This window comes from Streptococcus sp. 400_SSPC, from assembly GCF_001072745.1.
Classification (GTDB): domain Bacteria; phylum Bacillota; class Bacilli; order Lactobacillales; family Streptococcaceae; genus Streptococcus; species Streptococcus xiaochunlingii.
The window spans coordinates 1-52,010 of the sequence record NZ_JVIQ01000073.1; the positions used below are offsets into that span (position 1 = coordinate 1).

General features: G+C 42.7%; 45 protein-coding genes, 1 rRNA gene and 1 other RNA gene. 5 read left to right on the plus strand and 42 right to left on the minus strand.

Features of this window, described 5'->3' with window-relative positions; genetic code table 11:
• The 4 genes from ADH49_RS09170 to ADH49_RS09185 all read right to left on the minus strand — a co-directional run.
• Positions 1 to 74: ribosomal RNA gene (locus ADH49_RS09170) — 16S ribosomal RNA — on the minus strand; the annotation flags it as partial.
• Positions 75 to 368: 294 nt separating this feature from the next.
• Positions 369 to 914 carry a ribosome hibernation-promoting factor, HPF/YfiA family gene (gene hpf / locus ADH49_RS09175; RefSeq protein ID WP_006596830.1) on the minus strand — a complete coding sequence of 182 codons (546 nt, stop codon included), beginning with the start codon at positions 912 to 914 and terminating at the stop codon, positions 369 to 371.
• An 87-nt stretch (positions 915 to 1,001) separates the two neighbouring features.
• Complete coding sequence (locus ADH49_RS09180) at positions 1,002 to 1,673, minus strand: ComF family protein (protein ID WP_048691897.1); 672 nt, start codon at positions 1,671 to 1,673, stop codon at positions 1,002 to 1,004.
• Complete coding sequence (locus tag ADH49_RS09185; RefSeq protein ID WP_048691901.1) at positions 1,670 to 2,968, minus strand: DEAD/DEAH box helicase; 1,299 nt, start codon at positions 2,966 to 2,968, stop codon at positions 1,670 to 1,672. Before ADH49_RS09185 ends, ADH49_RS09180 begins: the two co-directional genes overlap by 4 nt.
• A 55-nt stretch (positions 2,969 to 3,023) precedes the next feature.
• On the opposite strand from ADH49_RS09185, the gene ADH49_RS09190 reads away from it, so the two are divergent.
• Both ADH49_RS09190 and cysK read left to right on the plus strand, forming a co-directional pair.
• Complete coding sequence (locus ADH49_RS09190; RefSeq protein WP_048691906.1) at positions 3,024 to 3,656, plus strand: YigZ family protein; 633 nt, start codon at positions 3,024 to 3,026, stop codon at positions 3,654 to 3,656.
• 91 nt (positions 3,657 to 3,747) lie between these two features.
• Entirely contained in the window at positions 3,748 to 4,677 is a 930-nt protein-coding gene (gene cysK, locus ADH49_RS09195; protein WP_048691910.1) for a cysteine synthase A, read from the plus strand.
• A 27-nt stretch (positions 4,678 to 4,704) separates the two neighbouring features.
• Here the strand turns inward: cysK and ADH49_RS09200 are convergent, their stop codons facing one another.
• The 13 genes from ADH49_RS09200 to ADH49_RS09260 all read right to left on the minus strand — a co-directional run bounded on the left by ADH49_RS09200 (position 4,705) and on the right by ADH49_RS09260 (position 19,095).
• A complete protein-coding gene (locus tag ADH49_RS09200; protein ID WP_048691913.1) occupies positions 4,705 to 5,073 on the minus strand; it encodes a S1 RNA-binding domain-containing protein in 369 nt (122 codons plus the stop codon).
• Positions 5,070 to 6,476, minus strand: coding sequence for a bifunctional Cof-type HAD-IIB family hydrolase/peptidylprolyl isomerase (locus ADH49_RS09205; RefSeq protein ID WP_048691916.1), 1,407 nt, complete (start codon positions 6,474 to 6,476; stop codon positions 5,070 to 5,072). Before ADH49_RS09205 ends, ADH49_RS09200 begins: the two co-directional genes overlap by 4 nt.
• A 44-nt stretch (positions 6,477 to 6,520) precedes the next feature.
• A complete protein-coding gene (locus ADH49_RS09210) occupies positions 6,521 to 7,153 on the minus strand; it encodes a response regulator transcription factor (RefSeq protein WP_048691919.1) in 633 nt (210 codons plus the stop codon).
• The gene (locus ADH49_RS09215; protein ID WP_048691922.1) at positions 7,131 to 8,150 is read right to left on the minus strand and encodes a sensor histidine kinase; all 1,020 of its coding nucleotides are present in this window, start codon (positions 8,148 to 8,150) and stop codon (positions 7,131 to 7,133) included. The genes ADH49_RS09210 and ADH49_RS09215 overlap by 23 nt, the downstream gene beginning before the upstream one ends.
• A complete protein-coding gene (gene liaF, locus ADH49_RS09220; protein ID WP_048691924.1) occupies positions 8,147 to 8,842 on the minus strand; it encodes a cell wall-active antibiotics response protein LiaF in 696 nt (231 codons plus the stop codon). The genes ADH49_RS09215 and liaF overlap by 4 nt, the downstream gene beginning before the upstream one ends.
• Positions 8,843 to 8,972: 130 nt before the next feature.
• Positions 8,973 to 10,844, minus strand: coding sequence for a Stk1 family PASTA domain-containing Ser/Thr kinase (gene pknB / locus ADH49_RS09225; RefSeq protein WP_048691928.1), 1,872 nt, complete (start codon positions 10,842 to 10,844; stop codon positions 8,973 to 8,975).
• Positions 10,841 to 11,581, minus strand: a complete 741-nt coding sequence (locus tag ADH49_RS09230; RefSeq protein WP_048691932.1) for a Stp1/IreP family PP2C-type Ser/Thr phosphatase — start codon at positions 11,579 to 11,581, stop codon at positions 10,841 to 10,843. Before ADH49_RS09230 ends, pknB begins: the two co-directional genes overlap by 4 nt.
• 21 nt (positions 11,582 to 11,602) lie before the next feature.
• A complete protein-coding gene (rsmB, locus tag ADH49_RS09235) occupies positions 11,603 to 12,916 on the minus strand; it encodes a 16S rRNA (cytosine(967)-C(5))-methyltransferase RsmB (RefSeq protein WP_048691934.1) in 1,314 nt (437 codons plus the stop codon).
• Positions 12,906 to 13,841: a methionyl-tRNA formyltransferase gene (gene fmt / locus ADH49_RS09240; protein WP_048691937.1), complete on the minus strand. Its 936-nt coding sequence runs from the start codon at positions 13,839 to 13,841 to the stop codon at positions 12,906 to 12,908. The genes rsmB and fmt overlap by 11 nt, the downstream gene beginning before the upstream one ends.
• Positions 13,842 to 13,852: 11 nt before the next feature.
• On the minus strand, positions 13,853 to 16,243 hold the full coding sequence (locus tag ADH49_RS09245) for a primosomal protein N' (RefSeq protein WP_048691940.1): 2,391 nt from the start codon (positions 16,241 to 16,243) through the stop codon (positions 13,853 to 13,855).
• 62 nt (positions 16,244 to 16,305) lie between these two features.
• Complete coding sequence (gene rpoZ, locus ADH49_RS09250) at positions 16,306 to 16,620, minus strand: DNA-directed RNA polymerase subunit omega (RefSeq protein WP_006596845.1); 315 nt, start codon at positions 16,618 to 16,620, stop codon at positions 16,306 to 16,308.
• Positions 16,621 to 16,647: 27 nt separating this feature from the next.
• Positions 16,648 to 17,277, minus strand: coding sequence for a guanylate kinase (gene gmk, locus ADH49_RS09255; RefSeq protein ID WP_006596846.1), 630 nt, complete (start codon positions 17,275 to 17,277; stop codon positions 16,648 to 16,650).
• A gap of 210 nt (positions 17,278 to 17,487) precedes the next feature.
• Complete coding sequence (locus ADH49_RS09260; RefSeq protein WP_048691943.1) at positions 17,488 to 19,095, minus strand: ribonuclease Y; 1,608 nt, start codon at positions 19,093 to 19,095, stop codon at positions 17,488 to 17,490.
• 270 nt (positions 19,096 to 19,365) lie between these two features.
• On the opposite strand from ADH49_RS09260, the gene ADH49_RS09265 reads away from it, so the two are divergent.
• Positions 19,366 to 19,848: an S-ribosylhomocysteine lyase gene (locus tag ADH49_RS09265; RefSeq protein ID WP_048691946.1), complete on the plus strand. Its 483-nt coding sequence runs from the start codon at positions 19,366 to 19,368 to the stop codon at positions 19,846 to 19,848.
• A 42-nt stretch (positions 19,849 to 19,890) separates the two neighbouring features.
• Here ADH49_RS09265 and ADH49_RS09270 read toward each other — a convergent pair whose 3' ends face one another.
• The 5 genes from ADH49_RS09270 to ADH49_RS09285 form a co-directional block, all read right to left on the minus strand.
• The gene (locus tag ADH49_RS09270) at positions 19,891 to 21,330 is read right to left on the minus strand and encodes a cell division site-positioning protein MapZ family protein (protein ID WP_048691948.1); all 1,440 of its coding nucleotides are present in this window, start codon (positions 21,328 to 21,330) and stop codon (positions 19,891 to 19,893) included.
• Positions 21,327 to 22,499 carry a THUMP domain-containing class I SAM-dependent RNA methyltransferase gene (locus tag ADH49_RS09275; protein WP_048691951.1) on the minus strand — a complete coding sequence of 391 codons (1,173 nt, stop codon included), beginning with the start codon at positions 22,497 to 22,499 and terminating at the stop codon, positions 21,327 to 21,329. Before ADH49_RS09275 ends, ADH49_RS09270 begins: the two co-directional genes overlap by 4 nt.
• A gap of 64 nt (positions 22,500 to 22,563) precedes the next feature.
• An RNA gene (gene rnpB, locus ADH49_RS09610) (RNase P RNA component class B) lies at positions 22,564 to 22,929 on the minus strand.
• A 21-nt stretch (positions 22,930 to 22,950) separates the two neighbouring features.
• Positions 22,951 to 23,295 (minus strand): cell division regulator GpsB, encoded by a 345-nt coding sequence (gene gpsB / locus ADH49_RS09280; RefSeq protein WP_006597079.1) that lies wholly within the window; start codon positions 23,293 to 23,295, stop codon positions 22,951 to 22,953.
• A 69-nt stretch (positions 23,296 to 23,364) separates the two neighbouring features.
• Entirely contained in the window at positions 23,365 to 23,892 is a 528-nt protein-coding gene (locus tag ADH49_RS09285) for a DUF1273 domain-containing protein (protein WP_006597078.1), read from the minus strand.
• 66 nt (positions 23,893 to 23,958) lie between these two features.
• On the opposite strand from ADH49_RS09285, the gene recU reads away from it, so the two are divergent.
• Together recU and pbp1a are read left to right on the plus strand one after the other, a co-directional pair.
• Positions 23,959 to 24,552, plus strand: coding sequence for a Holliday junction resolvase RecU (gene recU, locus ADH49_RS09290; RefSeq protein ID WP_048691955.1), 594 nt, complete (start codon positions 23,959 to 23,961; stop codon positions 24,550 to 24,552).
• Complete coding sequence (gene pbp1a, locus ADH49_RS09295) at positions 24,553 to 26,670, plus strand: penicillin-binding protein PBP1A (RefSeq protein WP_048691958.1); 2,118 nt, start codon at positions 24,553 to 24,555, stop codon at positions 26,668 to 26,670.
• A 64-nt stretch (positions 26,671 to 26,734) separates the two neighbouring features.
• Here pbp1a and pepC read toward each other — a convergent pair whose 3' ends face one another.
• The 20 genes from pepC to nagA form a co-directional block, all read right to left on the minus strand.
• A complete protein-coding gene (pepC, locus tag ADH49_RS09300; protein WP_048691961.1) occupies positions 26,735 to 28,072 on the minus strand; it encodes an aminopeptidase C in 1,338 nt (445 codons plus the stop codon).
• A gap of 68 nt (positions 28,073 to 28,140) precedes the next feature.
• Entirely contained in the window at positions 28,141 to 28,692 is a 552-nt protein-coding gene (locus ADH49_RS09305; protein ID WP_048691964.1) for a GNAT family N-acetyltransferase, read from the minus strand.
• A 56-nt stretch (positions 28,693 to 28,748) separates the two neighbouring features.
• Positions 28,749 to 29,573, minus strand: a complete 825-nt coding sequence (gene nadE / locus ADH49_RS09310; RefSeq protein WP_048691965.1) for an ammonia-dependent NAD(+) synthetase — start codon at positions 29,571 to 29,573, stop codon at positions 28,749 to 28,751.
• The gene (locus ADH49_RS09315; protein ID WP_048691968.1) at positions 29,570 to 31,027 is read right to left on the minus strand and encodes a nicotinate phosphoribosyltransferase; all 1,458 of its coding nucleotides are present in this window, start codon (positions 31,025 to 31,027) and stop codon (positions 29,570 to 29,572) included. Before ADH49_RS09315 ends, nadE begins: the two co-directional genes overlap by 4 nt.
• Positions 31,028 to 31,225: 198 nt before the next feature.
• The gene (gene trxB / locus ADH49_RS09320; RefSeq protein WP_023027724.1) at positions 31,226 to 32,140 is read right to left on the minus strand and encodes a thioredoxin-disulfide reductase; all 915 of its coding nucleotides are present in this window, start codon (positions 32,138 to 32,140) and stop codon (positions 31,226 to 31,228) included.
• Positions 32,141 to 32,198: 58 nt separating this feature from the next.
• Entirely contained in the window at positions 32,199 to 32,426 is a 228-nt protein-coding gene (locus ADH49_RS09325) for a DUF4059 family protein (RefSeq protein WP_048691969.1), read from the minus strand.
• Between the two features lie 195 nt (positions 32,427 to 32,621).
• Positions 32,622 to 33,365, minus strand: coding sequence for an amino acid ABC transporter ATP-binding protein (locus ADH49_RS09330; RefSeq protein WP_048691970.1), 744 nt, complete (start codon positions 33,363 to 33,365; stop codon positions 32,622 to 32,624).
• Complete coding sequence (locus ADH49_RS09335; RefSeq protein ID WP_048691973.1) at positions 33,362 to 34,168, minus strand: amino acid ABC transporter permease; 807 nt, start codon at positions 34,166 to 34,168, stop codon at positions 33,362 to 33,364. Before ADH49_RS09335 ends, ADH49_RS09330 begins: the two co-directional genes overlap by 4 nt.
• Before the next feature lie 224 nt (positions 34,169 to 34,392).
• Positions 34,393 to 35,736: a DEAD/DEAH box helicase gene (locus ADH49_RS09340; RefSeq protein WP_048691976.1), complete on the minus strand. Its 1,344-nt coding sequence runs from the start codon at positions 35,734 to 35,736 to the stop codon at positions 34,393 to 34,395.
• A gap of 126 nt (positions 35,737 to 35,862) precedes the next feature.
• The gene (mraY, locus tag ADH49_RS09345) at positions 35,863 to 36,864 is read right to left on the minus strand and encodes a phospho-N-acetylmuramoyl-pentapeptide-transferase (RefSeq protein WP_048691979.1); all 1,002 of its coding nucleotides are present in this window, start codon (positions 36,862 to 36,864) and stop codon (positions 35,863 to 35,865) included.
• 1 nt (position 36,865) lies between these two features.
• Positions 36,866 to 39,151, minus strand: a complete 2,286-nt coding sequence (gene pbp2X, locus ADH49_RS09350) for a penicillin-binding protein PBP2X (RefSeq protein WP_048691981.1) — start codon at positions 39,149 to 39,151, stop codon at positions 36,866 to 36,868.
• The gene (gene ftsL, locus ADH49_RS09355; protein WP_006596866.1) at positions 39,144 to 39,479 is read right to left on the minus strand and encodes a cell division protein FtsL; all 336 of its coding nucleotides are present in this window, start codon (positions 39,477 to 39,479) and stop codon (positions 39,144 to 39,146) included. The genes pbp2X and ftsL overlap by 8 nt, the downstream gene beginning before the upstream one ends.
• Positions 39,480 to 39,491: 12 nt before the next feature.
• Positions 39,492 to 40,442 (minus strand): 16S rRNA (cytosine(1402)-N(4))-methyltransferase RsmH, encoded by a 951-nt coding sequence (gene rsmH / locus ADH49_RS09360; protein WP_048691984.1) that lies wholly within the window; start codon positions 40,440 to 40,442, stop codon positions 39,492 to 39,494.
• 395 nt (positions 40,443 to 40,837) lie between these two features.
• Positions 40,838 to 41,095 carry a DUF896 family protein gene (locus ADH49_RS09370; RefSeq protein WP_023920274.1) on the minus strand — a complete coding sequence of 86 codons (258 nt, stop codon included), beginning with the start codon at positions 41,093 to 41,095 and terminating at the stop codon, positions 40,838 to 40,840.
• Between the two features lie 33 nt (positions 41,096 to 41,128).
• Positions 41,129 to 43,165 carry a glycine--tRNA ligase subunit beta gene (glyS, locus tag ADH49_RS09375; RefSeq protein ID WP_048691991.1) on the minus strand — a complete coding sequence of 679 codons (2,037 nt, stop codon included), beginning with the start codon at positions 43,163 to 43,165 and terminating at the stop codon, positions 41,129 to 41,131.
• A 206-nt stretch (positions 43,166 to 43,371) separates the two neighbouring features.
• On the minus strand, positions 43,372 to 44,289 hold the full coding sequence (glyQ, locus tag ADH49_RS09380) for a glycine--tRNA ligase subunit alpha (protein WP_048691994.1): 918 nt from the start codon (positions 44,287 to 44,289) through the stop codon (positions 43,372 to 43,374).
• 332 nt (positions 44,290 to 44,621) lie between these two features.
• Positions 44,622 to 49,124, minus strand: coding sequence for a S8 family serine peptidase (locus ADH49_RS09385; RefSeq protein ID WP_048691997.1), 4,503 nt, complete (start codon positions 49,122 to 49,124; stop codon positions 44,622 to 44,624).
• 250 nt (positions 49,125 to 49,374) lie between these two features.
• Positions 49,375 to 50,217 carry an aldo/keto reductase gene (locus ADH49_RS09390; RefSeq protein ID WP_048691999.1) on the minus strand — a complete coding sequence of 281 codons (843 nt, stop codon included), beginning with the start codon at positions 50,215 to 50,217 and terminating at the stop codon, positions 49,375 to 49,377.
• A gap of 1 nt (position 50,218) precedes the next feature.
• Positions 50,219 to 50,446 (minus strand): hypothetical protein, encoded by a 228-nt coding sequence (locus tag ADH49_RS09395; RefSeq protein ID WP_006597076.1) that lies wholly within the window; start codon positions 50,444 to 50,446, stop codon positions 50,219 to 50,221.
• Between the two features lie 177 nt (positions 50,447 to 50,623).
• Positions 50,624 to 51,775, minus strand: coding sequence for an N-acetylglucosamine-6-phosphate deacetylase (nagA, locus tag ADH49_RS09400; RefSeq protein WP_006597080.1), 1,152 nt, complete (start codon positions 51,773 to 51,775; stop codon positions 50,624 to 50,626).
• Positions 51,776 to 52,010: the final 235 nt, after the last annotated feature.

Consider the following 52,010-nt stretch of genomic DNA (forward strand, 5'->3'; position numbering starts at 1 on the left):
CTTCAGCGTTCTACTTGCATGTATTAGGCACGCCGCCAGCGTTCATCCTGAGCCAGGATCAAACTCTCATTAAAATAATTGTTTGTCTTAAACTCATTCTGTCACTGACAGATTTATTGTTTTTTTCATTGTTCAGTACTATAACCTTAGTTATAGTGCCCTGCACATTGGTTCGTCTTGTTCAGTTTTCAAAGGTCTTTGTCGCTCTNGCGCGACAACTATATTAGTATATCACGTCCATATGTCCTTGTCAATATCTTTTTTCTATTTTTTTAAATTTTTTGTTGTTTTTTTATTTAGAAACTTTATCTTCCTTTAACATAGGAAAGCTCCTGTATGTTCTATAGGAGCTTTCTTAGTGTATTAGCTTATTTTTCTTTGACTTCAAGAAGTCCTACATCTCCATCTTCGCGACGATAAATAACATTTGTTGTATTATCTTCCACATCTTTGTAGATGAAGAAATCATGTCCCAATAGTTCCATTTGTAGAATGGCTTCATCTAGTTCCATTGGTTCAATGTCAATCGTTTTTGTGCGGACAACTTTTTCAAGAGCAACGCTTTCCTCAACCAGAGCGTCTGTAAAGATTTTGCTGGTTGCAGATTTGCTACGATTTTTCTTTTCAATTTTTGTTTTATTCTTTCGAATTTGACGTTCAATCTTATCAACTACCAAGTCGATTGATCCATACATATCTTGAGAAACATCTTCTGCACGAAGTGTAATGGAACCAAGTGGAATCGTGACCTCAACTTTTGCAGTTTTTTCACGATAAACTTTTAGGTTTACGCGGGCATCCAATTCTTGCTCTGCTTGAAAATATTTTTCAATTTTTTCGAGTTTAGAAACGACGTAGTCGTGAATGGCTTCTGTTACTTCTAGGTTTTCACCACGGATACTATATTTAATCATATAAGTACCTTCTTTCTAAACGTTTTTCTTTTTATATCTATATTATAACGCTTTCATTTTGTTTTTGCAAATATATTTTTGATTATTCTATCTTGCTAATGAAAAAGATCTTATTTCTTTCACCCCATTTACAATTAACATTTCTTTGGCTCTTTCGATGGTTGCTCCTGTTGTATAGATATCATCCACTATCACTATATTCTCAGGCCAGCTTTGATTTTCTGGCTCTATTCGTTCAAAGGCTTGTTCTGCTTTCAATCTTTCCTTTTTATTTTTTTGTGATTGGGCCTTTGTATCCTTTTTTCTCAATAGGTCTTGATAGTGAATCCCTGCATATTCTAATATGGCTGTTACTTGATTAAAGCCTCTCTTCTCTTTTCTCTCATCGCTTAAAGGTATGGGAACTATGGTATAGCCTTTATAGTTTTTTAGCTCTGCCTTCATTTCTTCAGCAAAGAGACAAGCTAACAATTGGTCACCTTGAAATTTGTACCTTTGAAAATATTCCTTCATCTCTTCATTATAATAGTAAAGCGCTCTATGGTTTACCTTCTTTCCTTTTCGTTCCCACTCTTTGCAATCTTCACAAGAAGTCTCTGAACTTTTTTTACAACAAGTCTTGCAACTAGCTTCACTAACTGGTTCAAACTTGTTTTTACAGTTCTCACACATAGTGAGATTCTCTTTTTTCATCAGGATGAGACCTCTTAAGGATTGCTGGTTAGTCAGCTCTTCATCACATAGCAAACAATCACTCAAAACCCTGCCTCCCGATTCATTTCTTTTATTTCTTTAATGGCTTGTGTCATTTCTTTGCTGGTTCCTTCTGCTAGGAAAAGCAATTCGCCTGTGGGTCTTTCCATACTTCTTCCCACACGACCAGCAATTTGGACCAGGGCGCTCTTAGTGAACAGCCGATGATTGGCCTCAATTACAAACACATCGACTTTCGGGAAGGTGACTCCTCGTTCCAGGATTGTCGTTGAAACAAGGATGGTAATTTCTTGGTTGCGAAATTTTTCTACCAGTTCCAGCCTATTTTCTGTTTTAGAGGTCACCAGTTCGATGATTTCATCCTTGAAGGCCCTTCTTAATAGACTGAGGATTTTTTCTCCTAATTCGATTTCTGATACAAATAGGATCAGGGGGAAGGAGTTTTTACGTTGGTCTTTTATTAGCTTGAGTAACTTCCCAGGCACTTGTTTCTTTTCTACTTTCTTTCGTAGATCTTTTAGCCATACTTTTCTAGGAATCACTAAAGGATTTCCGTGAAAGCGTCTAGGTAGGCTAACGCGTTTAATCTCCTGTTTTTTGACTTTTTTATCTAACTCTTTTGTAGAGGTAGCTGTCAAATAGATGAGCTTCCCATTCTTAGTTTTGGCATTTGAAACGGCATGATAAAGAACGGGGTTATCAACAAAAGGAAAGGCATCAACTTCATCGATAATGAGGAGATCGAAAGCCTGGTAAAATTTTAGTAGTTGGTGGGTGGTGGATATGACAAGAGGCGTTCGAAAATAAGGTTCTGAATCACCATGCAACAAGGAGATGGGACAGGAAAAATCCTTGGTCATTCGTTTATACAATTCAATACACACGTCAATCCTTGGGGTAGCAATGCAAACACAAGTCCCTTTTTTAATTGTTTCCGCTACCACTTGGTACATCATTTCCGTTTTACCTGCTCCTGTTACTGCGTGTACCATCATTGGCTGGCTTTCTGTTAAGGATTGAACCAACTCCTGAGAGACCCGACTTTGAAAGGAAGTTAAGGTGCCCTGCCATCTTAGGACTTCTTCTTGCGGAAAGGCTTGCTGGGGAAAGTAATAGAGTTTTTGATCGCTCCTAACTCTTCCTAATTGAATGCAAGCTCTACAATAGTAGCTTCCTATCTGTAGTTTCCATCTAGCCTTATCAATCTTGGTCCCACACCGATTACAAAACAAGCCCGTCTTTTCCTCTACCATAGCTGGCAGTTCCTGGGCTTCTCCAAGCAGTTCCACCTCCAATTGGTCTTGGGTGAACAAGCGTCCATAACAATCTTCAAGTTTCATACTTATATATTCGTAAAAGCTCGCAGTTTTAAGAGTTTTTTTGTAAAATAAATGTATGGAATACAAGACTTTTAAAGAGGACGGTCTCGTCCAAGAAGAAATTAAAAAATCCCGCTTTCTTTGCCATGTTAAACGAGTTTATACTGAAGAGGAAGCTCGCGACTTTATAGCCGCTATCAAGAAGGAACATTACAAAGCAACTCATAATTGCTCTGCTTTTGTCATTGGAGAGCAGTTTGAAATTAAACGAACCAGTGACGATGGCGAACCGAGTGGGACTGCTGGCGTACCCATGCTGGGTGTTTTAGAGAATCATGAACTGACCAATGTCTGCTGTGTCGTCACTCGTTATTTTGGAGGCATCAAGCTAGGAGCCGGTGGACTCATTCGCGCTTATGCGGGCAGTGTCGCACAAGCTGTAAAAGAAATCGGTCTCGTCGAGATCAAGGAGCAGGTCGGTCTAGGGATTAGCTTGACTTATCCCCAATACCAAGAGTTTGCGAACTTTTTATCCGCTCACCAATTAACAGAATTCCATACAGACTTCACCGATGCTGTCTTTAGTCTGATCTATGTAGATAAAGAGCAAAAAGAAGATGTGATTGCTGACCTGATTGATTTTTACCATGGAAAAATTGAGATTAGTGATCAGGGATTAAAGGAAGTGGAAGTTCCTATCCCGTTATAAAAAAAGGCTATCGCATCGATAGCTTTTTTATATTTTACAAATCTTCTTACTGGCGGTATACTGGATACACTAACAAAGGAGTGTATATCGTATGCCAATCTATCAAAATATTACAGAATTAATCGGAAAAACACCTATTGTAAAATTGAATCACCTAGTACCTGAAGGGGCTGCTGATGTCTATGTTAAATTAGAAGCCTTCAACCCTGGTTCATCTGTCAAAGACCGGATTGCTCTTAGCATGATTGAAAAAGCAGAACGAGATGGACTTCTTCAACCCGGTTCTACTATTGTTGAAGCAACCAGTGGAAATACAGGAATTGGTTTGTCATGGGTCGGGGCTGCCAAAGGGTATAAAGTCGTCATCGTCATGCCTGAAACCATGAGTGTTGAACGTCGAAAAATCATTCAAGCTTATGGAGCAGAACTTGTTTTAACTCCAGGTAGTGAAGGAATGAAAGGAGCTATCGCTAAAGCAGAAGAAATCGCTGCAGAACGAAACGGTTTCCTTCCCCTCCAATTTAACAATAGCGCCAACCCAGAAGTCCATGAAGCAACAACAGGACAAGAAATTTTAGAAGCTTTTGGACCAAATGGATTGGATGCTTACGTCAGTGGTGTTGGAACTGGTGGAACTATTTCAGGTGTTTCTCATGCCTTGAAAAAAGTCAACCCAGCTGTCCAAGTCTATGCAGTTGAAGCAGATGAATCAGCGATTCTTTCTGGTGAAAAACCTGGACCACACAAAATCCAAGGATTGTCAGCAGGTTTCATTCCAGAAACGCTGGATACCAATTCTTATGATGGCGTAATCCGCGTCACTTCTGAACAAGCTTTAGAATTAGGTCGCTACATTGGTGGAAAAGAAGGATTCTTAGTTGGAATTTCATCTGCCGCCGCTATCTATGCAGCAATTGAAGTCGCTAAAGAGCTTGGAGCTGGTAAAAAAGTCTTGGCTTTGGCACCGGATAATGGAGAACGTTACCTTTCAACTACCCTTTACGATTTTGACAAAGAATAAGAAAGAGGCTACGATGTAGCCTCTTTCTTATTTTCCTTGACTAGTGTCACTCAAAAATTCTTTACTTTCTTTAATCCAAATAGGTAATTGCTTGGCTAAAGGAGTAAAACCAATCTTATGGCGATCATTAGAAAAACGATGATGGCGAAATTGCTTTCTGTTCCCAGCTTCTAAAGTACGAAGAGACAAGCTAGCCTTCCCAGAGTATTCATCAATATCGATAACCTGGGTACAAACTTGATCCCCAATTTTTAAGATATCATGAATGTTGTCGATATATCCACTGCGGATTTCAGAAATATGGATCAAACCGGTTACCCCTGTCTCTAATTCAACAAAGGCTCCATAAGGTTGCAAGCCTGTCACAACACCCTTGAGTTTATCCCCAATTCTCATGCTTCTCCCTCAATGTCAATCGATTCCATGACCACATCTTCTTTAGGTTTGTCCATGGCACCTGTCTCAACTGTCGCAATTGTATCCAACACTTGATAAGAAGCTTCATCCATCAACTGACCGAATACTGTGTGACGACGGTCCAAATGAGGAGTCCCTCCTTCTTCTGCGTAAATTTCTGCAATAGCTTCAGGCCAACCACCACGAGCAATTTCCTTTTTAGAATAAGGAAGGTGTTGGTTTTGAACAATGAAGAATTGACTACCGTTGGTATTTGGACCAGCATTGGCCATGGATAGCGCACCACGGATATTGTACAACTCCTCTGAGAATTCATCTTCAAAAGACTCTCCATAGATGGATTCTCCACCCATACCTGTTCCAGTTGGGTCCCCACCTTGAATCATGAAATCTTTAATGATGCGGTGGAAAATCACTCCATTATAGTAGCCATCTTTCGCTAGCGCAATAAAGTTTGCTACTGTTTTCGGTGCTTGATCAGGAAAGAGAAGAATCTTCAGATCTCCATAGTTGGTATGAATCGTCGCAATTGGTCCTGTTTCTTGATCCATTTTTGTTTGTGGTAAGTGCAATTCTTTTTCAACCATTTTTAACTCCTCTAAGGCATGTAAGATGCCATCTTCTTCTAAATTTTTTGTGACATAATCTGCTTTTGCTTTTAATGCATCCTGGGCATTCCCCATGGCAATCGCTAAACCAGCATAGTCAAATAGTTCTAAGTCGTTCAATCCATCCCCAAATGTTAAGACATTTTCTGGTTTGAATCCCAATTTTTCGACTACTTTTGAGACACCGTGAGCTTTGGATTGCTGATCCAAGACAACATCTGATGAGATTGGGTGCCAACGAACCAAACGCAATTCCTGCCCCAAAGCTTCTGGGAGAGCATCAACTGTTTTACCAGTCTCGAAAGTCCACATCTGATAAATGGGATGCTTAGCAGCAAAATCAGGATCTACTGGTAGCTTTGGATAAATGGGGTCAATAGCCCGGCTCATCTCTTCTGTCCGAGCTGAAAGAGCTGCTTGATGACTCCCAACCAAACCATAATGAATTCCTACTTGCTTGGCCCAAGCAATAAAGTCTTGAACAAGTGGATTTGGTACCCTTTCTTCATAAATGACATTCTCCTTACGATCAATCACGTAGGAACCATTCAGAGTGACGTAAAAGTCAGGTTGGAGAGCCTTGATTTCTTCTGGCACTCCAAAAATCCCTCTTCCACTAGCAATAGCTGTGTAAATTCCTTTTTCTCGTAATTGAGAGAATACTCTGGTGACCGAAGCCGGAACATAACCGGTCTCAACATTTCGTAAGGTATCGTCAATATCAAAAAATACTATTTTAATCTTTTTTGCTTTGTAGCGTGTTTTTGCATCCATGTGGGTCTCCATTCAGTATGCTGTCTATTATAGCATGTTTTTGACTAAAAATCTTCCTGAGAAACCAAGTGATGCTGGAAGGCATAGACCACTGCCTGAGTACGGTCGCTCACTTCTAATTTTGACAAAATATTCGACACATGGGTCTTGACTGTTTTTAATGAAATGAATAACTCATCAGCAATTCGTTGGTTTTCATATCCTTTGGTTAGCAAAGCTAAGATATCTCGTTCACGCGCGGTCAGGTCGTCATGGAGTTCCACGTGGTTTTTCCGATACTCTACTTTTTGGCTGACCTCTGTCTCAATTGCTAACTCTCCCTGTTCCACCTTGCGAATGGCCCGTAAAATTTCCTCTGCACTAGAGGTTTTGAGCATATAGCCCTTGGCTCCCGCATCCAAGACAGGATAGATTTTTTCATTGTCCAAATAGGATGTCAAGATCAATATTTTTGCATCTGGCCACTCCTTTAGGATCGCGAGTGTCGCTTCAATCCCGGTCATATGGGGCATGACAATATCCATAATGATGACATCTGGTCGCTCTTGTAAGGCTAACTCTACACCTGCTTGACCATCACTGGCTTCTAGGACTTGATCAATCCCATCTTGCATACTTAAATAGCTTTTTAAGCCTAATCGGACCATTTCATGATCATCTACTAGTAATAATTTCATCATCTTCTCCTTCTACTAACGGCACTTTAATATCAATAGCCACTCCCTTTTTGGGACTGGTCAAAATCTTAATCCTTCCTGCCATGTCATCTACTCGATCCTGAATATTCTTCATACCGTAACTTAGTTCACCCAAAGATTCTGGATCAAACCCCACTCCATCATCTGCTAATTTCAGATGGAGAGATTGTTCTGTTTGCAAAAGATAAACATCCAATCGCTTCGCATGGGCATGTTTTAGTGTATTGCTCACTACTTCTTGTACAATTCGAAAAATATGCTCTTCAATAGTTTTTGGTAACTTTTGAACATCGTGTTCAAAATAAACTTCTAAATTACTCTTCTCTTGTAGTTCTCTAAAAATCACCTGAAGACCTTCTACCAAGTTTCGACCTTCTAATTCTGTCGGCCGCAAGTGTAATAAGAGAATCCGCAAATCATTTTGAGCGGTGTTTAGAATTTCTGTGACCCCCTTCAACTGTTGCCCAACTTTAGGGAGTTGAAGAACTTGATCCTGACTGGCTACACCGGACAAAATCATATTAGCTGCAAATAATTCTTGGCTCACTGTATCATGGAGATCTCGGGCAATTCGCCTGCGTTCTCTCTCCACAATCTCTTCTTCATTTTGCATAACCCGATTTTCTGTTCGTTGCAAATTTTCTGTCAGGCGTTTGAGCTTGCGATCCAAGCGTTGAAACTCTTCATTAATCTCTTTGTTTTCTCCGAGTTTTAGCTTCTTGCCTTCGAGCAAGTTTCTCAGGTTTTTTTGGACGGTGTTCATGATTGTAAATTGAATCAATTTAATCAATAAAATCATCAAAATAGTCAGAGCAACCGTCAAGCCAAAACCAATAAACAGAAAAGCACGCAGTTTGGATAAATCTTCCAATAGATAAGTCCACTGAAAGTCGAAAAGACCAAAAATAGAATGGATAATAACAGCTAGAATTAAGACCGTATAAAGGAAGATTAAAAGATAGTCTGTTCGTTTCATCCTCTGACGACCTCCACATCTCCTACAATCCCCGCAATAACAAGCTTCACTGTTCGATGGGAACTTCGATAATTCGGTGTCTCCATGCTTACTGTCTCATTTCTCAATTTTCTAGGTTTTTGAGAGAAGAGGCGCAATTCTCCATACAAGGTATTCACCTGCAAGCTCAGCTCCACATCCACCGGTAAAATAATTTTCGTATTGCCAAACATCTTTCTCATGATGATGACATTGTCATGATTCACAACAATCACTTCGTCTAAATGGATCGTATCCCGCCCCACTAAACGAGTAATCGTTAAATCACGAAAATGGCAGTTTACCTTTGAAAAATGATGCAGATCCCCAATCCAAGGCGTTTTCTCTTGTCGGATTTCTACATCTTCCTCATAATCTATCTTCACTTCTTCATTTTCACGGTAAAAATAGGGATAAGCCACCAGCATGGCATAGACAACAGCAAACAAAAGCGCAGCAATGACATAAGGATTTAACATGACAATAAAAAACAGCAGAATGCTGGATGCCACTAAAAGAAAGTTACTCCGCTGTTTTCCGATGTAATAATACAATAGAAGCAAGCACAGAACCACGATTAGGACGATACGAGATATATTTCCCGCTAAAATAGTGATTGCAGCCATGGTGAGTAACAAAGCTTCAACAAACACAAACAATTGAATCTTCCACATAATTGAACCTCTCCATTCTATTTTATCAAAATTCTAAAGGATTCGCTTCCGCCTCTAGAAGGATTCATTCCAACTCTCTCTTTACTAAAAAAACCAGACCGATCGGGTCTGGTTTTATAAGGTCATCATGTTAAGATTCTGGTTCAGTAGTAGCCGAAGGTTCCGTATTGGAATGGGATTCTACTGTTGTAGAGGTTGAACTTTCTGATGAACTACTTGAAGCTTTCGTGCTACTTGATGATTCTGTCTTCGGTTCGTATACGGTTAAGACAATGCGAGTCTTTTTAATATCGATGCTCGATTGAGCTTCTGGAGTCTGACTCACAATATGACCTGGTAAGACTTCTACTCCGTCCGGCAGATGCGATGTGGTCTTCCGTTCAATATTTGCTTCCTTCACCCCGTAAATCTGTACGAGATTAGAGACAGCAAATTCATAATTAGAACCAACATAACTTGGTAACTCAATCGAATTACTTTCCTTCGATACTTTCAGAACAACCTTGGTATTAGAAGTCAAATCATATTTTTGACCACCAGCAGGAGATTGCTCAAGCACGATTCCTGGCTCCACTTCATTGGTCTCGACTTCTTCAATCGAAATCAGCTTGCTAGAAAGCTTATAGGTGGTTTTCAGATCGTTTTCCGCATCTTCTCTAGACCTACCAGTATAGTCCGGCATGTCAAAGGTGCTTGGCCCTTTCGAGACAACCAAATCAACCTTGCTGTTTTCCTTTTTCTGAGCTCCTGCATTTGGATTGGTACGGATTACATAGCCCTCCAGCACCGAATCACTGTATTCTTCTTTTTCGTCTCCTACTTGAAGATCCTGATCTTCAATGATAGCCCGAGCTTCTGCTACCGTTTTTCCAGATACATCCGGAACTGTTTTGTTGGCTGGACTCATATAAAGAAGAAAGGCAAAAGCAGCTAGTACCAAAGCTAGGGCTACAAACAAGACCTTGTAGCGCGTCCGCAAACGACGACGTGCCTTATTTTTTGGAGAAACTGGAGCTGTTCGATCCTCTGAAACCACTGGTCGGTCCTCATGAACTGTAGGACGAGCTTCCGATGTTGGAAGTGGAGCCGGTTTTGGAACCACGTTCACCTTTGGTAAGGTCTTGGTATCCGCTTTTGAAGCGTCATCAAAGACTAATTTTTTCTCATTACGGCGTTCATAAGAAAGACAACTTGACAAGTCGACATACATTTCAGCTACCGACTTATAGCGATCGGATAGTTTCTTTGCTGTGGCCTTAATCACCACATTTTCCAAAGCCTGCGGAACATTTTTGTTCTCTTCAATGATGGACGGAAGTGGTTTTTGGAAATGTTGTAGCGCAATGGTCACTGCACTATCCCCATCATAAGGGATATGACCCGTCAGCATTTCGTAGAAAATGATCCCCATTGCATAGATATCACTTTGAATAGAAGCCTTCGATCCTCTAGCTTGCTCTGGTGATAAATAATGAACCGAACCCAACATAGAGTTGGTCTGGGTGAGACTGGTCTCTGCAAAGGCTACTGCAATCCCAAAGTCAGAAACCTTGGCATTTCCGTCCGATGTTAAAAGGACATTTTGAGGTTTCAAATCACGGTGAATAATGCCTTGCGTGTGCGCCAAGCGCATAGCAAGAAGGATTTGCCCCATCAAGCGAACAGCTTCTTCATTTGAGAGAGGAGCATTTTCTTTGATATAGCGTTTCAAGTCCAAACCAGCGACATATTCCATCGCCAAGTATTGTTGGCCATCTTCTTCACCGATATCCGTGATCCGAACGATATTTGGATGATCCAAATCTGCCATTGCTTTGGCCTCTCGTTGGAAGCGAGCAACTGCAATTGGATCTGTTTGGTAATTGGTCCTCAGTACTTTAACTGCAACTTCTTCACCATCTAAGATTAAATCCCGAGCGAGGTAGACATCTGCCATTCCTCCACGCCCGATTTGGCGGATTATCTTATATCGTCCGGCAAAAATTTTGCCGATTTGAATCATGCCATATCCTCCTCAGCAAAGCGAATCAGTACAACTGTAATATTGTCCAAACCGCCAGCATTATTCGCAAAGCGAATCAAGGTTTTTGCCTTTTCTTCAATCGATAAATCGCTGACAACGATATCACGGATTTCATCGCCAGAGATCATATTGGTTAATCCATCACTATTGATAACAATGAAATCTCCCGCTTCAACCGTAACCATACCAAAATCCGGCTGCAATTCATCTTTTTGTCCAATGGATTGGGTGATGATATTGCGTTGGGGATGATGAGCTGCCTCTTCTTCCGTAATCTGTCCTGCCTTGAGCAAGGCGTTTACTAAAGAATGGTCACTGGTCAATTGATGGTATTCCCCATTACGCACGAGTCCAATTCGGGAATCCCCTACATGCGCAAATAAGACTTGGTCATCAATAACGGCAACAGCTTCGAGAGTTGTTCCCATTCCTTTATGTTCTTCATCTTGACCAATGCGATGGATCTGCTGGTTTTCTTTTTCCAGATACTCCGCAAACCACTCTCTGACTTCGTTAATGGTGCTGATTTCGGTCGCTACCCAAGCAGCGCCGAGATCGGTAACAGCCATCTCGCTAGCAATATTACCAGCACGATGCCCCCCCATCCCGTCAGCTAGAAAAACCATGGATTTTCCCGCTTTATTTTTATATTGATTTGCATAGTCTTGGTTATTTGTCCGTCTTTGACCCACATCGGTTAAGATAGAAATTTCCATACTGTCCGTATCCTCCTGAGATTACGATATTCTTCGAAAACGACTAATAAAGAAACCGTCGCTTCCATACAATTCTGGTGTAATTAAAATACAGCCATCTTTCAGAATATCTTTTCGTTCATGATCTAATGGCACGAGTTCAAAATTTGGATGGGTTTCTAAAAACTGGTCAACCACATCAAAATTCTCTTCTCCTATAATTGTGCATGTACTATAGACTATTATACCATCTTTCCGCACACTTTGACAAACTCCATCCAATATTTCCAATTGAATTGCCTGTAGAGACGCAAAATCAGCATTGTCTTTATTGTACTTGATATCTGGCTTACGGCGGATCAAACCAATCCCAGAACAAGGGGCGTCTACCAAGATTTTATCGAAGGCATCCGCTCCAAAAGCTTCAAACACCTTGCTGGCATCCAGTTTTTTTGTCTGGATTTTATCTGCAACTCCCAGACGTTCCGCATTTTCCTGAATTAATTGGAGCTTATGATCGTACAAGTCCAAAGCTGTAACCTGCCCATCAACTAGATAAGAAGCTAGATGGGTGGTCTTGCCCCCAGGTGCTGCACAGGCATCCAAGACCTGGTCTGATGGTTGGACCTCTAAAGCCGGAGCGACCAATTGACTGGTCTCATCTTGAATGGTTAATTTCCCTTGTTTGAAGTAATCAGAGCCCGCAAAATAGCCATTCTCCTTTACGAGGGCAGTTGAAGCCAATAAAGAATCCGAAGCCTGCAATTGCTCCTTGATGTCTTCTTTTTTATCCAGATCGACAACACGAACACTGGCCTTGTTGCGAACATAGAGACTCTCAAAAATCGCAATGGCCCGCTGTTCACCATACTCGTCCATCAACTTTTTCACCAACCAAACCGGAAGAGAATAGCGGATTGAAAGTCGTTTGTTGATTCGTTTAATCTGCTCAATTGATGGAAGCTCCTCTCGTAGCATTTTCCGTAAGAGAGCATTGACATATTTTTCGCTCCCCTTTTTCCGTTGCTTGGCAAGCTCTACTGCTTCATGGACAACAGCATGGGGAGGAATCTTCTCCAGATAGACGAACTGATAGAGGCTCATCAATAAAAGATGATAGATCCAGGGATCTACCTGGTCTCGATCAGCGACAAAGTGCGATAGATACCATTCCAAGGTTAGTTTGCGTGAAACCGTCCCATAGACGATTTCGGTTACTAGACTTTTATCCACATCTGACAAGGTTGCCTTGCCCAAGGATTTTTTGAGGGAGATATTTGAAAAAGCACCGTCCTGGAAAATCTCTCCTAGGGTAGATAGGGCCACCCCTCGTGCAGTCTGCATCTTATTTACCAAATTGATCACCTACTTGCAGTTGTCGCCCCAAACCATTTAAGAAATCTCCGACAGGCATTTTGGGTTTACCAGCTGGCTGAACAAGGGTCAAGGCCAAGGCTCCCTCACCCGTCGCAACAACGATTTCATTTTTATGGAGAGCTAAAATTTCCCCTGGTTCTCCTTGACCTTCACACGGTTTTGCTTGGTAAATCTTAAAGCGTTCACCCTTCCATAGGGTATGGGCAACTGGCCAAGGATACATGCCTCGAACTTGGTTAAAGAGTTCACGGTTGGTCCGTGTCCAATCCAGGCGTTCTTCTTCTGGCTTGATATTTGGAGAGAAGGTGACTTGTTGGGGATCCTGCGGTTGGGGCTTAAGCTCTCCCCCAAGGTAAGCTGGCAGAGTTTCTAAAAGAAGATCCCGGCCAACAAGAGCCAATTTCTCAAATAGGGTTCCCACATTGTCTTCCTCTAAAATAGGGATGGCGCGAGAAGAAATCATATCTCCAGCATCCATCTCTCTGACCATTTCCATGATGGTCACACCAGCTTCTTTATCCCCATTCATGATGGCATAATGAATAGGCGCTCCACCACGGTATTTTGGAAGAAGAGAAGCGTGCACGTTGACAGAAAACTTCATAGCCTCTAACAAACGACTTGGCAAAAACTGTCCAAAGGCTGCTGTGACGATCCCGTCTGCTCCCAAAGCCAATAAATCTTCTAGTTCTGGGCTTCCAGATAGTTTCTCCGGCTGATAGATTGGCAAGCCTGCTTCTAAAGCCGCTTCTTTTACTGGCGTCATTCGGATTTCTTTTTTCCGGCCAACTGCCCGATCTGGTTGGGTCACAACGGCTAGAATTTCATAGCGTTCATCAGAAATCAAGCCTTTTAAGACTGTAGCTGAGAAATCAGGTGTTCCCATAAATAGTATTTTTGTCATTTTTTCTCCTTCTACATAAAACTTTGCGGTTCATTGTCAATGCTGACTCGAAGATCTTGATTTTCCCGCTCTTGAGTATAGTCCAAAATCTGATTTAAAACCTGTGGCAATTGGTCTTCGAACCGGTACTTCAACAGGATTTGATAATGGTATAAATTATGCGTGCGCGCAATCGGTTTTGGCGTTGGTCCCAAGATTTGGACTTGGTCCGATAGACCTGCTTTCAACAGATCCATCACCTGATAAGCTTTTTTTACCACGACCTCTTCTTGTTTGTGAGAAAGGGTCAAACCTACCGTGTAATAATAAGGTGGATAACCTAACTGGTGGCGCACCTTCATTTCATAGGCATAAAACCCTTCATAATCTTGGCGTTTCGCATATTCAATGGCGTAATGATGAGGATTATAGGTCTGGATCAGAACCTGTCCTTCTTTATCCGCACGACCAGCCCGCCCTGCCACCTGGGTTAACAGTTGGAAAGTCCGCTCTGACGAGCGAAAATCAGGCAAATTTAGAGCTGTATCAGCATTTAGGACACCGACTAGCGTTACATTGGGGAAATCCAAGCCCTTGGCAATCATCTGGGTCCCTAGCAAAATATCCGCTTGTCCTTGACCAAACTGATCCAACAAGGCCTCGTGACTCCCTTTTTTCCGAGTAGTATCAACGTCCATCCGCAGAATACGAGCCTCGGGGAAAATTTCTTGTAGATCTTCGTAGGCCTTCTGGGTCCCCGTCCCGTAATAACGAATCGATCGACTTTGGCAATTAGGGCAGACTGTTGGGATAGCCTTATGGTAATTACAATAATGACAATCCATCGTCTTGGTATCCATGTGAAGGGTCAAGGAGATATCACAATTCGGACAGGTATCTACCTGACCACACTCCCGACACATCACAAAACTGGAATAACCCCGGCGATTGAGCATAAGGACGACTTGCTCTTTTCGCTGCAGACGTTCTGCTATCGCTTCTAGCAACTTGGGCGTATAAGTTCCAGATTCCTGCTGACCAATATAGTCCCTGAAATCGATCACTTCCACCTCTGGAATGCGGGCAAGCGGATTAGCCCGTTGGGTCAATTGAAGAAATTCATAGACCCCTTTTCCTGCACGAGCTCGTGTTTCTAGACTAGGAGTCGCCGACCCCAAGACCAAAACAGCCTGATGGTACTGAGCTCGTAGCAAGGCCACTTCACGCGCATGGTAGCGAGGATTGCTATCTTGTTTATAGGTAGCCTCATGTTCTTCATCGATAATGATAGCCCCTAGGTTCTTCAGAGGAGCAAAGATGGCAGACCGCGCTCCTACGACCACTTGAGCTTCTCCACGTTCAACACGTCTCCACTCATCGTATTTTTCACCATTGGATAGACCTGAATGAAGGATGGCCACCCGATCCCCAAAGCGAGAAATGAAGCGATCCGTCACTTGAGGCGTCAAGGAAATTTCGGGAACCAACATAATAGCTGTTTTTCCCTTTTCTAGCACCTCTTGGATGATTTGGAGATAAACCTCCGTCTTCCCACTTCCTGTCACTCCTTCTAGCAAGAAGGGTTTGGATTCCTGCCCGATTTGACGAGTTACCGCTTGAACGGCTCGTTCTTGTTCAGCATTTAAAACCAAGGCCTCTGTCGACTCTTTGTCTTTAAAGTAAGCAGCTGCACGATTGACTTCTTTTTCAAAAATAAGCAAGGCACCCTGGCCGATGAAATAGTTCACCACTGGACGAGAGAATTCCGCCAATAAATCACTCAAAGGCGCATCCACTTCTTGACTTTGGACAAAGTCTCGCAAGGCCAAGCGCTTTTTGGCATTCTTGGCGATTTCCAAATTTTCAAGTAGGTGATGATTTACTCGATACCATTTTTCTGTTTTGATATGTTTACGATCCACTGCTTGGTATTCTACTTCCAACTCTCCCTTACGAGTCAGTCGCATCATTCGTGCTTGAGCATCAATATCCAAAGAAGAAAAGGCCAAGCTAGTCGCTGTTCCAAAAATATCTTCTCGATCCTCTGGCGATAGCAGTTCTGTCGGATGGAGAATTTTGTCATAGGAAGAATTCAAAACACTCGGTAGCATGACTTTCAAGAGGGTGATCTTGTAGGCAAAAACCGTCTTTCGCAACTGATCTGCCAACCAAAATTGCTCTTCTCCTAGAACCGGTTGATAGTCTAAAACCTCTACAATACTTTTCAATTCTTGGTCTTTAACTGCTAGAGTGGTCTCTTCAAGGCCAACCACAATCCCTTGAATGAGCCGATTGCCCTTCCCAAAGGGAACATGGACCCGCATTCCTTTTTCCAAGAAAGGAGAAAACTCTTCTGGTACCTGGTAACTATAGGGCTTGTCTGTTTGCATCAAGGGAACATCAACAATGACTTGTGCTAGCATGCTTCCACCTCCTTCCTGTCCTAGCGCTAAATAGCAAAAAATAAGATTGAGCGAACCCAACCTTAAATTTTTTCACCATCTTCTTTTTCTTTCGCGATTTGTTCTTTAATTTTACGCTCTTCTTCTTCTTTACGCAAGCGTTCTGCTTCGATTCGACGACGAACCGCTTCACGCTTAGCTTCTGGATCTGGGTGAATCACCACATTTCCTGATTCAATCTCTTCCAAGGCACGCAAGGTAGATTTTACTGATTGAAATTCTTGAGTAGGAGTTGCACCACTCTCTAACTCATGAGCTCGTTTGGCTTCAAGAATAACCAAAGAGTATTTTGACGGTACTTTATCCAACAATGTGTCAATAGATGGTTTTAACATCATAATCTTTTTACCTAATTCCTATTCTAATTATCGTACCACTTGAGTGGCTTTGGGAAGCATTTCTTGGTAGTGACCAATGACCCGATCAACACGGAAATGTTCTGCCTCAATCACACGTTTGACACGTTCCGCAGCCAAAGGTACTTGATCGTTGACAATGGCATAATCGTACTCACGCATGAGGGCAATTTCTTCTTTTGCTTTTTCGATCCGCTGGGCAATGACTTCAGCACTGTCTGTGCCACGTCCAACCAAACGATCTTGCAACTCATCCAAATCCGGAGGAGTCAGGAAAATGAAGACGGCATCTGGTACCTTTTTCTTGACCTGCAAAGCCCCTTGAACTTCAATTTCAAGGAAGACATCGATCCCTTTGTCGAGGGTTTCGTTCACATAGGTCAAGGGAGTCCCATAGTAATTGCCAACATATTCAGCATATTCGAGCATTTGACCTTGACGAATCAACTCCTCAAATTCTTCACGTGTCCGGAAGAAATAATCTACTCCGTCCACTTCGCCTGGACGTTGTGCACGCGTTGTCATCGATACTGAGTATTGAAATTGATTATCTGAGCTTTCAAAAATCTCACGTCTAACCGTTCCTTTCCCAACACCTGAGGGCCCTGAGAAAACGATTAATAATCCTCGATCCGCCATTTTATCTCCTTCGCTGTCTTTCTATCTAGTGTAACAAAAATAGAAAGATTTTTCAATAGATTTTTCCTAGAGGCAAGGCCCTAACCACTTCTCTACCAATGAACCATCTCATCTGTGCTATCCCATTTTTAACACGACTCACAAAAAATAGCCAACTAAGGTTGTTCCACCTTCGCTGACTATCTTTTTATATATGGCTTTTAACAAGCTCTATTTTGCATAATCAATGGCACGTAATTCACGAATAACGGTTACCTTGATGTTACCAGGGTACTCCAAGTTGGACTCAATCTTCTCACGGATATCATGAGCCAAGATGGTCAACTTATCATCCTTGACTTCTTCAGGGCTGACCATAATTCGAATTTCACGACCTGCTTGCAAGGCAAAGCTGGTCTTAACTCCCTCAAAGCCATTTGCAATTTCTTCAAGATCTTGCAGGCGTTTGATGTAGCTTTCAAGAGACTCGCTCCGGGCACCTGGACGCGCTGCACTCAAGGCATCTGCTGCTGCAACAATAACTGCGATGACACTTTCTGGTTCAACATCACCATGGTGACTAGCAATCGTATTGACAACAACTGGATGCTCTTTGTATTTACGAGCTAATTCAGTACCAATTTCTACGTGGCTGCCTTCTACCTCACGGTCGATGGCTTTACCAATATCATGAAGGAAACCAGCTCGACGAGCCAAGGTAGCATTTTCACCAAGCTCACTAGCAATAATACCAGATAACTTAGCAACCTCAATGGAGTGACGCAAGACGTTCTGTCCATAAGAAGTTCTGAATTGCAAGCGTCCCATAATCTTCATCAAATCAGGATGTAGATTTGGTGCGCCAATTTCATAGGCTGCTGCTTCACCATATTCACGAATCCGTTGGTCAATTTCCAAACGGTTCTTCTCTACTAACTCTTCAATCCGAGCTGGATGGATGCGACCATCTTTCAAGAGACTTTCCATGGTCATTCGTGCGATTTCCCGACGAATCGGATCAAATGCAGACAGGGTGACTACTTCTGGAGTGTCATCAATAATCACATCCACACCTGTCAAGCTTTCGAAGGTTCGGATATTTCGACCTTCGCGACCAATAATCCGGCCCTTCATTCCATCATCTGGTAAATGAACCGTTGAGTTGGTCTGTTCTGCCACAAAATCCCCGGCCATCCGTTGCATGGCTTGAACCAGGATATCTTTTGCAACTTTATCTGAACGTTCTTTCACTTCCACTTCTGCTTCTCGAATTCGAGTCGCAATCTCTTTGGAAAGTCGTTCTTCTGTTTGCGTTAAGATAATATCACGTGCTTCCGATTGAGTCAGAGAAGCAATTTTTTCTAATTCTTCTTCTTTCTTCTTTTCTAGCTCATGTAATTGTTCTTCACGCGCATCAATGTGTTTAGTTCTATCTGAAAGACTTTGCTCTTTTTGTTCAAGAGCTTGCTCTTTGCTCGTAAGATTGTCATCTTTGCGATCAAGATTATTCGAACGTTCCGCTAAGCGGGTTTCTAATTGTTTTAATTCTTGACGCTCTGATTTAAACTCAGCATCGACTTCTTCTCGATATTTTCTGGCTTCTTCCTTTGCCTCCAAAAGTGCTTCTTTTTTAAGTGAACTAGACTCGTGCTTAGCTTCTTTCAAAATCAAATCAGCTTCGCGCTCTGCCTGTCCACGTAAATTCGTTGCTTCTTGTTCAGCATTTAAAAGAGTAAGTTCTGCAGCCTCTTTCGATGATTTCATCTTGACTGAGATCCCTACATATCCAATGACTAAACCAATGATTGCGGCAAAAACAATTGCAATTCCAAATTCCATGTTTTTACCCCTAATCTAATGAATAGTTGAATTAAAAAATTCTTTATTATTTTATCATATTTTTACAAAATTAACAAACAAATTTTCTAGCGAAAACTAATCTATTTCTGCTATTATTCTATTGCCTCTCCCCCTTGAGTCTAACGGGAAAACACCCTAAAAACAAGCTTCTGAATCCTATTTCAACGGCTACTTGCCACTCTCTTCTCTTGTGTTTTCTTCCAGCGCCAATTGTGCTATAATCAAGAAAAAAGGAATTGAGGAAGATACATGACGAAAGAAGTTATTGTGGAAAGTTTTGAACTAGACCACACTGCTGTAAAAGCCCCTTACGTCCGCCTAATCGGAGAGGAAACTGGACCAAAAGGAGATGTCATCTCAAACTACGATATCCGCTTGGTTCAACCAAATGAAGACTCTATCCCGACTGCTGGTTTACATACAATTGAGCATCTATTAGCTATGTTGATCCGTAAACGCATTGATGGAATGATCGATTGTTCCCCATTTGGGTGTCGTACTGGCTTCCATATGATTATGTGGGGACAGCACAATCCAAAAACCATTGCACAAGTCATTAAATCCTCCCTAGAGGAAATTGCTGAAGCGACTAGCTGGGAGGACGTCCCAGGAACGACGATTGAATCTTGCGGAAACTATAAAGATCACAGCCTCTTTTCTGCCAAAGAGTGGTGCAAATTGATTCTCGAACAAGGTATTTCTGACGATCCATTCACACGCCATATCGTATAAAAAACAAAAGACTTCTCTTTCAAAGAGAAGTTTTTTTAATTCTTAATAATCCAATGCATCGGAATGGCCTTTTCCGTTTCCGACAAAGTAGCCTGTTTTAGCATTGATACTAAACAAATAAGTTCCATCTGGCTTAAAGAGGTTGTAATAACCATTGCCGTTGATGATATTCACGCGTTCCAAGATGTATTGATCTCCAACGATATGCCCACGTTCCCGAGCAATCTTCAGAACTTTCTCCAAAATACCAGGGTTAAAGGTCCATGCAGGATTGTTTACATCGTCAAGCGCTGCTTGGTTGTATGGCACCCGGCTCAAGTTTCGTTGAAGTGGCACACCAGTACTTTGAAGGCCAAAGCCAGAATAGCCTGGGTTCACTCCGCCTATCGTGTTGCCTTCAGTAGCTGGGGCTGGTGTAGGAGCTGGACTGGTTACCGTTCCTGAAGAAACTGCATTTCCACCTGCAACACTGCCACCACCATCTGTCACGGGTGCTGGAGTCGCAACTTGTTGCGAGCGTCCTTGAGCTGCAGCATCCTTCAACAATTGGTTCAACTGTGTATTAGCTGTTGACGCATCTGAAAAGACTGCATCACTCTTTACCTGCGCCTTGGTATCGATGGCCCCATCCTTAATAACTGGGCTGGTAAACTGAGAGTTTACTGTTTGAATAGCAGAAACCTGCTTCACCAATTCATCGTATTTACTTTTGGCTGCATCGTATTCCTTGGTGTCTTTCAATTTATCTAAACTGGCTTTTAGTTTTTCCAAATTACCAAAAGAATCATTTTTCAACTTCGTCTGCGTGTCATCTGTAAAGAAAGCTACATACTGATCGTTAAAATCCTTCAGCAAAGCCTCTGTATTTGCGCTCGTTGAGGAAGAAGAACTAGAGGACTTCTTGCTAGATGAGCTAGTAGAAGAGACGACTGTCGTTTCCCCTTTAGACTGGTTACGGATCCATTGATAAGACAACCAACTAGCCGTAGCAACTGCTGTCAGAGCTAAAACTGAAAACAAAATTGGTTTGACCCGGCTTTTTTTCGGTTCTTCAGGAATCTCAATTTCTTCATCCACATATGGTTCTGTTGGCTCTGGACCAAACTTAATTTTTGCAGGGCGTTCCCCAGGAATTGGATCTGGAATGCGAGCAGATGCAACCTCTTTTTTAGCTGCTTCTGCTGAACTTACTTCTGTTGCAGGTTCTTCGTTTGGAATTGCCTCCGCTTGTTCCACAGTGGTTGTAGCCTCTGCCTCAGCCAACATTTCCTTTTGCATGACGATGGTATCAAACTTTTGAGCTTCGATTTCCTCACGGTGCTGTTTGATGTATTTATCGAGGACATTGTCTGTTTCTTTGACCCCTGCTTCGATTTCTTCAGCTTTGCGGTTTGCTTGGCCAATCGTCATCTCTTTGGCGTCCTTAAAATCAAGAACTGACTCTGCCTCTTGGCCCAACTGCTGTTTATCTTCTTTTGTCATATGTTTCCTTTCTCACTAGTCGCTTGTCGACGTACCCGTTCCCCAAAGAACTGATACAAGTCAACCTTTAAAGTTCCGTTATATAATTTTCGTTTTTTATCTGCTTGTCGCCCAAATTTCTTCTCAAAATTTTCATCGCTGGTCAGGATAAATTTGCTCCAAGTCTTCAAGGGCTCAAAGACCTCTCCCATTTCAGCGTACAATTTTGTAACCCCTGCATCATCGGATAAGCGTTCGCCATACGGTGGATTGGAGATAATGACCCCATTGATCTTATCCGATCGCAAATCTTGCACCCGCATTTGCTTAAAGGTGATATCGCTCGCAACTCCAGCTTTTTGAGCATTTTCTTTGGCAATCTCAACCATCCGCACATCGATATCGGTTCCCATGATGTCTAGGACAAGGTCCCGATTGATTTTTTTACTAGCCTCTGTGCGAACTTCTTGAATCAGTCGATTATCCACCCAATTCCACTCTTCAAATGAGAAGGTCCGTCTCAAGCCTGGCGCTATCTGGCGAGCCATCATCGCTGCTTCGATACAGAAGGTCCCTGATCCACAAGTCGGATCAACCAAAGGCTTATCTGGATACCAATTGGAAAGTTGAAGAATGGCTGCCGCCATATTTTCCTTAATGGGTGCGCCCCCTTTTTCCGTCCGATAACCACGTTTGAAAAGGCTGCTACCAGTGGTATCAATTAGAATAGTCGCTTGGTCCTTCAAAATGGAAACTTCAATTTTAAATTCTGCTCCATTTTCGATCAATGGAACGCCTTCCGGACGAGCATAGTGTTGTTGCAACTTTTTAACAACTGCCTTTTTCGAAATCGCTTGTACACTCGGTTCGTTATGCAGTTTGGATTTAACACATTTTGCTTTGGAAATGGGAAAACGTGCTCCTAAAGGGAGATATTGGTCCCAATCCAAGGCAAAAACTCCTTGAAAGAGTTCTTCAAAGGTGCGGGCAGGAAAAGAGCCTACGACGATCTTGATTCGGTCAGCGGCACGCAACCAAAGATTGGTTTCGATGATCGCACGAACATCACCTTTGAAACGAACCCGTCCATTTTCCACTTGGCAATCGTAGCCCAGCTCTCGCAATTCACGCCCAACTACTGCTTCTAATCCAGCAGCAGCTGTTGCAATTAATTCAAATTGTTTTTTCATTTATTCCTCATTGTTTAAAAAAGGAGGTTGAGATTTCTCTCCCCCTCACCACCTATATGCAATTTTCTATAAGCCATGTTTTGTTCCAGAAATGACTAGGTACCATTTCCTTCGATAATCATCTGTCTACTGTTTCCAGTCAGAATGCTATGTTCGTTTCCATGCACTCCATGCCCCGACCAAAGTTTGGGTTGCTAGCTTGAGGGGTTTACCGCGTTCCACTTTTTAGGTTTCCCTAAAAACTACGTCACTGTGGCACTTTCAGAGCTAGTAGAACTTATCCTAAGACTTAGCCCGTTCGCTCGCCGTAACTTGAAGATCAAGTCCCTAGGCTTATGGATTCACCTAGCACAAACACTACAGGCATCACAGCCTGTGCTAGCATGGACTTTCCTCATGAGAGAAAGCTCTCACGCGATTATCCAAAAATTGCACGTTCATATTTAATGTCTTAAAAATCACGATCTACAACTTGTTTCCCGAAGACTTCTTTTTCTAGACGATTTAAGCGTTTCAAAATATCGAAGTTTGTCGTAGTAGTGACCTGAGGAAACTCATGCTTTGGAGCAGACTCAGGAACTGATGGACTCGGAGTTGCTTGGCTCGTCTTCTTAGCTAATTCTTCACGGAGCCGAGCATTTTCTTCTTTCAATTCCTTCACTAAGGCAGCATAGGTTTCATAGTCTTTGATGACATCATCCAAAAACTCATTTACCTCAACTTTACTAAATCCACGAACTTCTTTTTTGAAATCTTGATCAAAAATATCTTTCGCAGTAAAAATAATACTTGCCATCATTCTCTCCGTTCTAGTTAATCATAATCATTATATAAAAAATGAGGAGCAAAAATCAAGGTAAACCACTTATTTTTCGTAAATTTTTTCTGCTACTTCATTTAAGTCATCAAAGTTTAATCTTTTGACATGATACTGATCCTTTTCTAGCATCATTTTGTAAAGATATTTGAGATTTGTTTCATGTTCTGGATCGTAAAATAAATAGGCACCATCTGTATTTTCTAACAAAAACGTATTGTATTCTTTGAATTGACCTGGCTGGCTATAAGAGGGATAGGCATATTTGACAAAATTAACCTGTTTAAAGCGACTGAGGACTTCTTGATTGGCCTCATTCCAGTTCTCTCCTTGATTTTCAAACATAAAAATTGTGGCCAACTGTATCTCATATTCTTTTTTTAATTCCTGAGCAACCTCTAAAACCCAAGCTTCAAAACCTAAATTCCCTGTAAAAATCAACCACTTGACTCCCTCTTCCAAAAAACGGACTAAATCCCTACGAATCGCTTCTTTAATTATTGGAAGTCGGGGGTCCTTAGCTGTCAGAATTCCCAATTCAAATGCCTTATAACCTGTAATCAGTAAACTATTCATTATTTCCCCTCCCTTCTTCATTTTGTGATATAATAGAGTGATGTAATTGTACCAATAAGGAGAATGATGGTCAACTATCCTCACAAACTTAGCAAGAAATCTTCTTCGCCCATCCAGAGGAAGCAAAGTGTGAATTTTGCCAATCGAGGGATGACATTTGAAAAAATGATTAATGAGAGCAATCAGTACTACCTTTCTAGAGGGCTAGCGGTTATTCATAAAAAGCCGACACCCATCCAGATTGTAAAGGTGGACTATCCTCATCGCAGTCGGGCAAAGATTGTGGAAGCTTATTTTCGCCAGGCATCTACCACAGACTATTCTGGTGTTTATAAAGGACACTACATTGATTTTGAAGCAAAAGAGACCCAGCAAAAACAAGCCATGCCGATGAAAAACTTTCATCAGCACCAGATTGATCACATGGCTGCGGTCGTCCAACAGGGAGGAATTTGTTTTGTGCTCTTGCATTTTGCAAAGCTCAATGAGACTTATCTACTGCCCGCTCCTTCCTTAATAGACTTTTACAACATCGATCACGGCAGTAAATCTATGCCATTGACCTATATACAGGAAAATGGTTATCGTATCGAGACAGATCGCCTTCCAAGCGTCCCTTATCTCGATATTATCGAACAGAATCTACTAGGCGGTAATTAAATGAACAAACAAACAGTTATCCAGTGGTTAAAATATGCAGCGATTGCGGCTATTTCCTTATTTTTCCTTTTACTTATCCTGGGTGGATTGGTATTTGGATACTATGCCTCAAAAGCACCGACTCTTTCTGAAAAAGACCTCATTGCAACGACATCAAGTAAAATCTATGACAATCAAAACAATCTGATTGCCGACTTGGGTGCTGAGAAACGAATCAACGTAAAAACAAATGAAATCCCAACTGACTTGGTCAATGCGATTGTGGCGATTGAAGACCACCGCTTTTTCAACCACAGAGGGGTCGACTTTATTCGTATTGGAGGAGCCTTCTTCAGTAACCTCCGAGGAGGTCGCCAAGGGGGGTCTACTCTTACACAGCAGTTGATCAAGCTCACTTACTTCTCTACTTCGTCGTCCGACCAAACCCTATCTCGGAAAATCCAAGAAGCTTGGCTTGCTACTCAATTAGAGCAAAAAGCAACCAAACAAGAGATTTTGACCTACTACATCAACAAAGTCTACATGTCTAACGGAAACTACGGAATGCAAACAGCTGCTCGTAGCTACTATGCAAAAGACTTGAAGGACCTTTCTCTGCCACAAGTGGCCCTATTGGCCGGAATGCCTCAAGCACCGAACCAATACGATCCTTATACCAATCCGGAAGCTGCTCTCCAACGTCGTAATCTGGTTCTTAAAGAAATGTTGGATATGAAGTCCATTACAAACGAGCAGTACGAAAGTGCCGTCAATACACCTGTTACCGATGGCTTGCAAAGTCTAACCGGCTCAAGCAACTATCCTGCTTATATGGATAACTACCTCAAAGAAGTCATCCAACAAGTCGAAGAAGAGACAGGCTACAATGTCTTGACAACTGGTATGGATGTCTACACCAACGTCGATACCGCAGCTCAAAAACGTCTGTGGGATATATACAACTCTGACGAATATGTCAATTATCCAGATAATGAGTTGCAAGTTGCTTCTACTATCATCGACGTGACAAACGGAAAAGTCATTGCTCAGTTGGGATCCCGTCATCAATCATCTAATGTATCCTTCGGTACCAACCAAGCTGTCGAAACGAACCGAGATTGGGGATCTTCAATGAAACCTATCTCAGATTATGCTCCCGCAATTGAATATGAGGAGTATAACTCCACTGGAGTAACCATTCCTGATACACCTTACAACTTCCCTGGTACAAATACGCAATTTTATAACTGGGATAGACAGTACTACGGCAATATCAGCATGGTCTATGCTCTCCAACAATCCCGTAACGTTCCTGCGGTCCGGGCTCTTGAAAAAGTTGGTTTGAAGAAGGCTCAGAAATTCTTGAGCAGCATGGGGATTGATTATCCAGAAATGGTATATGCAAATGCTATCTCAAGTAATACCAGTGACTCTAGCAACAAATACGGGGCTAGCAGTGAGAAAATGGCCGCTGCTTATGCAACCTTCGCAAATGGCGGTACCTATTACAAGCCTCAATATGTGAATCGGGTTGTCTTTAGCGATGGTACAACTAGGAACTTTGACACTTCTGGAACAAGGGTGATGAAAGAGACCACCGCTTACATGATGACTGATATGTTGAAATCTGTTATCACAGCTGGTCTAGGATATAACGCTTATATCTCTGGTCTTTATCATGCCGGTAAAACAGGTACCTCTAACTATTCAGACAATGAATTGAAGAAACTAACCAAAGACTACAGTTACTCAAGCATTGTGACACCAGATGAATCGTTTGTGGGGTACACCACTCAATATTCTATGGCTGTTTGGACAGGGTACACCAATCGCTTGACTCCCGTACTGGATGATGGAATCAAAGTCGCGACGGATGTCTACAAACAAATGATGCTGTATTTGTATGAGCAATACGGATCAGGTAGCACTGATTGGACCCAACCAAGTGGTGTATACCGTAGCGGTTCTTACCTATATCTCAATAATGGTAAGAACAACTACAATTACTACTATTATGAGCCAAGTGTCGAGCCAAGCACTGACGCAACAGAAGATAGTTCAAGTTCTAGTTCATCTAACTCAGAAGAGAATTCTGAACACACTGAACCTTCTGCCAAAGAAAATGAACAAAATCGCTAGTCAGATAATTTAAGTCCAAACAAAAACACGATTGTTCATAAACAATCGTGTTTTTTTATATTTGTTACTTAGAAGCCAAGGCACCCATCGGATCCCATGGAGCCAAGACGATTGGCTCTGCCTCATAAGCAGCCAATTCTTCAGCTGTCAATAATTCCTTGCGGACGACGATTTGGTAGGTGTATTCATCCATCCAGGCATCGGAAGCTACAAAGTAGCCATCTGTTCCGACTTTTTCTCCCCAAGAATTCTCAACCTTCCATTTGAGAGGGCGTCCAGCTTCGTCCAGATCCACACCAGTCAAGACCATGGCATGGGTCATGAGACTTTCCGCATAATCCAAACGCCCTGCCTTATCTTGAGTCAGCTGGATATCCATTCCCGCTTCAAAATCGTAGACATCTGTCGCAAGGATTCCAGCTTTCCGGTTGCTAACTTGGCCGACATCCGATCCAAACCAAACAGTTTCCCCAGCCTTCATTTGAGCAATGGCCAATTCTTTCAAGCGCTCCATCGGAACATTAAGGTAGCGGACTTCACGGCTACCGACCACATTCCCCAGCATCTCAACCGTATAGGACTGACCATAAGGCTTGTCTGCCGTAGGCGCATTGATAACAGAAACGTAGTCCTCCAACTGAAGATCCACATATTTTTTGTAAAAGCTTTGAGGTGTCAATCCAGACTCTGTGTGGAAGTTATTGTCCTTATCGCGATAAGAGAAACTAAATGTACGAGGGGGCAAGCCCAGTGACATAGCTAAGAAATTAAAGATTTCTTGGAGGAGCTCTTCTTTCTTGCTTTGAACCGTTGCTTGATCTGCTCCGCTCGCAAGCAATTCGCGTAGAATCTGAGCATCTTGACGCAACAATTTGTTTAAGTAGGTATTGAGCTCCCGGCTATTGCTAGATGAGATGGATTCTGGATAGACAGACTTGGGTACGACCCCATATTTTTCAAAAAGGGAAACGACCATATCCCATTGACCACCATCTTGTTGAGGGGTTTGAAGGAGGAAGGCCACCTTGCGGCTGGTCAATTCCTGATCCGCTGTCGCAATGACTTGTTCCAAGAACCAGTTGGATTTTTCGTACTTGTCCCAGAAGAAGGTATGAGCTTGAGACAACTCAAAATCCTCTAATTGGAAGCTGGCAATCATTTTATGACGGAAGGTATTCAGAGCCGCAAACATCCAGCAACGACCAGAAGCTTTCTGGTCCGTCACCTTATCCTTGGTCAAATCAAGAGAAAAGACGGGTGTGTTTTCTACTGCACTTTTGCGTGTCTCTAAAGCCGCATGAATCCCATTGTGGGTGATGGCATTTTCGAGAGCCGCAAATTTCACATTTGCTTGGTAATTCGCATAGAGTTGATCTGTAAACTCTTTTGTTAATTCTGACATAAGATTCTCCTTTGTAAAGCTACTTACCATTATAGACCATTGACCAAAATCTTCAAGTAAAAATTGTTTTAAAGGTTAGAAGAATGGATAGTGTAGATTATTTGATCTCCGACATAGCCTTTTCTAGCGACAGCATTTGGGAGAGTAGCTAGATATTGCATCCCAGCTTTTTCCATAACTCTTCCCGAAGCAGGGTTCAAACTGACATACTTGGCTTGAACTTCCTTGAATTTCACATCTACCAACAAAAAGTGTAAAACAGCCTGGAGGGCTTCTGTCATCAGACCTTGACCCCAGAAATTCTTCCCTAGAATATAGCCGACTTCACACAGTTCTTTTTGTGGATCCTGAGAAACGACACTGATATCACCTATCACTTGTGCGGGATCATCTTTCTTGCAAATCGCCCATTTGTAGGTGTTTTCCTCTTGGTAATGAAGGAGCCATCTCTCAATTAAAGCTCGAGTCAGTTGAGGATTTGGATGGGGATCCCAAGTCACATATTTAAGATTATCTGTATCAGACGCCCAATTTTCAAACATTGCCTTTGCATCCTCTACAACAAAGCGTCTTAGTAATAAACGCTTGGTCTTCAGTTCAATAGTACCCAATTTTCTCATTCTCTTTCCTCCTATCCTGTTTTAAAAAAGTCGGCTCAACCGACTTTTCTTTCCTATCAACGCCAGAAGGTATCAAATACCGTAATCGGTAGATGGCGTTTGTGTTGGCCTTTGTGCCACCAGTTTTCAATGGTTGCTTGAGCTTCCGGGCTAACTGATTTTCCTTCTAGGTAGTCATCAATTTCTGCATAGGTCACCCCAAGAGCTACTTCGTCAGCGATACCTGGCTTCTCCTCTTCCAAATCCGCAATCGGTACCTTCTCATACAAGGCTGGATCAGCTCCCAGCGCCTGAAGCAACTGCTTGCCTTGGCGCTTGTTAAGTCGGTAGAGAGGCAGAATATCGGCTCCACCGTCTCCAAACTTGGTAAAGAATCCAGTGATGTTTTCGGCTGCATGGTCTGTCCCAATGACGGCTCCGCTATAGGCACCCGCTAAAGCATACTGAGCAATCATCCGACTCCGTGCCTTGATATTGCCCTTATTGAAGTCTGAGACATCCGTTCCTGTCGCTTCGACAGCACGCTCCATGGCATCGACCGATTCCTTGATGTTCACGACCAGGCTGACGTCTGGCCGGATGAAGGCCAAGGCCTTTTGGGCATCTGCTTCATCCGCTTGGACACCGTAGGGCAAGCGGACAGCAACAAACTGAAAACTAGCATCTCCAGTCTCTGCCCGCATTTCCTCCATGGCTAATTGAGCCAAGCGACCTGCTAGGGTCGAGTCCTGACCTCCTGAAATTCCTAAGACAAAGGTCTTTAGAAAAGGATGTTTTTGCAAGTAGTCCTTCAAAAAATCAATCGACCGGCGAATCTCTTCTTGAGGATCAATGACCGGCTTAACCCCTAATTGGGCAATAATGTCTTCTTGTAGGCTCATTCTTCTTCACCTCCCAAGGCTTTCTGACGCATTTGATCAATGAGGTCCATCTTATCTTGCCATACGTCCTTGGCCAAGTCCACTGGATAATGTTGTGGATTGAGGACACGTTTGTACTCATCCCAGAGCTTGTCAAATTCCTTCCGAGCATAGGCTTGGATATCCATCAAGGTTGGCAATTCGTAGACTTGTTCACCATCTTTGAAAATATCAACCAAGAGCGGGATGGCGTCAAAATCACGAACCGTCTTCTTGATATAGGTATAGGTCGGATGGAACATCTTGATTTCTGTCAGTTCATTGACATCTACTCCATCATAAGTAATGTAATCCCCTTCAGATTTTCCTTTTTCCCGACTGGTAATCCGCCAAACTTGTTTCTTCCCTGGGGTTGAAACTTTTTCAGCATTGTTAGAAAGCTTGATGGTATTTCGCATTTGACCATTGTCGTCTTCGATAGCAACAATCTTATAGACTGCTCCGAGCGCTGGTTGGTCATAGGCTGTGATCAACTTAGTTCCGACACCCCAGACATCAATCTTAGCCTTTTGCATCTTCAAGTTGAGGATGGTGTTCTCATCCAAATCATTTGAAGCATAGATCTTCGCTTCTGTGAAACCAGCTTCATCCAACTGTTGGCGAACCTTTTTCGAGATGTAGGCAATATCTCCAGAGTCAATCCGCACTCCTAGGAAGTTGATACGATCGCCCATCTCACGCGCCACCTGAATCGCAGCTGGAACTCCGATGCGCAACGTATCATAGGTATCCACCAGGAAGACACAGTTGCGATGGGTCTCAGCATAGGCCTTGAAGGCTTTATAATCATCGCCATAGACCTGCACCAAGGCATGGGCATGTGTCCCAAGGACAGGGATGTCAAAGAGTTTTCCTGCACGTACGTTACTGGTTCCGCTAGCGCCTCCAATAACGGCTGCACGGGTTCCCCAAATAGCCGCATCCATTTCGTGCGCTCTACGAGTTCCGAACTCCATCAAAGGTTCGTCTTCGATCACAGCCTTGATCCGAGCGGCTTTTGTGGCAATCAAGGTTTGGAAATTGACAATATTGAGGAGGGCCGTTTCAACCAACTGACACTGGGCAAGCGGTCCTTCTACTTGGACAATCGGCTCATTGGCAAAGACCAGGTCCCCTTCTTTGGCAGAACGAACAGTCAATTCCATTTTAAAATTTTTCAAGTAATCCAAGAAGGCTCCTTCGTAGCCTAAGGATTCTAAGTAGGCAATATCCGACTCTGAAAAACGTAGATTCTTCAAATAGTTGACAATGCGCTCAAGACCTGCAAAGACGGCATAGCCATTTTTGAAGGGTTGCTGGCGGAAATAGGCTTCGAAGACCGCCTTTTTATTGTGGATGCCTTGCTCAAAGTAAACCTGCATCATATTGATTTGGTACAAATCAGTATGGAGAGTTAAACTATCATCTGGGTACATGTTTGATCCCTCTTCTTTTTTTACGTCATGGTACCAGTCACGCTCTGTCAACTGGCACAGTCCAAAATAATTTTAAACACATTATAGCACATTTTAAGCAGGACCACATGAGTTTAATCCGGGTTAAGCCTCATTTTTATCGTAAAAAAGAAGGGATCTTCGCCTCTTTCCATCAGACGAACATCCCTTTCTTCTCTCTTATTCTTCGTGTTCAGTAATATATTTATAAGCTTCTTGACCGGCGACAGCGCCATCCCCAACCGCTGTGGTGACCTGACGAAGATCTTTTTGGCGGACATCTCCAACCGCAAAGACACCCGGCACGGAGGTCTTCATATGATCATCAGTGATCACCCAACCTTGGTCGTCTAGAATACCGAGGTCTTTGGCAAAGTCACTGACAGGATCCAAGCCCACATAGATAAAGACACCACCAGCTGCTTGCTCGCGAACCTCACCAGTTTGAACATCTTTTAAGACCAGACTGGTCACACGGTTGTCCCCTTTGATCTCTTCGACCACTGTATTCCAAGCAAAGTGAATCTTTTCATTGGCAAAAGCTCGGTCTTGAAGAACTTTTTGGGCACGTAGGGCATCGCGTCGATGAACAATGGTAACAGACTTAGCAAACTGAGTCAGGAAGATTGCCTCTTCAACCGCAGAATCTCCTCCACCAACAACCATGAGGTCTTCATCTCGGAAGAAGGCGCCATCACAGACAGCGCAATAAGAAACCCCACGACTATTTAATTCTTCTTCACCTGGAACTCCCAACAAGCGATGGTTAGAACCAGTCGCAATAATAACGGTCTTGGCTTGCAAGAGGCCATCATCTGTCGTAATTTCCTTGTAACTTCCTTGATCAACAATATTTTCGGCTCTACCGAACAAGTGTTCCACACCTAGGGCTTCTAGAGGTTCAAACATCTTTTCAGCCAATTCAGGTCCACTGATATTGGCATAGCCTGGATAATTCTCGATATCGGACGTATTGTTCATCTGTCCGCCAGGAATTCCAGCTTCTAACAAGGCAACCTTTAGATTGCTGCGGGCTGCATACAGGGCTGCAGTCATACCCGCAGGTCCTGCACCGATAATCAGTGTATCATACATAAGCTTCTCCTTTAGTTGTAACTATCTTGATTCTAACTCCAATTGAACCATTTTGCAATTATCTTGCTCGAAGAATAAACAGAACTCCAATGACTGCAAAGGTAAGGACTGGAATTGTCATAATATCAATTAATAAAATATCATAGAGGTGTAACTGGCGTTCCTTAGCTGTTTTATCCGTCTTACGAGCCGCTCGCAAGCCTATCCAAATAGCTGAGGTAACCAACACCCCAATTGAAGTGATGATTAGGCTCTCGATATAGAGAGATAGCAATTGCTTTAACATAAGATCTCCTTAGTATCCAAGATTGGAATGAGGGGACGAGATGCCGATTCGTTTCGTTCACTATTGGATCAAGTTGAAACTTCTATCTTCGCGGAAAAATGAACTACTACTATTCATCTTTTCCTGAGGCACCTACTCAAAGAAAAATCCGAGTCTGAAACATCGCGTTCCAGACTCGAGCTCTTATATATTATATCAAACAAATGTTCGTTTGTAACTAGCAAAGAATTCTTTTGTCCGCTCTTCTTTAGGAGCTTTCATAATCTCTTCTGGAGTGCCAGATTCAATAATTTTCCCCTTGTCGAGGAACAAGACCTTATCTGCCACCTGGGAAACAAAGCTCATATCATGGCTGACCAGAATCATGGTTTGACCTGCCTGAGCTGCTGCTGCGATGGCTTTTTCTACCTCTCCGACCAATTCCGGATCGAGGGCTGAAGTTGGCTCATCCAACAAGAGGACTTCCGGCTTCATGGCTAGGGCCCGTGCCAAGGCTACCCGTTGCTTCTGCCCTCCTGACAAATGACGAGGGTAATGGGTTTCTCGGTCCGACAGACCGACTTTTGCGAGTTCTTCTTTGGCAATCTTGGTCGCTTCCTGGTCAGATAAGCCTTTGACGACGATTAGTCCTTCCTTGACGTTGTCCAAGGCTGTCTTGCGGCTGAAAAGATTAAACTGTTGAAAGACCATAGCTAGCTTTCTTCGAAGGGTCAGGATCTCGTCCTTGCTGATGTTTTCAAAGTCTACCTTCTCCCCATTGATCTCAATGCTACCACTATCTGGGGCTTCCAAATAGTTCAAGCTTCTCAAGAAGGTTGATTTCCCAGCTCCAGAAGAACCGATCAAGGCAACAACTTCCCCTTTTTGGACTTCCAAATCGAGATGGTCTAGGACTACTTGACCGGAAAAAGATTTTGATAATTGTGAAATCCGAATCATGCTGCTCGTTCCTCCTCTTGCAAGGTTTGGGTAACAACTTTTGGATCTTTGATAGAGAGTACCTGTTCGATCCAGCGCCCCAATTGTTCAATCAAAATATTAATGGCCCAGTAAATCAATGAAACAGAGATAAAGCGCTCAAAGTAGCGACTGTCATTCCCCGACATAATCTTGGCTTGGGCAAAGATTTCCAAAACACCTGCATAGAAGGCCAAAGAAGTCCCCTTGGTCAAACCAATCAAAGAGTTGATCAAGGTCGGAGTCGCAACCACTGCTGCATTTGGAATAATAATCCGACGATAAACTTGGGCATTGGTCATCCCGAGACTCTTCGCCGCTTCAATTTCACCCGCATCAACAGACAAAATCGCTGCCCGAATGGTCTCACTGGCATAGGCTGCCTCATTGAAGGCAAAGGCCACAATGACAAATAAATGGGCTGGCACATCGTTGATATTAAAGGCTGTCCCATATTGTTGGTTAATGGCCTTCAATAGGAGCGGGATTCCATAATAGGTCAGCATCAACTGGACCAAAATTGGTGTCCCTCTTAAAAAACTCACAAACAAGGCTTGGATCGGGTAGAGGATTTTTACCCGATTGATCTTGACAATGGCAAACAATAGGGCTAGCAATAAACCAAAAAAGGCTCCTGCCAAGGTTAACAAAATCGTATTTGGAAGCTCTTTTAAAATTCCTGGAATAGCTTCAAAAACGACGCGTAGGTTAAAGATTTCTCCTTCTGGTATCCATTTTAAAAACTCTTCATACCAGCCAGATACCAGATAAGTAGTTGTAAACATCTTCGTTACTTCCTCCCTCGATAATGAATCATTCTATCATATTTACAGTTAAAATGCTGAGTTTTGCTACTGATCGTTCGTAAATCATGCTTCAGGTCTGATTTGATCTCAAGCAAGCGTCTCCCCTAAGAGCAAAAAAATAGACTATCTATAGATAGTCTATCACAAAATAAATCAGCGACCAAATAGTTAATTTTTATGGAAATCTTTAAATTTCTTTATCACTAAAAGGTTTGGCGTTTCGCCTTTCTTTCTGCTCGACCGCGAGCACGATTCTCAGCTCGCTTGGCTTTGCGACGTTTCTCGTCCACGGCCCATTTGATTTTTTTCTTGTAGCCTGGTTTGATTTTTTTCTTTTTCTTCTTGACCAAGCCAATCATCTCAATATCGAGTTTTTCTTGGCGTTTTTCACGATTAGCCCGGCGATCCCGGTCGTAAGTATCTTCGATAGCTCCAGCCTTCAAGACCTTAGGGACAAACTGGATGCCCAATTTTTCAAGCTCCCGAATGTCTGAGTCATCACTCGGTTGATAGAGGGTGATGGCTGTGCCAGGAAGACCATTCCGACCAGTCCGGCCAACGCGGTGGACAAAGAAGGATAAGTCTTGTGGAATAGCATCGTTGATAACATGACTGACCCCTTCAATATCAATCCCACGCGCTGCCAAGTCAGTCGCCACGATATATTCAAAATCCAGGTTTTTGACTTGGTTCATGATTCGTTTGCGCTCCCGTGGAGGAACCCCCCCATGGATTTTAGCGACCTTGAGCCCCTTTTCTACTAAAAAAGCATGCAAATCGTCCGCTCTGTCCTTGGTATTCACAAAAATCATTGCCAGATAAGGTTGAAGAGCCTGCGTCAATTGATAGACTTGCTCATTCTTATCGCGCCCTTTTGTCGATACCAACCAGTTATCAATGGTGTCCGAGATCACCGTTTTGGTTTTGATCTGCTCCATGACAGGGTTAGACAAATATTTCTTCAAGAAGGGTTGTAACTTTTGCGGAATCGTAGCAGAGAAAACCAAGAATTGGAGTTGTTTGGGAAGACTGGATGCAATCTTGTCTACCGTCGTCAAAAAGCCCATATCGAGAGTCATATCCGCCTCATCAACCACAAAGGTGTGAGCCTTATGAATAGCCAAGTCTCCAGAAGCGACCAAATCATAGATCCGTCCAGGTGTCCCAATGACAATATGGGGTTGGGCTATTTGGAGCTTATCGATTTGACGAGCCTTATCAGTTCCCCCAACGTAGTTGGCAATCCGAATTTCTTTTTCACAGTGGCTAGCAATCTGACGAGCCGCTTGGTAAATCTGTGTGGCCAATTCCCGACTAGGCGCAGTAATGACCACTTCGACATGGCTACTTTCCTCATTTAAAGTTTGAAAAATTGGCAAGAGGAAAGTATGGGTCTTCCCTGATCCTGTTTTAGATTCACCGACCAGATCACGGCCTGCTAAAACAATCGGTATCAGCTTTTCTTGAACTTCTGTTGCTTCGATAAAATTAATTTCTTTTAAGGCCTCTTGGATATAGTCCTTAAACTTAAAATCTGTAAATTTCATTCTCTTATCCTTTCATCATCTCCACTATTATATCAAAAAACTCCTCTTCCCGCTCTTCTTTTGGACAGCAATTCCTAGCCAGCGAAAAAGGCTGAGATCACATCCCAACCTTTTATGATTCATGGCTTATGAATTGGTCAAATAGTAGATCAAGAGGGTCAAGGCGCTCATTCCTGCACCAACACTCCAGAGAAAGGCATCGACCTTCCACTCAGACCATTTAGGTCCATTACCAGACAGACCACCCAGTTCTAAATGATGGTGGAAAGGAGTCATTCGGAAAATCCGACGTCCTTCTCCATAACGTTTCTTGGTCCATTTGAAATAGGTCACTTGTAGCATCACTGAACCTGTTTCAATGACATAGACCAGACCAATCAAGAGCAGCGTCCACTCGACATGCAAAGCCATTGACAAGGCTGCAAGCATCCCTCCAAGAGCTAGACTACCGACATCTCCCATAAAGATTTTAGCCGGCTTGTGGTTGTAGACGAAGAAACCTAATAGAGCTCCAATCATACTGATGGTCACAAAAAGGATATCGATTCGTCTTTGCCAAATAGCTATAATGGAATAAGCGATCAAGCTGATGGTTACCGAAATGCTTGCCAACCCATCAATCCCGTCCGTTAAGTTGACTGCATTTGAAAAACCAACTAACCAGAACAAGGCAAAGACAATATAGAAATGTCCCAAATAGATATCCCAACCAAAGACATTGAGAAGACTACCAGCTCCATGGCGTTCAGAAAAGAGATAGAAAATGATCCCTCCCACCAATTGCAAGGCTAATTTTTGCTTGGGATTTAACCCTTCATTGATTTTACGAAAGACCTTCAAGAAGTCATCCAAGAAACCGACGATTCCATACAAGACCAAAATAAAGAGGATCAATTGAACAGGGCGCGTAAAGTTTCCCGTTAAAAAGCTAAAGACAAGAGTGACAAAGACTGAAGTGATCAAGAAAACCACTCCCCCCATAGTTGGAGTGCCTGCTTTGGCTTTGTGTTGCTTCACATCTTCGTGCATTTGTTGCCCCGAAATATGGGCCCGTTGATAGAAACGGATAAAGGCTGGAATGCCAATAACCGTCAGTATAAAGGATACTACTAGGGTAGCAAGTAACATATCAATCTCCTAATGTAATTGTTATTTTCTTCGTCTTCTTTAAAGCAGTTTCTACTTTGACGTTTTGTTTGCTCACACGAGAACCTTCCCCTTTATAGGTGATCTCAATGCCCGTCCATTCCGCAAATTTATCAACATTTTTCTTAGTCCAACCATACATATCCGGAACTGAATCTAAGTCATCTGTTAATAATAACACTTGCTCATTTGCTTTTAATTTCGTTCCTGCTGATACAGACATCTTTTTAATATTCTTTCCAGTTCCTAGGACGACAGGCTGGATCAGATTGCGACGCAGTTCATCTGCGAAGCCACCTGGGCTGATGGTCTGCTTCAAGTTCAATTCTTTCGACAAGGATTCTGCGGACGGCATCTTATAGGTGTCCTCTTTCGTGACCCCATCCAAGGCTTTGGTTTCCGTTACTAGATTCAACTCATCCTTCAAGGCAACCGCATCTTCCAAGACTGGATTGACCAGTTCTTGCCAGCTCTTTGGACTAAAGCTGACTTCAGGCTGTTGAACTGTCACATACATAATAAAATCTGGGTCTTCAGCAGGTGTCATGACAACAATCGAGTAGATATTATCATTTTCGCCTTCCAAGTAGCCATTAGCTGTCGCAATTTGGGCTGTCCCTGATTTAACAGCAACATTTTGTCCAGCTACTTGGATAATGGGACCATCCGATGAATAGAGGGTACCAAATTGAGGATCAGTCCCTACCGTAATCATGTAATTACGGGTCTGTTGGGCAACCGAAGCGGGTACTGGATTGCCGACAATCTCTCTTTGTGATTTACGAGCAGTTTCATGCTTGCCGTCGTAAATCGCACTGATAAATTTAGGCTCCAACATTTCCCCATCATTTGCAATGGCAGAAAATGCACGCAACATCTGCGTTTGGGTCACCGAAATCCCTTGACCGAAAGAAGACATGGCTTGAGTGACATAGTTATCTCCTGGTAGGCCTCCAAAACCTTCGTCTCCCATTCCAAAACGTGTAGGAAGTCCGAACTTAAAGAGTTTGAGGTAATTCATCCAGACATTATTGCCCATCTTCTGTTCAAGCTTGGTCATCCCAATGTTACTTGAATAGGCAAAACCTTGGGCAATATTCATATAGCGACCTTCAGACAGCCCCATATTGACATCCCAGTCACGGATGGTCGCATCTTTTACTTGTAGTTCGTTACTGTAGTATACTTCATTATAGGCTGGGAAAGTTCCATGATCAATCGCCGAAGCTAATAACATGACCTTCATAGTCGAACCTGGTTCGTATTGATCCTGGTAAAGAATCGTGTTCCAGGTTCTCAGATTCTTAATATCCAAGCCTTCTTTGGTATCTGCATTATAGGTTGGACGTTGCGTCGTTGCAAGGATTTCCCCCGTTTTGGCACTGACCAGGGTCGCACTGACATATTTACCTTTTACCTTTTCTTGGAAAACATCCATTCGCGTTTCGAGATAGGTTTGAAGTTCCGCAGAAAGGGTTGTGTAGACATCCTTCCCATCTTCGGTCTTCACGGCAACCTTATCTGATCCCGGCACAATATTTCCGTTGCGATCCTTCTCATAGGTCACAACGCCGTCCTGACCACCTAGGATGCGATCCAAGGATTTTTCGATTCCCGTTGTTCCCTGCAGGGTTTTATTGCCTTCTTTATCTTCTATCAATTGAGCTTGACCGATAAATTGAGAGGCAAAGGTCCCATTTTTATAACTCCGGTTTGGACTCGTCGTAAAATCAACACCTTTAATGTTGGCAGCTTCTAGTTCACTCCGGATAGCATCCATGTTGCTATAACTAATATCGTTCCCCGCTGCACCAAAAGAAACTTGGTTGAGCTTCTTTTGAGACAGTTGTTGGACGACATAATCTTTTTCCATCCCCAAATAACGATTAAAAACGTCCGCTACTTGGTTGTATTGGCTTTCTTCAACGTATAAAACTTCACCTTTTGCTGATTTATAAGTTTTATCGATGATAGCATAAACATTATAAGTCGTCGCATCTTCAGCAATGACAGCTCCATTTCGATCATAAATTGTTCCTCGTTTGGCTGGAACAATCTCTGTTTTCTGATGGACTTGATGCGATAACTCAGATAAATTTTTTCCAAATTTGCTATCTGTGCCTATAATAACTGCAAAATTAATGAGAAAAATGAAGAAAACAAGAATAGAAAGCAAACTTAAATTCTTAGCTACTTGCCGACGATTTTGGTCTGGAAGTTTCCTTTTTTTAAGGGAATAACGAATGATTTTCTTTTTTAATTTACTCATCGCTACTTGAACTCACCACTTTTCGATTTTCTTTTTGGAGGGTCATCCCCTGAGAACTAGCTAACTTAGACAAGCGTTCATAGCGAGTCAACTCATTGACTTCTTGTCGGATATCTTCTAGTTCAGTCTCTTTTGTTTTTAGTTCCGTATTGAGGTTTGTCAAATCACTTTGCACTTGTAAAATTCGCGTCTGCATAAAAATAATACTGACAGCAAGAATAATCCCTGTTAGGACAATCGAGCCATAAAAAGCTTTCTCTACTCTGGTAAAGCGACGAATACGATCTTGCAATTGACTACCCCGAGATCGTAATGGTTGATCTGCCATGTTCATTTCCTCTTACTTATGAATTTTTCGAGCAACCCGCAATTTTGCAGAATGAGCTCGGTTGTTCTTCTCTAACTCTTCTTGGCTTGGAAGAATCGGTTTTCGAGAGACTAATTCCATTTTTGGTTTTAAGTCCTCTGGGATGAAAGGCAAGCCCTTCGGTACTTCTACTGTAGAAGCTTCTTTAAACAATTGCTTGGTCAAACGATCTTCCAAGGAATGAAAGGTAATAACTGAAATACGACCACCAACTGCCAACAAATCCATAGCCTGCTGGATTGATTCATCCGCTGCTCCCAATTCATCATTGACTTCAATTCGAATCGCCTGAAAAATTTGTTTGGCTGGATGCCCCTTTTTCTTTAGTTCCTTAGCCGGTTTTGCCGATTTGATGATTTCAGCCAATTCTGTCGTCGTTTCAATCGGTTTTACCGCACGCGCTTGTTCGATCTTTCTAGCAATTTGCTTGGAAAACTTATCTTCCCCATACTTGAAAAAGATTCGGACTAGATCGTGGTAATCATAGTTGTTAACCACGTCATAAGCCGTCAAAGAGGCTTCTTGGTTCATCCTCATGTCCAAGGGAGCATCTTTTTTATAAGAAAAACCTCGAGACCGCTCATCTAACTGGGGACTAGAAACTCCTAAATCATAACAGATTCCATCGATCTCATTGACTCCCAGTTCTTGGAGACGTGCTTGAAGATTCCGGAAATTGTCTTTGATGAAGGTTATCATGCCCTTTTCAACATAAGGAGCCAATCGTCTCTCCGCATTATCAATCGCATGCTGATCCTGATCAAAAGCATATAAATGCCCTTTTTCACTTAATTGACTTAATAAATATTCGCTATGGCCAGCTCCACCTAAAGTGGCATCCACATAGATTCCATCTGGCTTTACATCCAGCATATCAATCGTTTCATGGAGCAAGACCGTTACATGATGAAATTCTTTACTCATATCCTATCTATTTTACCACAAATCTGACCAGGATGCACTTGAGATTCTCTTCTCTATCCACTCATCATTTTTGGATAAAAAGTTCCCATTCTTCAAAAGCTCATCCTATCAACCAATAGACCGTGAGAAGCAAATTGTGATACAATAACTCTATGAAAGATAAAAAACACCTTCTCCTTGGCCTGCTAGTGGTCGACCTTATTGCCGTTTACTTTTTCCTACGAACTCCTGTCCCTTGGATTTTTTGGACAGCAACCTTCGTTCTTGCCGTCTCCATTTGGATATTTAAAAATCAATGGAAAAACTACAAAAATAGAGATAAGGATTCAGACTAGCCCCTATAGAACAAGAAAACTCGATCAGTTCAACATCTGATCGAGTTTTCTATTGTCTATTTATGAATTGGGATCATCAAGGCTACGGCCATGCAAACCTTTTTCCCGTTGCACTTGGCGTAGTTTCTCAGGTGTCACGTCATTGCCTTCTTCATCCACCACCTTGATTCCTTCAATGTGGTGACGAACGGAACGACGATAGCCCTCAATGTATTCTTCACGAAGTTTTGCTTGCTCCACTTCTTCTTCTGGAGTCAACCCTTCTGTTTTTTTCTTTTTAGCAAGCTCATTGATTCGAGCGATTTTTTCAGGTGTCATAATAAGACCTACTTTCTACCTGTTACCAGGTACTTATTTTGTGTTCAATTGGTTGAAGGCTGCAACTTTATTGGCTTTCGCTACAAGACCTGCAAGAAGGGCCAAACGGTTGTTTTTAACAGCCTCATCTTCTGCCATCACCATGGTATTGTCAAAGAAGGCATCGATGACTGGGCTAAGAGCAAAGAGTTTAGCCAATTTGTCGCTAGCTACACCAGTCAATTCAAGCTCTTCAATTGCTTTGGCAAGAGCTTTTTCTTGATCATTTTCAAAGAGACTGGCATCGACCGCTACTGAAGCATCTGCTTTTTCTGCCAAGTTGAAGGCACGTGAGAGTGACTCAACAGCTGCCTTGTAACCATCCGTTTTAGCAGCTTCTGAAAGAGCTTCAGCTGCTTCAAGCATATCTGCCACGACAAAATTTGAACTAGCAAGAACAGCATCTTTGATATCTTTTGCTGTGCGTCCCATCATCTTGTCCACACGCGCCTTGATGAAGTTGAGCACTTCTGCTTGATTGTCATAGGAAAGACTATCAAATGAAAGGGCGTAAAGGCTGTCGATCAACTCATCCATAGGGATATGCCAGCCAAAGGCATCCAAGATACGAACAATCCCTTGTGTTGCACGACGAAGCGCATAAGGGTCATTGGAACCTGATGGAATCAAGCCTACTGAGAAGAATGAAAGGAGGGTATCCAATTTATCTGCAAGCGCAAGGATAGCACCAACCTTAGTCTCTGGAAGGGCACCATCTGCTGAATCAGGAAGGTAGTGCTCACGGATAGCTGTCGCTACCGCAGCATCTTCACCAGCGAGAAGAGCATATTTTTCACCCATGATTCCTTGCAATTCGTCGAACTCTCCGACCATACCCGTCAAGAGGTCAAATTTGTAGATTTCAGCTGCACGAGCTACGGCTGCCGTTTCTTCAGCAGTCAAACCAGCTTGCTCAGCCAAGGAAGCTGCAATGACACCAGCACGGGCCATGTGTTCTGAAAGGGAACCGATTTTTTCATGGAAAGTCACGTGAGCCAATTTAGCAACCTGGTCTTCAATCTTAAGTTTTTGGTCTTCACGCCAGAAGAATTCACCATCTTCAAGACGTGCCACCAAGACTTTTTCATTTCCGCGAACAACATTTTCCAAGTGTTCGGCGTTCCCATTACGGACGGAGATGAAGTTTGGTTTGAGCTGACCATCAAGATCACGCACAACAAAGTAACGTTGGTGTGTTTCCATTGAGGTCACCAAGACTTCTTCTGGAACGTCCAAATATTTGGTGTCGAAGCTTCCCATAAAGGCAGTTGGGTATTCGACCAAGTTCAAGACTTCGTTCAAAAGTCCTTCTTCGATTTGAACTTGCACACCTTGTTCTGCTTCGATGGCCTTGATTTGCTCACGAATCATGTTTTCACGTTCTTTGCTATCCGCAATCACGTAAACCGTGCGAAGGTCTTCTTCATAAGAATCCGCATTGGTAATTTCCACTTCATGTCCAAGGAAACGGTGTCCACGACTGACACGACCTGACTGGATATCCAAGAAATCAAGGTCAAGCGCTTCGTCACCCAAAAGAACTGTCAAGGTGTGAACTGGGCGAATGTATTCAAAACTGTTGTTAGCCCAGTGCATGCTAACAGGGAAGGTCAATGAAGCAAGCACTTCTGGAACGCCAGCCAAGACTTCTTTAGCAGGTTTTCCAGCTTCGTGTTTCGTAACATAAACGTACTCTTCCCCTTTGACTTCGCGGAATTCGATATCGTCAACCGTCAAACCTTTCCCACGGACGAATCCTTGAGCTGCTTTTGAGAAGTTACCTTCTGCATCTAAGGCGATTTTCTTAGAAGGTCCTTTAAAATCTTCGGTCAAATCCGTTTGTTGATCCGCTAAACCAATGACACGGACAGCCAAACGGCGTGGCGTTGAGAAGGTTTGAATGCTTTCGTATGAAAGACGGTTGTCATCCAAGAAGGCTGCCATTTTTTCACCTAGTTGTTTTTCACTTGGTGTGACAACGTAGGCTGGTAACTCTTCGAGTCCTAGTTCTACTAATAAGTTTTTTGTCATGTTTTTTCTCCGAAAATATCTTTTTTCCAGTTTGCCTTATGTGATTGGCACGCAAGCAACCGACTTCGTCGTTTCATTGCTAAAATTGGAGCCTAAGGTCTCCAATTTTGCCTGGTATCGTTAGTATCTCTAACGATACCTTTATCACTGCGGCAACTGGTTCTGTAGGATTGCTCTATCTGCCAATCCCATCTAATACGTTCTCTCTATTCTTCCTCTTTTGCTAGGAGTTGAGCGCGGGTTGCTTCGTCGAGAAGTGGGTAGCCAAGTTTCTTACGTTCTGCGACGAAGGTTTTGGCTACAACACGAGCCAAGTTACGGATGCGGGCAATATAACCAGCACGTTCTGTAACAGAAACAGCACCACGTGCGTCTAGCAAGTTGAAAGTGTGTGAACATTTCAAAACGTAGTCATAGGCAGGGTGAACAAGGCCCAATTCCAAAGCACGTCCTGCCTCTTTTTCAAATTTTTCGAAGTTTTCAAGAAGCATATCTTGGTCAGAAACTTCAAAGCTGTATTTTGAGTGTTCATATTCTGGCTGAAGGAAGATTTCTCCATATTTAACTCCTGGAGCCCACTCAATATCGTAAACTGAGTCTACTTCCTGAATATAAGAAGCTAAACGCTCCAACCCATAAGTGACCTCAGCGGTAACAGGACCAGTTGCCAAACCACCGACTTGTTGGAAGTAGGTGAACTGAGTGATTTCCATACCGTCAAGCCACACTTCCCAACCAAGACCAGCTGAACCAGTTGATGGGTTTTCCCAGTTATCTTCAACGAAACGAATATCGTGTTCCAAAGGATTGATACCTAATTTTTCCAAAGACTCAAGGTAAAGTTCTTGAATATTTGATGGAGAAGGTTTCATCACCACTTGGAATTGGTGGTGTTGGTAAAGACGATTTGGGTTTTCCCCGTAACGACCATCTGCTGGACGACGAGATGGCTCTACATAAGCCGCATTCCATGGCTCAGGACCAATGGCACGAAGGAAGGTGTAAGGACTCATGGTTCCCGCACCCTTTTCATTATCATAAGCCTGCATGAGCATACAACCCTGGTCATTCCAGTATTGTTGCAAAGTAAGGATGATTTCCTGGAAAGTCAATTTTTTAGACATGTTTTACTCCTTTTTTAATTCTTGCGACTTTGGATACAAAAAAACCGTGTCTTTGCCCCTAAGTCAAGTGACCTAGGGGCGTCAAAAACGCGGTTCCACCCTAATTTATTACTTCATTTTATTCTACTGTACTCAGCTATCTACTGAGAGAAAGCGCCACTTACTTATCTTGTTCTGCTTGGCTTTCACTATCCCAAGCTCGCTAAAAAAACGCCATAAGCCTTTCTTTCTTGACTAGTATTATAGCAGATTTCTATTCGAGTGTAAACAAAAAACAAGTCCGAAACAGGTGTTTCAGACTTGTCGCAAATCCTTTCAAAGAAAGGTGACTGTTATGGGCGTTTTACAACCTTTGGTTTTTTCCCATTTAATTTTTTCTTAGCAGCTTTAACCTCAGCTAATACCGCCTTAACTTCCTGTTGACTGGCACCAGGATTAGCCAGTACAGCTTGAGCGCGGATAAAGGCTTGTAGATAGTTTACCTTCGCCTTATCTGCTGCATAGATAAACTTCGCATTCTTAGCTTGGAACTGGAGTTCTGCCGCAATCAATTTCTTCAGACTTGAAAAATCAGTTGTTTTACCATTTAGCTGTTGATCAGCTGCCTGATAATTTGCAAGTGCTTGGTTGATTTGCTCTTGTGTCACACCTTCACGGACGAGCAAGAGAGCCAATGCCTTAAAGCTTTGGTCAAAGGCACGTCGAGCGGAATCCTTAGCGTTGGCATAACGACCTGTTTTTGAGGCTACATCATAGGCAGCAATGGCTGATTTTAGCGCTGTAAAATCAGACTCTTTTCCGTCTAATTGACTCGTAACCAATCCAAGATTTGAGAAGATTTGGTTAACTTCTGCTTGTGATAACTTAGCTGCAAGAGCTTTCTGAGCTTCTTGATAAGCTGCATCATAGGCTAAACGTTTTTCACTCGTTGCATTAAAGTACTGTGGAGTGCTGGTCAAATTAGCTTGTTGAGCCAACAATTGCAACAATTGGGTCTTAATGACTACAGAAAGTTTTGCGAGATTGTTTTGGTCTGCTAGAACGGTCACAGTCGGTGCATCCTCAAACAACTCATAACCTGTTGGTAGACTGACTGAAATCGTGTAGGTTCCAACTGGGACATCTTTTCCAAAAGCGTTCTTGCCATAGCGTTGAACTGGAAGAACAAAGGTTTCACCAGCTTGATTTTTCAAGACAACTGGTGTTGTTCTTGGTACTGCTTGATCAAAGACCAGGCTCAAAGGTGCAGTGACAATCTCTTTGGCCAAGAATTCGATGGTCTTAAAGCTGTCCTCTGCAGTGATTTCAAATTTCTGAGTTCGTTCGCTGACGAGTTTCAGATCTGATTTGTCATAGGCAAAGAGTTCTGCCACGTAGCTACCAAACTTAAGGAAATTGATTTCTTTCCCTTTGTCTAAGTTGACATACTGTCCTTGATCATCCTTGATACGGTAGACAAAATCGGTATCTAATTCTTTATGTGTATCGGCATCTAGGACTGACACCTTAATCCGGCCACTATCTTCAGTACCAGCAAAATCAGCAAGAGAAGCAAAGTCGCGGTTTCCAGCGTAGTCTTCTACCACATAGTAAAGTAAGTATTTACTGATTCCTTCTGGAAGAGTATAGCCACCATCTTCATTTGCCGTTAAATAGACACGGTTTTCAAAGCGACTAGTCTTCCCTAGGGCGTCTTTCCCCTCTTTAACGAGGGTCCCTTCTTCATCAAAGGCCTTGACATAGAAGACTTGCTCTCGTAAGATTCCACCGTTGCCAATATCTTTTGTTTTACGAGCATAGAAGGTTTCTACCCCATCCTTCTTGGTCGTATAACCTGAAGTCAAGACTGGTTTTTGGGTATCGATTTGGATATTAAATCGAACAACTTGCTCTTCTGCTCCTGGAACGGCTGGCGTATAGCGAACTTCATAGACATAGTGACCATCCGCTACCTTTTCACCCTTGGCATCCGTTCCTTCCCAAGCCGTATTGTCGACTAGATAAGATCGTTTCCCACGTCCGTCAAAATAATTCTTACGAGCAGAGAAAGATCCTGTACTTGACCAAATTGGATTAGCAAATGCTTGATCATCTGCCTTGTAGACAGCTGCTTTCATATTTTTTAGGTTTCGCAAGACGACTGCACGATATTGCACGTAATCTTTGTTCCCATCTCCATCTGGAGAAATAGCCAGACGGACATTGCCATCAGCATCCAAATGGAGGACGTTCAAACCTTCTGGTGTTTCCACTGTTCCAAGAACGATTGGGCTTCGTTCTGCTGTTTCCTTCTTAGCAGTCGTATAGAGCACATCATTCACGTTTGAAACTAAAGAGGTGACGTTTGCATTCGATGGCACGTGTTTGGTTTCTGGGACATCATAGTAGAATCCTGATTTCCCTTCTCTTACCAAGTTGTAGATTGGTTTTTCAACCGCAGGGATATCTTGGAAAGAACCACGGAAGCCCATAAATGGGATGCTAACCACATCGCCATCATCTGCTGGATCCACAAAGCGAACAAATCCTTCTAGGAAGTAACCGTTCGGCATCAATTTAGTCAATTCTTCTGCAAACTTAGATGCATCGACAGTCACCGTCACTGTCTGACTGCTATGGGCTTTTACGGTGACATTTGGCCATACTGTCTCTGTTAATTTCCGTGGCTTCAAGGTAAAGTGATCGTCTTTTACATCGTCGGTAGTGGTATTCACAATCATCTTCAACTCTCTGTCAGTATCAGAAATATTATGAACGGTCACATCAAAACTGAATCGATCTTCTACATTACCAAGGGTTACGCTTGGGTAAGCATCTTCATTCGTTACATATAAATCTGTCGAGACAGCTGCAGCAGTATCTACAATCCCTGCCCCTTGTTGACGTACCGAAGTGTAGGCCCCCGTTTCTTTGTTGAAGTGCGGTTTTGCAGTCGACATGATCAAGGCCTTAACCGTTGCAGATAGCTCCTCTGGTGAAAGTTCTGGATGATGAGCTTGAAGGTATTCCTTCACCAAAGCTGATACCCCAGCCACATGAGGAGAGGCCATACTGGTTCCGCTGATACTGCCATAGCTATTATCATTTAGTGAAGAGAAGATCGATCCACCAGGTGCTGTGACATCCGGTTTTAATTGTCCATCCGTTGAGACTCCCCAACTAGAGAATTCAGACATCTTCCCAGCGTCAGGGTTTGGACGGTTATCCAGACTGCCATCAAAGACTATCTTGTAGTCTTTGTCTTTGATCGCTTCTCCATACCGCTTAGAAATAAATACCGCAGGAATCTTTCTCGCATCGCCTTCGAGGCCCATTTTGACATTCGCGCCTTCGACACTATTGTAAATAAGGGCTCCAATCGCTCCTTTTTTATAGACATTAGCGACCTTATCTGAGAAGGTGATTTCACCACGTTTGATGAGGGCGACTTTACCAGTCAAATCGAGACTTTCTAAATCACTCTCACGCCCCAAACCAGCATCCACATAGTCATATTCTTTCCCATTTTCGAAATTGGCATCTGTTTCAGCCGCTGTATAGGTAAACTTCCCTTTATCCAAGTCGGCATTGTCTTCCAAACCACGCACTGTAAAGACTTCTTCCGTTACGAATGAATCATTTACTGAGGCAACAGAAATAGACTCTTCTACGGTTGAAGGACTACCCACGACACCATAATCAGGGTTTTCAGCACTTGGGTTGTTATAACCGTATCCATAGGTATTGCTATTACCCGCAGCGATGACGACACTAACCCCTTTGGCGCGTGCTCGTTGGATCGCTTCTCTGACAGCAGGACTAGCATTCACTGTAGATCCTGTCCCAGACCCTAAACTCATGTTAATGACATCGGCTCCCAATGCCACTGCGTCATCAATCGCTTTTACATAGACAACATCGCTGGTCGATCCACTACGATCAGAGAAAACCCGCATAAACATCACTTGGGCTTCTGGAGCAACTCCATATACGTAGTTGCCATCCCCAGCTTTTTTGTCAGGGTTCCCAGTCGCAATACCTGTTACGTGCATACCGTGTGAATCATGGTCTTTTTCTTTGATATTGTCATCTCCGTCCATATAATCATAGGCAAAGACAACCTTATCGTTGTACCATTTTCCGTAGTCAATTCCCGCTGCTTTTTTTGCAGCTTCTAATTCTGTTTGATTTTTGAACTTCCCTTTTGTAGGATCTGAGATCCGCAATACTTCATGGTAGACATCTAAACCAGAGTCAATGACCGCAACAACAGTCCCTTCACCCTTGTAGCCTTTTTCCCAAGTTTGGGGCACATTAATAATCGTATTGCTGCTGATACTTAATGGTTTATCTTCAGCTTTCTTTTCAGTACGTACTTCCGTTACAGGTTTAGCCTCACTCTTCTCCTCTGTTGAAGAAGGTTTTGCTTCTGTTTTTTCCTGTCCTTCGGATGTTTTTTCTGCAGTTTTTTCTACAGTTTTTTCTTCGGTTTTAGTTACGACTTCCGCTTGCTTTTCAGTAGCTTGAGCCTCTGTTTTTGCTTCCTGCGCAAGGACTTGGCTATCTGATTCGACAGATGGAGTTGTTGCCCCTTTGTCTGAGGAGACTGGCTCGTCAACAACTTTACCATTTTCAACTACTGAGCCTGTAGTCTGCTCACTTGCCTGATTCGTTACAGGAGACGCAGACTCACTTGGCGATGCTTGATTTGCTTCTGCAGATGCAACGACTGCAGTCTCTGGCTGTTTCGCTTCATCAGCACTTACATTCCCTGCTCCAAAGACAAGAACAGATCCTAATAGCACCGATGCAACACCAAACTTATATTTTCTCAATGAGAAACGCTGTTTACTCATAAAATTCCCCCTATATACTAAATTATTCTTATTATACTCCTAATTTTTCAGAAAATTCACTCAACATTAACTTTGTTATCAAATTGTAATATTTCCGTACAATATCTTTAATTAGTTGTTTTTTGTTTGCTTTTTAATGGTTTCGATGTCCAAATATTTAGATATTTAAAACAAATCATTCGTTTTTCGTCTCGTTACACAAAAAAGACAGTGAGAGCAAATTCTCACTGTCTATTAAAAACAAACAATCCTAAAAGTCTTTGGTATCTGGATTCGGTGCTCCTGCCTCTACTGGGATCTTCCGAAGAAGGTCACAATCTTCTGGGGATAATGCAATCGCAGAGCATTGTAGGTTACTTGCAATGCGTTCAGGAGTCACTGACTTGGGCAGAGGTAAAAATCCTTCTGCTAGACTCCAGGCCAACAGAAGCTGGGCTGGTGTCACGTCATACTGTTTAGCCAATGTAAGGACTGTCTCATTTTGAAACAACTCTCCTTGGCCAAATGGCCCCCAAGCTTCCAATAAAATTCCTTTATCACGGCAATAACGGACTACTTCCTCTTGATAGACTCCAGGGGCCAAGCGAATCTGATTGACCGCCGGAAGAACGTTGGCACTCTCTAACAAAGCATCCAGGTGATGGGGCAGGAAGTTACTCACGCCAATAGAACGGATTTTTCCTTCTGCCTGCATATCTTCCATGGCTCTCCAAACCTCACGATTCCGTTCTTTCCAGGCCTCATTTTCTCTGTGAGTCACAGGATTTGGCCAGTGGATGAGGTACAAATCGATATAATCTAGTCCCAATTTGTGCAAAGATTCTTTTAGGCCATTGACAGCATCCTCATAGGTGTGACGATTATTCCACAACTTGGTCGTTACAAAAAGCTCTTCTCTTGGAATACCACTATCTTTGATAGCCTTTCCGACGCTTTCTTCATTTTGATAGATGGCTGCTGTATCAATATGGCGATAGCCCACTTCTAAGGCTGCTTTTACTGCTTGATAAGCTTCCTCGCCATCTTTCGCCTTCCAAGTACCAAAACCAAGTACAGGAATGTGGCGTCCGTCATTCAGTTTGTAGCTCTTCATCTTATTTCCCGTCACTTTCCTTTGTTTTTTCACCTGACTTAGAAGTCTTCGCATTCAAGCGCAACTTTGGCTTAAAGATATTTTCCTTCGGCTGCACCATCGATTTGCTAAAGAAAGCATAGAGTAAAAAGGCACTACCTGCCACTAGGATGACGGGACTACGGCGCAACATACCGTAGATAAAGAAAAACAAGCCCATCAATAAAAAACGTACGTTTATCTTATTCATAAAACTACCTCGCGATTCAATTACTTTCATTATACCATGTATCGGAGCAAAGAGACAAATGGTTAGATCAAGGAATCCTATTCAAATAAGCTGAGACTTTCATCTCAGCTTATGGGATACATTCAATTTTTAGTTTGGCGAAAGCAAGCGATTCGTAGTTGAACCTCTTTTTCACCATTAGGCTTCAAATCGTTTTTGACCGTCTAAGAAGGTTGCTACCAACTCTAAATCTTTATCCAATACAATAAAGTCAGCGTCATACCCTTCACGGATTTGGCCACAGACATCATCAATATGGACAGATTTAGCAGGGTTGAGACTTGCCATCATGACCGCTTCATGAGGATTGGCAATGCCCCACTCAACAACATTCTTCAATCCATCTTTAAGCTTCAAGATCGAACCAGCCAGATTCCCTGTCGATTTCAAACGGGCTGTTCCATTTTCTACGACAACAGGGAATTCACCCAACATGTAGTCGCCATCTTCCAATCCACCAGCTGTCATACAGTCGGTGATCAAGGCAATATTTTCCACTCCTTTTTGTTTGAGAAGGATGTCGCAGGCTTTTGGATCAACGTGATGGCCATCACAGATTAACTCTGCATAAGTATGAGGAAGTTGGTACATAGCCCCAACCATTCCCAACTCACGGTGCGTCAAACCGCGCATTCCGTTATAGGCATGCACCCAGACACTAGCCCCAGCATCCACTGCTTTTTTAGCTTCGTCAAAGGTTGCATTGGAGTGACCAAGCGCAACCGTTACCCCTTCTCCTGTTACTGTGCGGACAAAGTCTTCTACACCATCTCGCTCAGGAGCAAGGGCAATTTTATTGAGCAAGCCGTTGGCTGCTTTTTGCCATGCACGGAATTCATCCATCCGAGGATCTTTCATATAGGCTGGATTTTGTGCCCCTTTGTACTTCTCTGTAAAGTAAGGTCCTTCAAAGTAAATACCACGAATCTTAGCACCAGACGCTTCTTGGTATCGTGCTCCAATGTTTTCAGTGACTGCTAATAATTGCTCATAAGAAGAGGTCAAGGTTGTTGGCAAAAAGCTAGTGACCCCTGTGCTCAAGAGCCCCTCACTCATAGTATGAAGGGTTCCCTCGATGTTGTTGTCCATAACGTCAACTCCACCAAATCCATGGATGTGCGTATCGACCAAACCAGGAGCAATACTATAGCCTGTATAGTCCAAAACAGTAGCTCCCTCTGGTAGCTGATCTACATGTTTCCCAAATTTGCCATCGACAATTTCTAGATATCCTCCCTTACGAATGCCATGGGGATAAAAGAATTGATCTGCTTGTATATAAGTTGTCATGGTGATTTCCTTTCTTTTTCTACCGATATATTCATACACATTATAATCTTTTGTACTGTATTTGTAAATGGTATAGACCTATTTTATTTAAATATATTAATATTTTCTATAAATACGATAAAAAATCCAGTTTTTTTGAGCTGGATTTCAGATTGAATATAAAGTCTTCTTTAAAACTTTCCTTAGGTGAGTACGGACGTTAGGTGAAATTATCCAGTGGATGATTTCAGCAATC

Coding starts and splice junctions, on each gene's coding strand:
- hpf (WP_006596830.1), bottom strand. CDS start 914: ATGATTAAATATAGTATCCGTGGTGAAAACCTAGAAGTAACAGAAGCC.
- ADH49_RS09185 (WP_048691901.1), bottom strand. CDS start 2,968: ATGAAACTTGAAGATTGTTATGGACGCTTGTTCACCCAAGACCAATTG.
- ADH49_RS09190 (WP_048691906.1), top strand. CDS start 3,024: ATGGAATACAAGACTTTTAAAGAGGACGGTCTCGTCCAAGAAGAAATT.
- cysK (WP_048691910.1), top strand. CDS start 3,748: ATGCCAATCTATCAAAATATTACAGAATTAATCGGAAAAACACCTATT.
- ADH49_RS09200 (WP_048691913.1), bottom strand. CDS start 5,073: ATGAGAATTGGGGATAAACTCAAGGGTGTTGTGACAGGCTTGCAACCT.
- ADH49_RS09205 (WP_048691916.1), bottom strand. CDS start 6,476: ATGGATGCAAAAACACGCTACAAAGCAAAAAAGATTAAAATAGTATTT.
- ADH49_RS09210 (WP_048691919.1), bottom strand. CDS start 7,153: ATGAAATTATTACTAGTAGATGATCATGAAATGGTCCGATTAGGCTTA.
- ADH49_RS09215 (WP_048691922.1), bottom strand. CDS start 8,150: ATGAAACGAACAGACTATCTTTTAATCTTCCTTTATACGGTCTTAATT.
- liaF (WP_048691924.1), bottom strand. CDS start 8,842: ATGTGGAAGATTCAATTGTTTGTGTTTGTTGAAGCTTTGTTACTCACC.
- pknB (WP_048691928.1), bottom strand. CDS start 10,844: ATGATTCAAATCGGCAAAATTTTTGCCGGACGATATAAGATAATCCGC.
- ADH49_RS09230 (WP_048691932.1), bottom strand. CDS start 11,581: ATGGAAATTTCTATCTTAACCGATGTGGGTCAAAGACGGACAAATAAC.
- fmt (WP_048691937.1), bottom strand. CDS start 13,841: ATGACAAAAATACTATTTATGGGAACACCTGATTTCTCAGCTACAGTC.
- ADH49_RS09245 (WP_048691940.1), bottom strand. CDS start 16,243: ATGCTAGCACAAGTCATTGTTGATGTTCCCTTGATGCAAACAGACAAG.
- rpoZ (WP_006596845.1), bottom strand. CDS start 16,620: ATGATGTTAAAACCATCTATTGACACATTGTTGGATAAAGTACCGTCA.
- gmk (WP_006596846.1), bottom strand. CDS start 17,277: ATGGCGGATCGAGGATTATTAATCGTTTTCTCAGGGCCCTCAGGTGTT.
- ADH49_RS09260 (WP_048691943.1), bottom strand. CDS start 19,095: ATGGAATTTGGAATTGCAATTGTTTTTGCCGCAATCATTGGTTTAGTC.
- ADH49_RS09265 (WP_048691946.1), top strand. CDS start 19,366: ATGACGAAAGAAGTTATTGTGGAAAGTTTTGAACTAGACCACACTGCT.
- ADH49_RS09270 (WP_048691948.1), bottom strand. CDS start 21,330: ATGACAAAAGAAGATAAACAGCAGTTGGGCCAAGAGGCAGAGTCAGTT.
- ADH49_RS09275 (WP_048691951.1), bottom strand. CDS start 22,499: ATGAAAAAACAATTTGAATTAATTGCAACAGCTGCTGCTGGATTAGAA.
- gpsB (WP_006597079.1), bottom strand. CDS start 23,295: ATGGCAAGTATTATTTTTACTGCGAAAGATATTTTTGATCAAGATTTC.
- ADH49_RS09285 (WP_006597078.1), bottom strand. CDS start 23,892: ATGAATAGTTTACTGATTACAGGTTATAAGGCATTTGAATTGGGAATT.
- recU (WP_048691955.1), top strand. CDS start 23,959: ATGGTCAACTATCCTCACAAACTTAGCAAGAAATCTTCTTCGCCCATC.
- pbp1a (WP_048691958.1), top strand. CDS start 24,553: ATGAACAAACAAACAGTTATCCAGTGGTTAAAATATGCAGCGATTGCG.
- pepC (WP_048691961.1), bottom strand. CDS start 28,072: ATGTCAGAATTAACAAAAGAGTTTACAGATCAACTCTATGCGAATTAC.
- ADH49_RS09305 (WP_048691964.1), bottom strand. CDS start 28,692: ATGAGAAAATTGGGTACTATTGAACTGAAGACCAAGCGTTTATTACTA.
- nadE (WP_048691965.1), bottom strand. CDS start 29,573: ATGAGCCTACAAGAAGACATTATTGCCCAATTAGGGGTTAAGCCGGTC.
- ADH49_RS09315 (WP_048691968.1), bottom strand. CDS start 31,027: ATGTACCCAGATGATAGTTTAACTCTCCATACTGATTTGTACCAAATC.
- trxB (WP_023027724.1), bottom strand. CDS start 32,140: ATGTATGATACACTGATTATCGGTGCAGGACCTGCGGGTATGACTGCA.
- ADH49_RS09325 (WP_048691969.1), bottom strand. CDS start 32,426: ATGTTAAAGCAATTGCTATCTCTCTATATCGAGAGCCTAATCATCACT.
- ADH49_RS09330 (WP_048691970.1), bottom strand. CDS start 33,365: ATGATTCGGATTTCACAATTATCAAAATCTTTTTCCGGTCAAGTAGTC.
- ADH49_RS09335 (WP_048691973.1), bottom strand. CDS start 34,168: ATGTTTACAACTACTTATCTGGTATCTGGCTGGTATGAAGAGTTTTTA.
- ADH49_RS09340 (WP_048691976.1), bottom strand. CDS start 35,736: ATGAAATTTACAGATTTTAAGTTTAAGGACTATATCCAAGAGGCCTTA.
- mraY (WP_048691979.1), bottom strand. CDS start 36,864: ATGTTACTTGCTACCCTAGTAGTATCCTTTATACTGACGGTTATTGGC.
- pbp2X (WP_048691981.1), bottom strand. CDS start 39,151: ATGAGTAAATTAAAAAAGAAAATCATTCGTTATTCCCTTAAAAAAAGG.
- ftsL (WP_006596866.1), bottom strand. CDS start 39,479: ATGGCAGATCAACCATTACGATCTCGGGGTAGTCAATTGCAAGATCGT.
- rsmH (WP_048691984.1), bottom strand. CDS start 40,442: ATGAGTAAAGAATTTCATCATGTAACGGTCTTGCTCCATGAAACGATT.
- ADH49_RS09370 (WP_023920274.1), bottom strand. CDS start 41,095: ATGACACCTGAAAAAATCGCTCGAATCAATGAGCTTGCTAAAAAGAAA.
- glyS (WP_048691991.1), bottom strand. CDS start 43,165: ATGACAAAAAACTTATTAGTAGAACTAGGACTCGAAGAGTTACCAGCC.
- glyQ (WP_048691994.1), bottom strand. CDS start 44,289: ATGTCTAAAAAATTGACTTTCCAGGAAATCATCCTTACTTTGCAACAA.
- ADH49_RS09385 (WP_048691997.1), bottom strand. CDS start 49,124: ATGAGTAAACAGCGTTTCTCATTGAGAAAATATAAGTTTGGTGTTGCA.
- ADH49_RS09390 (WP_048691999.1), bottom strand. CDS start 50,217: ATGAAGAGCTACAAACTGAATGACGGACGCCACATTCCTGTACTTGGT.
- ADH49_RS09395 (WP_006597076.1), bottom strand. CDS start 50,446: ATGAATAAGATAAACGTACGTTTTTTATTGATGGGCTTGTTTTTCTTT.
- nagA (WP_006597080.1), bottom strand. CDS start 51,775: ATGACAACTTATATACAAGCAGATCAATTCTTTTATCCCCATGGCATT.